Origin of the sequence: Fictibacillus sp. 26RED30 (assembly GCF_015903845.1) — a bacterium.
GTDB lineage: Bacteria > Bacillota > Bacilli > Bacillales > Fictibacillaceae > Fictibacillus > Fictibacillus phosphorivorans.
The window spans coordinates 1-55370 of the sequence record NZ_JACZDV010000006.1 but is presented as its reverse complement, the minus strand read 5'-3'; the positions used below and the strand labels follow the sequence as shown (position 1 = coordinate 55370).

Annotated in this window: 72 protein-coding genes and 2 other annotated features (1 of these 74 running past the window's edge); of the genes, 70 read left to right on the top strand and 2 right to left on the bottom strand. The window is 42.5% G+C overall.

The window, feature by feature from the left end:
• From clpC to IHV11_RS19405, 68 genes are all read left to right on the top strand, one after another.
• A protein-coding gene (clpC, locus tag IHV11_RS19740; RefSeq protein WP_137792297.1) for an ATP-dependent protease ATP-binding subunit ClpC crosses the window boundary here: on the top strand, positions 1-149 show its 3' end. Its footprint begins 2272 nt before the window's first position; 149 of the gene's 2421 nt are visible here — the last part of the coding sequence; its start codon lies beyond the left edge, outside the window; it ends in the stop codon at positions 147-149.
• Positions 150-651: 502 nt separating this feature from the next.
• A complete protein-coding gene (radA, locus tag IHV11_RS19735; protein ID WP_197195986.1) occupies positions 652-2028 on the top strand; it encodes a DNA repair protein RadA in 1377 nt (458 codons plus the stop codon).
• Positions 2029-2036: 8 nt separating this feature from the next.
• Complete coding sequence (gene disA / locus IHV11_RS19730; RefSeq protein ID WP_066390602.1) at positions 2037-3110, top strand: DNA integrity scanning diadenylate cyclase DisA; 1074 nt, start codon at positions 2037-2039, stop codon at positions 3108-3110.
• A gap of 95 nt (positions 3111-3205) precedes the next feature.
• Positions 3206-4297, top strand: coding sequence for a PIN/TRAM domain-containing protein (locus IHV11_RS19725; RefSeq protein WP_197195985.1), 1092 nt, complete (start codon positions 3206-3208; stop codon positions 4295-4297).
• 18 nt (positions 4298-4315) lie between these two features.
• Positions 4316-5011 carry a 2-C-methyl-D-erythritol 4-phosphate cytidylyltransferase gene (ispD, locus tag IHV11_RS19720; RefSeq protein ID WP_197195984.1) on the top strand — a complete coding sequence of 232 codons (696 nt, stop codon included), beginning with the start codon at positions 4316-4318 and terminating at the stop codon, positions 5009-5011.
• On the top strand, positions 5008-5487 hold the full coding sequence (ispF, locus tag IHV11_RS19715; protein WP_197195983.1) for a 2-C-methyl-D-erythritol 2,4-cyclodiphosphate synthase: 480 nt from the start codon (positions 5008-5010) through the stop codon (positions 5485-5487). The genes ispD and ispF overlap by 4 nt, the downstream gene beginning before the upstream one ends.
• Positions 5488-5715: 228 nt before the next feature.
• On the top strand, positions 5716-7185 hold the full coding sequence (gene gltX / locus IHV11_RS19710) for a glutamate--tRNA ligase (RefSeq protein ID WP_197195989.1): 1470 nt from the start codon (positions 5716-5718) through the stop codon (positions 7183-7185).
• Positions 7186-7240: 55 nt separating this feature from the next.
• Positions 7241-7468 (top strand) — a binding site (T-box leader).
• A 285-nt stretch (positions 7469-7753) separates the two neighbouring features.
• Positions 7754-8401: a serine O-acetyltransferase gene (gene cysE / locus IHV11_RS19705; RefSeq protein ID WP_197195982.1), complete on the top strand. Its 648-nt coding sequence runs from the start codon at positions 7754-7756 to the stop codon at positions 8399-8401.
• Positions 8402-9805: a cysteine--tRNA ligase gene (cysS, locus tag IHV11_RS19700; RefSeq protein WP_197195981.1), complete on the top strand. Its 1404-nt coding sequence runs from the start codon at positions 8402-8404 to the stop codon at positions 9803-9805. It abuts the gene before it with no gap.
• Positions 9806-10213, top strand: a complete 408-nt coding sequence (locus tag IHV11_RS19695; RefSeq protein WP_197134207.1) for a Mini-ribonuclease 3 — start codon at positions 9806-9808, stop codon at positions 10211-10213. It abuts the gene before it with no gap.
• A 3-nt stretch (positions 10214-10216) separates the two neighbouring features.
• Positions 10217-10990, top strand: a complete 774-nt coding sequence (gene rlmB, locus IHV11_RS19690; protein ID WP_197195980.1) for a 23S rRNA (guanosine(2251)-2'-O)-methyltransferase RlmB — start codon at positions 10217-10219, stop codon at positions 10988-10990.
• A complete protein-coding gene (locus tag IHV11_RS19685) occupies positions 10987-11505 on the top strand; it encodes an NYN domain-containing protein (protein ID WP_137792248.1) in 519 nt (172 codons plus the stop codon). Before rlmB ends, IHV11_RS19685 begins: the two co-directional genes overlap by 4 nt.
• Before the next feature lie 79 nt (positions 11506-11584).
• Positions 11585-12235 (top strand): RNA polymerase sporulation sigma factor SigH, encoded by a 651-nt coding sequence (gene sigH, locus IHV11_RS19680; protein ID WP_066390628.1) that lies wholly within the window; start codon positions 11585-11587, stop codon positions 12233-12235.
• Positions 12236-12607: 372 nt separating this feature from the next.
• A complete protein-coding gene (gene rpmG / locus IHV11_RS19675) occupies positions 12608-12757 on the top strand; it encodes a 50S ribosomal protein L33 (RefSeq protein ID WP_197134202.1) in 150 nt (49 codons plus the stop codon).
• 57 nt (positions 12758-12814) lie between these two features.
• Positions 12815-13021, top strand: coding sequence for a preprotein translocase subunit SecE (secE, locus tag IHV11_RS19670; RefSeq protein WP_197134200.1), 207 nt, complete (start codon positions 12815-12817; stop codon positions 13019-13021).
• A gap of 75 nt (positions 13022-13096) precedes the next feature.
• Positions 13097-13630 (top strand): transcription termination/antitermination protein NusG, encoded by a 534-nt coding sequence (gene nusG / locus IHV11_RS19665; RefSeq protein ID WP_066390634.1) that lies wholly within the window; start codon positions 13097-13099, stop codon positions 13628-13630.
• 158 nt (positions 13631-13788) lie between these two features.
• Complete coding sequence (gene rplK / locus IHV11_RS19660) at positions 13789-14214, top strand: 50S ribosomal protein L11 (RefSeq protein ID WP_066285502.1); 426 nt, start codon at positions 13789-13791, stop codon at positions 14212-14214.
• Positions 14215-14375: 161 nt separating this feature from the next.
• Positions 14376-15077 (top strand): 50S ribosomal protein L1, encoded by a 702-nt coding sequence (gene rplA / locus IHV11_RS19655; RefSeq protein ID WP_066390636.1) that lies wholly within the window; start codon positions 14376-14378, stop codon positions 15075-15077.
• A gap of 45 nt (positions 15078-15122) precedes the next feature.
• Positions 15123-15273 (top strand) — a sequence feature (ribosomal protein L10 leader region).
• Between the two features lie 39 nt (positions 15274-15312).
• Complete coding sequence (rplJ, locus tag IHV11_RS19650) at positions 15313-15813, top strand: 50S ribosomal protein L10 (RefSeq protein WP_144704568.1); 501 nt, start codon at positions 15313-15315, stop codon at positions 15811-15813.
• Between the two features lie 47 nt (positions 15814-15860).
• Positions 15861-16226 (top strand): 50S ribosomal protein L7/L12, encoded by a 366-nt coding sequence (rplL, locus tag IHV11_RS19645; RefSeq protein WP_066237995.1) that lies wholly within the window; start codon positions 15861-15863, stop codon positions 16224-16226.
• A gap of 323 nt (positions 16227-16549) precedes the next feature.
• Positions 16550-17152: a class I SAM-dependent methyltransferase gene (locus IHV11_RS19640; protein WP_197195979.1), complete on the top strand. Its 603-nt coding sequence runs from the start codon at positions 16550-16552 to the stop codon at positions 17150-17152.
• Between the two features lie 291 nt (positions 17153-17443).
• The gene (gene rpoB, locus IHV11_RS19635) at positions 17444-20986 is read left to right on the top strand and encodes a DNA-directed RNA polymerase subunit beta (RefSeq protein WP_197195978.1); all 3543 of its coding nucleotides are present in this window, start codon (positions 17444-17446) and stop codon (positions 20984-20986) included.
• A 29-nt stretch (positions 20987-21015) separates the two neighbouring features.
• On the top strand, positions 21016-24639 hold the full coding sequence (gene rpoC, locus IHV11_RS19630) for a DNA-directed RNA polymerase subunit beta' (protein ID WP_197192142.1): 3624 nt from the start codon (positions 21016-21018) through the stop codon (positions 24637-24639).
• An 84-nt stretch (positions 24640-24723) separates the two neighbouring features.
• Positions 24724-24972 (top strand): 50S ribosomal protein L7ae-like protein, encoded by a 249-nt coding sequence (locus IHV11_RS19625; RefSeq protein WP_066237983.1) that lies wholly within the window; start codon positions 24724-24726, stop codon positions 24970-24972.
• Positions 24973-25088: 116 nt separating this feature from the next.
• The gene (gene rpsL / locus IHV11_RS19620; protein ID WP_197134192.1) at positions 25089-25511 is read left to right on the top strand and encodes a 30S ribosomal protein S12; all 423 of its coding nucleotides are present in this window, start codon (positions 25089-25091) and stop codon (positions 25509-25511) included.
• Positions 25512-25557: 46 nt separating this feature from the next.
• Positions 25558-26028, top strand: coding sequence for a 30S ribosomal protein S7 (gene rpsG / locus IHV11_RS19615; RefSeq protein ID WP_197134190.1), 471 nt, complete (start codon positions 25558-25560; stop codon positions 26026-26028).
• A gap of 75 nt (positions 26029-26103) precedes the next feature.
• Positions 26104-28182 carry an elongation factor G gene (fusA, locus tag IHV11_RS19610; RefSeq protein WP_197134187.1) on the top strand — a complete coding sequence of 693 codons (2079 nt, stop codon included), beginning with the start codon at positions 26104-26106 and terminating at the stop codon, positions 28180-28182.
• 116 nt (positions 28183-28298) lie between these two features.
• A complete protein-coding gene (tuf, locus tag IHV11_RS19605; protein ID WP_066390665.1) occupies positions 28299-29489 on the top strand; it encodes an elongation factor Tu in 1191 nt (396 codons plus the stop codon).
• Between the two features lie 773 nt (positions 29490-30262).
• A complete protein-coding gene (gene rpsJ / locus IHV11_RS19600) occupies positions 30263-30571 on the top strand; it encodes a 30S ribosomal protein S10 (RefSeq protein ID WP_053356198.1) in 309 nt (102 codons plus the stop codon).
• 49 nt (positions 30572-30620) lie between these two features.
• On the top strand, positions 30621-31259 hold the full coding sequence (rplC, locus tag IHV11_RS19595; RefSeq protein WP_197195977.1) for a 50S ribosomal protein L3: 639 nt from the start codon (positions 30621-30623) through the stop codon (positions 31257-31259).
• 17 nt (positions 31260-31276) lie between these two features.
• The gene (gene rplD, locus IHV11_RS19590) at positions 31277-31900 is read left to right on the top strand and encodes a 50S ribosomal protein L4 (protein ID WP_066390669.1); all 624 of its coding nucleotides are present in this window, start codon (positions 31277-31279) and stop codon (positions 31898-31900) included.
• Entirely contained in the window at positions 31900-32187 is a 288-nt protein-coding gene (gene rplW / locus IHV11_RS19585) for a 50S ribosomal protein L23 (RefSeq protein WP_137792245.1), read from the top strand. Before rplD ends, rplW begins: the two co-directional genes overlap by 1 nt.
• Positions 32188-32215: 28 nt before the next feature.
• Positions 32216-33046: a 50S ribosomal protein L2 gene (rplB, locus tag IHV11_RS19580; RefSeq protein ID WP_066390675.1), complete on the top strand. Its 831-nt coding sequence runs from the start codon at positions 32216-32218 to the stop codon at positions 33044-33046.
• Between the two features lie 57 nt (positions 33047-33103).
• Complete coding sequence (gene rpsS / locus IHV11_RS19575; RefSeq protein WP_066237951.1) at positions 33104-33382, top strand: 30S ribosomal protein S19; 279 nt, start codon at positions 33104-33106, stop codon at positions 33380-33382.
• Positions 33383-33401: 19 nt separating this feature from the next.
• On the top strand, positions 33402-33743 hold the full coding sequence (gene rplV, locus IHV11_RS19570) for a 50S ribosomal protein L22 (protein WP_066237948.1): 342 nt from the start codon (positions 33402-33404) through the stop codon (positions 33741-33743).
• A 3-nt stretch (positions 33744-33746) separates the two neighbouring features.
• Positions 33747-34406 (top strand): 30S ribosomal protein S3, encoded by a 660-nt coding sequence (gene rpsC, locus IHV11_RS19565; RefSeq protein WP_066237945.1) that lies wholly within the window; start codon positions 33747-33749, stop codon positions 34404-34406.
• Positions 34407-34408: 2 nt separating this feature from the next.
• Positions 34409-34843: a 50S ribosomal protein L16 gene (gene rplP, locus IHV11_RS19560; RefSeq protein ID WP_066237943.1), complete on the top strand. Its 435-nt coding sequence runs from the start codon at positions 34409-34411 to the stop codon at positions 34841-34843.
• Positions 34833-35036, top strand: a complete 204-nt coding sequence (rpmC, locus tag IHV11_RS19555; protein ID WP_066237940.1) for a 50S ribosomal protein L29 — start codon at positions 34833-34835, stop codon at positions 35034-35036. Before rplP ends, rpmC begins: the two co-directional genes overlap by 11 nt.
• A 22-nt stretch (positions 35037-35058) precedes the next feature.
• Positions 35059-35322, top strand: a complete 264-nt coding sequence (gene rpsQ, locus IHV11_RS19550; protein WP_066390676.1) for a 30S ribosomal protein S17 — start codon at positions 35059-35061, stop codon at positions 35320-35322.
• A gap of 45 nt (positions 35323-35367) precedes the next feature.
• Positions 35368-35736: a 50S ribosomal protein L14 gene (gene rplN / locus IHV11_RS19545; RefSeq protein WP_066237936.1), complete on the top strand. Its 369-nt coding sequence runs from the start codon at positions 35368-35370 to the stop codon at positions 35734-35736.
• A gap of 57 nt (positions 35737-35793) precedes the next feature.
• The gene (gene rplX / locus IHV11_RS19540) at positions 35794-36105 is read left to right on the top strand and encodes a 50S ribosomal protein L24 (protein ID WP_066294477.1); all 312 of its coding nucleotides are present in this window, start codon (positions 35794-35796) and stop codon (positions 36103-36105) included.
• Between the two features lie 26 nt (positions 36106-36131).
• Positions 36132-36671 (top strand): 50S ribosomal protein L5, encoded by a 540-nt coding sequence (rplE, locus tag IHV11_RS19535; RefSeq protein ID WP_066390678.1) that lies wholly within the window; start codon positions 36132-36134, stop codon positions 36669-36671.
• A 24-nt stretch (positions 36672-36695) separates the two neighbouring features.
• Positions 36696-36881 carry a 30S ribosomal protein S14 gene (rpsN, locus tag IHV11_RS19530; RefSeq protein ID WP_066390681.1) on the top strand — a complete coding sequence of 62 codons (186 nt, stop codon included), beginning with the start codon at positions 36696-36698 and terminating at the stop codon, positions 36879-36881.
• A gap of 32 nt (positions 36882-36913) precedes the next feature.
• Positions 36914-37312: a 30S ribosomal protein S8 gene (rpsH, locus tag IHV11_RS19525; protein ID WP_066390683.1), complete on the top strand. Its 399-nt coding sequence runs from the start codon at positions 36914-36916 to the stop codon at positions 37310-37312.
• A 24-nt stretch (positions 37313-37336) separates the two neighbouring features.
• Entirely contained in the window at positions 37337-37876 is a 540-nt protein-coding gene (rplF, locus tag IHV11_RS19520) for a 50S ribosomal protein L6 (protein WP_066390685.1), read from the top strand.
• Positions 37877-37907: 31 nt separating this feature from the next.
• Positions 37908-38270, top strand: coding sequence for a 50S ribosomal protein L18 (gene rplR, locus IHV11_RS19515; RefSeq protein ID WP_066237916.1), 363 nt, complete (start codon positions 37908-37910; stop codon positions 38268-38270).
• A 14-nt stretch (positions 38271-38284) separates the two neighbouring features.
• Entirely contained in the window at positions 38285-38785 is a 501-nt protein-coding gene (gene rpsE / locus IHV11_RS19510; RefSeq protein ID WP_066237913.1) for a 30S ribosomal protein S5, read from the top strand.
• A gap of 14 nt (positions 38786-38799) precedes the next feature.
• Entirely contained in the window at positions 38800-38988 is a 189-nt protein-coding gene (gene rpmD / locus IHV11_RS19505; protein WP_066237910.1) for a 50S ribosomal protein L30, read from the top strand.
• A gap of 31 nt (positions 38989-39019) precedes the next feature.
• Entirely contained in the window at positions 39020-39460 is a 441-nt protein-coding gene (gene rplO, locus IHV11_RS19500; RefSeq protein ID WP_197134184.1) for a 50S ribosomal protein L15, read from the top strand.
• Positions 39460-40761, top strand: a complete 1302-nt coding sequence (gene secY / locus IHV11_RS19495) for a preprotein translocase subunit SecY (RefSeq protein ID WP_197134181.1) — start codon at positions 39460-39462, stop codon at positions 40759-40761. The genes rplO and secY overlap by 1 nt, the downstream gene beginning before the upstream one ends.
• Before the next feature lie 68 nt (positions 40762-40829).
• Positions 40830-41483: an adenylate kinase gene (locus IHV11_RS19490; RefSeq protein WP_066390692.1), complete on the top strand. Its 654-nt coding sequence runs from the start codon at positions 40830-40832 to the stop codon at positions 41481-41483.
• Positions 41480-42226 (top strand): type I methionyl aminopeptidase, encoded by a 747-nt coding sequence (map, locus tag IHV11_RS19485; protein WP_197134178.1) that lies wholly within the window; start codon positions 41480-41482, stop codon positions 42224-42226. Before IHV11_RS19490 ends, map begins: the two co-directional genes overlap by 4 nt.
• A 14-nt stretch (positions 42227-42240) precedes the next feature.
• The gene (locus IHV11_RS19480) at positions 42241-42564 is read left to right on the top strand and encodes a KOW domain-containing RNA-binding protein (RefSeq protein ID WP_137792243.1); all 324 of its coding nucleotides are present in this window, start codon (positions 42241-42243) and stop codon (positions 42562-42564) included.
• Positions 42557-42775 (top strand): translation initiation factor IF-1, encoded by a 219-nt coding sequence (gene infA, locus IHV11_RS19475; protein WP_066237890.1) that lies wholly within the window; start codon positions 42557-42559, stop codon positions 42773-42775. Before IHV11_RS19480 ends, infA begins: the two co-directional genes overlap by 8 nt.
• 35 nt (positions 42776-42810) lie before the next feature.
• The gene (rpmJ, locus tag IHV11_RS19470; RefSeq protein ID WP_007203526.1) at positions 42811-42924 is read left to right on the top strand and encodes a 50S ribosomal protein L36; all 114 of its coding nucleotides are present in this window, start codon (positions 42811-42813) and stop codon (positions 42922-42924) included.
• Between the two features lie 21 nt (positions 42925-42945).
• Positions 42946-43311 (top strand): 30S ribosomal protein S13, encoded by a 366-nt coding sequence (gene rpsM, locus IHV11_RS19465; protein WP_066390695.1) that lies wholly within the window; start codon positions 42946-42948, stop codon positions 43309-43311.
• 20 nt (positions 43312-43331) lie between these two features.
• Positions 43332-43727, top strand: coding sequence for a 30S ribosomal protein S11 (rpsK, locus tag IHV11_RS19460; protein WP_066237883.1), 396 nt, complete (start codon positions 43332-43334; stop codon positions 43725-43727).
• A 143-nt stretch (positions 43728-43870) separates the two neighbouring features.
• A complete protein-coding gene (locus IHV11_RS19455) occupies positions 43871-44815 on the top strand; it encodes a DNA-directed RNA polymerase subunit alpha (RefSeq protein ID WP_066390697.1) in 945 nt (314 codons plus the stop codon).
• A gap of 58 nt (positions 44816-44873) precedes the next feature.
• Positions 44874-45236, top strand: a complete 363-nt coding sequence (gene rplQ / locus IHV11_RS19450) for a 50S ribosomal protein L17 (RefSeq protein ID WP_066237878.1) — start codon at positions 44874-44876, stop codon at positions 45234-45236.
• 195 nt (positions 45237-45431) lie between these two features.
• Positions 45432-46262 carry an energy-coupling factor ABC transporter ATP-binding protein gene (locus IHV11_RS19445; protein ID WP_197134175.1) on the top strand — a complete coding sequence of 277 codons (831 nt, stop codon included), beginning with the start codon at positions 45432-45434 and terminating at the stop codon, positions 46260-46262.
• Positions 46247-47113, top strand: coding sequence for an energy-coupling factor ABC transporter ATP-binding protein (locus tag IHV11_RS19440; protein ID WP_197195976.1), 867 nt, complete (start codon positions 46247-46249; stop codon positions 47111-47113). The genes IHV11_RS19445 and IHV11_RS19440 overlap by 16 nt, the downstream gene beginning before the upstream one ends.
• A gap of 1 nt (position 47114) precedes the next feature.
• A complete protein-coding gene (locus IHV11_RS19435) occupies positions 47115-47912 on the top strand; it encodes an energy-coupling factor transporter transmembrane component T family protein (protein ID WP_197134169.1) in 798 nt (265 codons plus the stop codon).
• Positions 47913-47935: 23 nt separating this feature from the next.
• Positions 47936-48688 (top strand): tRNA pseudouridine(38-40) synthase TruA, encoded by a 753-nt coding sequence (gene truA / locus IHV11_RS19430; protein WP_197195975.1) that lies wholly within the window; start codon positions 47936-47938, stop codon positions 48686-48688.
• A gap of 151 nt (positions 48689-48839) precedes the next feature.
• Positions 48840-49277: a 50S ribosomal protein L13 gene (gene rplM, locus IHV11_RS19425; RefSeq protein WP_066237860.1), complete on the top strand. Its 438-nt coding sequence runs from the start codon at positions 48840-48842 to the stop codon at positions 49275-49277.
• 16 nt (positions 49278-49293) lie between these two features.
• Complete coding sequence (gene rpsI, locus IHV11_RS19420; RefSeq protein WP_066237857.1) at positions 49294-49686, top strand: 30S ribosomal protein S9; 393 nt, start codon at positions 49294-49296, stop codon at positions 49684-49686.
• 336 nt (positions 49687-50022) lie between these two features.
• Positions 50023-50463, top strand: a complete 441-nt coding sequence (locus tag IHV11_RS19415) for a DUF2521 family protein (protein ID WP_197134163.1) — start codon at positions 50023-50025, stop codon at positions 50461-50463.
• Between the two features lie 72 nt (positions 50464-50535).
• On the top strand, positions 50536-51261 hold the full coding sequence (gene cwlD / locus IHV11_RS19410; RefSeq protein WP_197134160.1) for an N-acetylmuramoyl-L-alanine amidase CwlD: 726 nt from the start codon (positions 50536-50538) through the stop codon (positions 51259-51261).
• 298 nt (positions 51262-51559) lie between these two features.
• The gene (locus IHV11_RS19405; RefSeq protein WP_197195974.1) at positions 51560-52609 is read left to right on the top strand and encodes a P-loop NTPase; all 1050 of its coding nucleotides are present in this window, start codon (positions 51560-51562) and stop codon (positions 52607-52609) included.
• A gap of 30 nt (positions 52610-52639) precedes the next feature.
• Here the strand turns inward: IHV11_RS19405 and gerD are convergent, their stop codons facing one another.
• Positions 52640-53269 (bottom strand): spore germination lipoprotein GerD, encoded by a 630-nt coding sequence (gene gerD / locus IHV11_RS19400; RefSeq protein WP_197192137.1) that lies wholly within the window; start codon positions 53267-53269, stop codon positions 52640-52642.
• A 148-nt stretch (positions 53270-53417) separates the two neighbouring features.
• Here gerD and IHV11_RS19395 point away from each other — a divergent pair, with 148 nt between their 5' ends.
• Positions 53418-54038, top strand: coding sequence for a KinB-signaling pathway activation protein (locus IHV11_RS19395; protein ID WP_197195973.1), 621 nt, complete (start codon positions 53418-53420; stop codon positions 54036-54038).
• A gap of 22 nt (positions 54039-54060) precedes the next feature.
• Here IHV11_RS19395 and pdaB read toward each other — a convergent pair whose 3' ends face one another.
• Entirely contained in the window at positions 54061-54822 is a 762-nt protein-coding gene (pdaB, locus tag IHV11_RS19390) for a polysaccharide deacetylase family sporulation protein PdaB (RefSeq protein ID WP_197192135.1), read from the bottom strand.
• Between the two features lie 147 nt (positions 54823-54969).
• On the opposite strand from pdaB, the gene IHV11_RS19385 reads away from it, so the two are divergent.
• The gene (locus IHV11_RS19385) at positions 54970-55194 is read left to right on the top strand and encodes a hypothetical protein (RefSeq protein ID WP_231618441.1); all 225 of its coding nucleotides are present in this window, start codon (positions 54970-54972) and stop codon (positions 55192-55194) included.
• The last annotated feature ends 176 nt before the right edge of the window (positions 55195-55370 follow it).

Below are 55370 nucleotides of genomic sequence, written 5' to 3'. Positions count from 1 at the left end.
CAGATTACGGAGCTCGTCCATTGCGTCGTGCCCTACAGCGTAAGATTGAAGATCGATTATCTGAAGAGCTTCTAAGAGGAAATATCAACAAAGGGCAGACCGTTAAGATTGATGTTGAAGAGAACGATTTTGTTGTTCAAACAGTCTAACTTTTACCACATATGAGAATATCCTACAAAAGACCCGGAAGACAGACATGTCCTCCGGGTTTTTGTCGAAAAAATCTTAGCTGTTCGCCTTTTTTTGCAGAGCTCAAATGGAAGTAGTTGTTAGGTTTTATGTTATGATATGAGTGAATAAATCTTGATATTTTCAGTATTTAACTTATTAAAATAGTAAACCTATTTTCCCTTTACAATGATGCTTTGAAAGTGGTTGGTTTCCGTTACAGGTGTTCGCTTTCCGCGGGGCGTGCGGTGAGCCCCCTGCCGCTTTGCGCCTTTAGGGGTCTCTCCTGCCCACTCGTCCCGCAGGAGTCTCACACCTTTCACTTCAATCAACCTTTCTATGAAGTCTTTTCAGGGATACTCTAGAAAAGTCTTTTCAGTAATACTTTAGAAGCATCAACTCACCAAGCGTCTGAAAGTAGAAACTAAAGATTATGAAATAGATAGATATTAAAGTGTTAAGTTTGGAAGAGGAGTTTTTTAGATGGCTAAAGTAAAATCAATCTTTCTTTGCCAAGATTGCGGTTATGAATCTCCGAAATGGATGGGGAAATGTCCAGGGTGCCATGCGTGGAACACGATGGTGGAGGAAACGATTCGACCTGAAAAAAATATTAGGGGATTAAGCTCTGGCGGAGATAAGAACGTAAAGCAGAAACCCCAGTCAATAGCAGATGTAAAAAGTGAGCAAGAGCCGCGCATACCGACAAACTATCAGGAATTCAACCGTGTTTTAGGTGGAGGGATCGTTCCAGGCTCAATGGTTTTAGTTGGAGGAGACCCCGGAATCGGTAAGTCCACACTATTGCTGCAAACATCAGCGCAGCTTGCACAAAGAGGAGAGCGTGTTCTATACATATCTGGTGAGGAATCTGTTAAACAGACGAAGCTGCGTGCAGATCGTTTAGATATCGGAGCAAAAGACTTGTTTGTTTTAGCAGAAACAGATCTAGAACTGATCGAGCAGGCGATGGCAGATGTGATGCCTTCTGTAATGATCATCGACTCGATTCAAACCGTCTATCGGGCTGAAGTGACTTCAGCTCCAGGAAGTGTATCGCAAGTACGAGAGTGTACGTCACATTTGATGCGCATGGCGAAAACGAAAGGTATTGCTGTATTTATCGTTGGACATGTTACAAAAGAAGGAAATATCGCCGGACCGCGTCTTTTAGAGCATATGGTAGATGCGGTATTGTACTTTGAAGGTGAAAGACATCATACTTTCCGTATCTTACGAGCAGTTAAGAACCGTTTCGGCTCTACAAATGAAATCGGTGTTTTCGAAATGAAGGAAGTCGGCCTCGAAGAAGTATTAAACCCTTCTGAGATCTTTTTAGAAGAACGTTCGAAAGGGGCAGCGGGTTCGACAGTAGTTGCGTCTCTTGAAGGAACGCGTCCGATGCTAGTAGAACTTCAGGCTTTAATATCACCAACGAGCTTTGGTAATCCTAGAAGGATGGCTACGGGTATCGATCACAACCGTGTATCGCTGCTTATGGCTGTTTTAGAAAAGAGAGTCGGACTGCTGCTTCAGAACCAGGATGCGTATCTGAATGTTGCAGGTGGAGTTCGGCTGGATGAGCCGGCGATCGATCTGGCTGTTGCGATCAGCATCGCTTCAAGCTTTCGCGATTCACCAACAAAGCCAACAGATGTTATGATTGGAGAAATAGGATTAACGGGAGAGGTTAGAAGAGTTTCCCGTATCGAGCAGCGCGTACATGAAGCTGCAAAATTAGGTTTTACGCGAGCTATTATACCTGATAAAAATATAGGCGGCTGGACCGTTCCAAAAGGAATACAAGTCGTCGGAGTATCGACCGTTTATGAGGCGTTACAAGCAGCGTTAGGAGGGTAAAGCATATTATGGACCATGCGATAAAAGAAGCAATCATAAGCCAAATGCTACAGCTAGTTGCTCCCGGGACACCACTTCGGGAAGGAATCGACAACGTACTGCGAGCGAACACTGGTGGACTGATCGTTGTTGGATATAACGATAAAGTAAAAGAAATCGTTGATGGAGGTTTCTCTATTAACTGCAAATACTCACCTGCATCACTATATGAACTTGCCAAGATGGATGGTGCGATCATATTGAATGAAGATGCTGTTAAAATTCTGTATGCGAACACACAGCTCATTCCAGATACGGTGATTCCGTCTACAGAAACGGGGATTCGTCACAGAACCGCCGAACGTGTTGCGCGCCAAACAGGCAACCTTGTGATCTCTATCTCTCAACGTCGTAACGTAATCACTCTATATCAAGGGATGATTCGTTATTCACTAAAAGAGATCGGTGTGATCTTGACAAAAGCGAATCAAGCGATTCAAACGCTTGAGAAATATAAAGTGGTTTTTGACCAAAGTGTTACGAACCTTGGAGCGCTAGAATTTGAAGAATTAGTGACTTTCCAAGAAGTTACACAAGTTATTCACAGAATTGAGATGGTTTTACGCATAAAAAATGAGATTATTAAATATGTTAATGAACTTGGTGTTGAAGGAAGACTGATTCGAATCCAGATGGAGGAGCTCGTTTCTAACATCGAGGAAGAAGCATTGCTTTTAATCAAGGACTATATGAAAGATCGTGAAAGTGATCCTTATGCGATTCTTCGCCAATTGAACAAACTATCATCTGAAGAATTATTTGATGAATCCGTTATTATGAAACTTTTAGGCTTCTCAGCCGGTATGAATATGCAGGATGAAACGATTCATCCACGCGGATACCGTATTCTTGGCAAGATTCCAAGGCTTCCAGCTGTTATTATTGAGAATTTAACAGATGCATTTGAAAACCTTCCGCAAATTCTGCGTGCGTCCATCGATGAATTGGACGAGGTAGAGGGTATCGGTGAGATTCGTGCCAAAAAAGTAAAAGAAGGGCTCAAACGCATTCAGGAACAGCTTTTCGTCGATCGTCATATCTAAATGGAACATTCTGAGTAAAAAAAGGAATTTTCTATTTTTTGCACGTTTTTAATACGGTCATTTTGTAAATAATGATTAGGGGAGGTGAATCAGGCATGCTAAAAAGAATTGTTCAACTATTTTTCATTGTAATAGGGGGCATGCTAGGCTATCTATATATACCAGATCTCATTCGTGTACTTAATTTCGGTGATCTTCCGAATCAAGTAACATCCCCATATGTCGGGGCAGTGATTGGTGCACTTATATTATTTTTATCTACATTCTGGCTGTCCGATTACGTAGTAGGTTTAATCCGTTGGGCTGAGGAGACGGTTGTAAAAGCTCCAGCAACTGATCTTTTATCCGGGACGATGGGACTTATTATCGGACTGATCGTAGCCTTTTTAATCCAGTCACCGTTAAGCTCTATGGATATTGTTGTGGTCAGCTCGATCCTGCCGATCGCGATCACATTCCTGCTCGGTTATTTAGGCTTTCAAGTAGGTTTTAAAAAGAGAGACGAGTTGATTCAGCTGTTCTCTTTGAAAAGCCAAGGGAAAGAACGAAAAAAAGAAGCAGAGATCGAAAAGCCAGGTGGTAAGTATAAGATTTTAGATACGAGCGTCATTATCGATGGCCGAGTGGCTGATATCTGTCAAACTGGCTTTTTAGAAGGTCCGCTTATCATTCCTCGTTTTGTTTTAGAAGAATTGCAATATATTGCTGATTCCTCAGATGTTTTAAAACGTAACAGAGGGCGCCGTGGCCTTGATATTCTAAATCGTATTCAAAAAGAGCTTTCTATGAAAGTTGAAATCTATGAAGGTGACTTTGAAGAGGTAACAGAAGTTGATAGCAAGCTTGTAAAGCTCGCTCAACTGTTATCCGGTGTCGTCGTTACGAATGATTTTAACTTGAACAAAGTATGTGAACTGCAAAACGTTGCAGTACTAAATATTAATGACCTTGCAAATGCGGTAAAACCCGTTGTTCTTCCTGGCGAAGAGCTTGTTGTACAAGTGATCAAAGACGGAAAAGAACAGAGTCAAGGTGTAGGCTATCTGGATGATGGAACGATGATCGTCGTAGAAGATGGTCGTGATTATGTAGGCAAGACGATTGATGTTATCGTAACTTCAGTACTCCAAACATCAGCGGGCAGAATGATTTTTGCCAAAAAGAAACTATTAGAAAAAGCATTGTAACGAACGGTGGGGAAGCACGTGAATTATTGGACAGTCATTCCCGCTGCTGGACAAGGTAAACGCATGAATGCTGGGATCTCTAAGCAGTGGATCGAGCTCTTAGGAAAACCAGTTCTCGCGCACACACTACATGTGTTTGAAAACGATCCGCATTGCGAGGGTGTCATTCTTGTCGGCAGTGAAAAGGAATTGCAGCAGATGCAAGACTTTGTAGAGTCGTTCCAATTCAAAAAAGTGCGCAAAATCGTTCCAGGCGGAAAAGAACGTCAGCAAAGTGTCTATGAGGGATTGAAGGTCGTACCTACAGATGTAGACCTCGTTCTCATTCATGATGCAGCACGGCCTTTCATCACACATGATTCTATTTTACAACTCATTAACACGGCACGAGATACAGGCTCTGCCGTGTTAGCTGTTCCTGTTAAGGATACGGTTAAGCGGGTATTAGAGAATGTAGTGGAAGAAACGATCGACCGTTCCAGCTTGTGGGCTGTTCAAACCCCGCAAGCTTTTCGTCTTTCTATCGTAATGGATGCACACAGAAAGGCAGACGAAGAAGGCTATATTGGAACGGATGACGCAAGCCTAGTGGAACGAATTGGACAAACAGTCGCTATTGTAATGGGAGACTATCATAATATAAAATTAACTACGTCTGATGACTTGTTATTTGGACAAGCCATTTTGTTAGAGAGACAGGGGGAAAAAGCATGATGCGCATCGGACAAGGTTTTGATGTACATGCCTTTAGTGAGGGTCGTCCGTTAATCATTGGCGGTGTAACGATTCCTTATGAGAAGGGACTTTTAGGGCACTCTGATGCTGACGTTCTTTTGCATGCGATTACAGATGCATTGCTAGGTGCAGCAGGTGAAGGAGATATCGGGAAACACTTTCCAGATACAGATCCTGCCTATAAGGACGCAGATTCGAAGCGCTTGTTGCTCGATTCTTGGAAATTGGTCGAGAAAAAAGGTTATTCTTTAGGTAATATAGATTGTACGATCATTGCTCAAAAACCAAAGATGCTTCCGTACATTGAAGAGATGCGCGGAGTGATCGCAGGTATTTTTGATGTTGATGTAGATAGAATCAACGTGAAGGCGACGACGACTGAAAAGCTAGGATTTCCTGGACGCGAAGAGGGAATCGCAGCTCAAGCGGTTGTTTTGATAGAGAAGGTGCTTTAAAAAATTGTTACTTTAAAGGCATTCCATTCCTTATCTTCTCTGATAAAGTTGATTGGAGTGGAAGATACGAGACTCCTGTGGGACAGGCGGGCAGGTGAGACACTTAAGAGTGAAACGTACGAATGTGGCTCACCGCCTGCCCCACGGAAAGCGAGTGTCTGGAATGGAAATCAACCACTTTCAAAAGCATCATCGTTTAAGTAAAAATATTTATAGAGGTGAAACATGATGGCAAACGAAGTTCGAGTGCGTTATGCACCAAGTCCAACAGGACACTTACATATAGGGAATGCACGTGCAGCTCTATTCAATTATCTATATGCACGCCATACTGGCGGGAAATTTATTATTCGTATTGAAGATACGGACCAGAAGCGTAACATTCAAGGCGGAGAAGAGAGTCAGCTGGATCATTTGAAATGGCTCGGTATGGATTGGGATGAAAGTGTTGATATCGGAGGAGATTACGGTCCGTATCGTCAGATGGAACGTTTAGATTTATACGAAAAGTATACAGATGAACTACTTTCAAAAGGTCTTGCATACACTTGTTATTGTACAGAAGAAGAGCTTGAGGCTTCCCGTGAAGAGCAGATGGCAAAAGGGGATACTCCTGTTTATGATGGACGCTGTCTAAACTTATCAGTTGAAGAAAAAGCGGCTCTAGAAGAAGAAGGTCGTCGTCCGAGCATTCGTTTTAAAGTACCTCAAGACCGTACGATTACGTTCGATGACATGGTTAAAGGTGAAGTGTCGTTTGAATCAAGCGGCTTTGGTGATTTTGTTATCGTAAAAAAAGATGGAATTCCAACTTACAACTACGCTGTTGTTATCGATGACCATGAAATGGCGATCTCTCACGTACTTCGTGGAGATGATCACATCTCAAACACACCAAAGCAGTTATTGATCTATGATGCGCTAGGTTTTTCTCATCCGAAGTTCGGTCATACAACATTGATCGTGAATGAAAACCGTAAAAAACTGAGTAAACGTGATGAATCGATCGTTCAGTTTATCGAACAATACAAAGATTTAGGATACTTGCCAGAAGCACTGTTTAACTTTATAGCTCTACTAGGCTGGTCTCCAGGTGGAGAAGAAGAGATCTTTAGCCGTGAGCAGTTTATTGAGATCTTTGATCCGAACCGTCTATCCAAAGCTCCTGCCGTTTTTGATACGCAAAAGTTAGAATGGCTGAACAACCAATATATGAAACAGCAAGATGTAGCTCGTATCGTTGAGTTGTGTATGCCTCACCTAGTAAAAGCGGGCAGAGTTTCAGAAAACCCTAGCCCTGAAGAACAAGAGTGGATCACAAAGCTTGTCGCTCTTCATCAGGAAAAAATGAGCTACGGTGCTGAGATCGTAGACTTAACGGAACTTTTCTTCAAAGAAGAGATCGAGTATGAAGGAGAAGCACTTGAAGTCTTGCAAGGTGAAGGGGTTCCATCCGTTATGGAATCGTTCTTAACTCAGATCGAAAACAGTGATTCTTTTGAAGCAGAAGACATCAAGGCGATGATGAAAGCTGTTCAGAAGGAAACAGGTCAAAAAGGGAAGAACTTGTTCATGCCGATTCGTGTGGCAACAACTGGTCAGCAACATGGTCCAGATCTGCCTGCTGCCGTGTCCCTTCTCGGTAAAGATGTGATTACAAAGCGCGTAAATGCTGTACTGACTCAAATTAAAAAGTAATAAAAGTACACATTTTGCAAAGATTATAATATAGTAAAAGAAACTTATAAAAACATGTAAAACGCAGATGAGGAAAGTAGGCTAGCGCCTTTTCATAGTAGAGAGAACCATCACCGGCTGAAAGTGGTTCATGAAAATGCTTGCTGAAGTGCCCCTCGGAGTCCCTTGCCGAAAGTTTTAGTAGGTTTGGGCGGCAACTCCCCGTTATGGAGCTTAAGGGAACAGGTGATTTTAATAAGCCTGTTAAACAGAGTGGAACCGCGTCTATCCGTACGTCTCTGTGTCATATTTGGCACAGGGGCGTTTTTTATTTTCTAATGCTTAGATTAGATCTAAACAATTTTGCTTATGAATCACTTTTTCAACTTTGCCTAGTTGATTATAGTGGAAGGTGCGAGACTCCTGCGGGACGAGTGGGCAGGAGAGACCCCTAAAGGCGCAAAGCGGCAGGGGGCTCACCGCACGCCCCGCGGAAAGCGAAGCACCTGGAACGGAGATCAACCTCTTCCACGGCAACATTGTATTCACGGTAAGAGCACGATATTTTTATGCAAGGAGGTTGGAGAACATGTTTTCAGCCATGAAAGAAGACATTCAGGTTGTTTTTGAGAAAGACCCAGCAGCTAGAAGTTCATTCGAAGTATTCTTAACATACAGTGGACTGCATGCGGTTTGGGCCCATAGATTAGCCCATAAGTTATTCAAACGAAACTGGCTGTTTTTAGCCCGCTTGATCTCACAGATCAGCCGCTTTTTTACCGGTATCGAAATACACCCAGGAGCCCAGATCGGCAGACGCTTTTTTATCGATCACGGCATGGGTGTTGTGATCGGCGAAACGTGTATCATCGGCAATGACGTGACGCTCTATCAGGGTGTTACGCTTGGAGGTACGGGAAAAGAAAAAGGGAAAAGGCATCCTACACTGGAAGATCATGTCCTTGTTGCTACAGGAGCCAAGGTGCTAGGTAACATTACCATCGGTAAAAATTCAAAAGTTGGGGCAGGATCGGTAGTTCTTCAACACGTTCCGCCTGATGCGACAGTAGTTGGAATACCAGGAAGAGTCGTGATCAAAGACGGCATCAAGGTAGGGTGCGAACTTGATCATCGAGATCTGCCTGACCCGGTAGCTGATAAATTTAGAGAAATGCATAACGAGATGAAACGAATGCGCGAAGAACTGGAAACATTGAAAAAAAGGAGTGAAGTTTAAATGGGTATTAAAATCTATAATACGATGACTCGTCAAAAAGAGCTTTTCGTTCCGTTAGAAGAAGGAAAAGTGAAGATGTATGTGTGCGGACCGACTGTATATAACTATATTCATATCGGTAACGCGAGACCGGCTATTGTTTTTGATACAGTGAGAAAGTACTTGGAATACAGAGATTTTGATGTGCAGTTCATCTCCAATTTTACGGATGTTGATGATAAGCTCATTAAAGCGGCTAATGAGATGGGAAGCGATGTCCCAACGATCGCCGAGAAGTTCATCCATGCGTATCATGAGGATACTTGCGCATTAGGCGTACAAAAAGCTGATGCACATCCGCGTGTAACAGAAACGATGCCAGAGATCATTGATTTTATCGAGAACCTCATCAAAAAAGGTTTTGCTTATGAAGCAGCGGGAGATGTTTATTTTAAGACGCGTTCGTTCAACGGCTATGGTAAACTTTCTCATCAATCGATCGATGACTTAAGATCTGGTGCGAGAATTGAAGTAGGAGAGAAAAAAGAAGATCCTCTTGATTTTGCGCTATGGAAAGCAGCGAAAGATGGGGAGATCTATTGGGAGAGCCCTTGGGGGAAAGGTCGTCCAGGCTGGCATATCGAATGCTCCGCGATGGCGAAAAAATACTTAGGTGACTCGATCGACATTCATGGCGGCGGTCAAGATCTAGCTTTTCCTCATCACGAGAATGAGATCGCACAATCGGAAGCATTGAATGAAGCTCCGATGGCTAAGTATTGGATGCATAATGGGTATATTAATATTGATAACGAAAAAATGTCCAAATCACTTGGGAACTTTGTACTTGTTCATGATCTTGTGCAACAGCAGGATCCGCAAGTTATCCGATTCTTTATGCTGGCCGTACACTACCGCAATCCGATCAACTTCAGTCAAGAGTTGTTAGAAGCGGCAGAGGCAGGGTTGAATAGAATCCGTACGTCTTATGAAAACTTAAAACACCGCTTGAGTGTATCGGCAGACCTATCTGTAGATACAGAAAAATGGACTCAGCTTGTTAAAGGGACTAGAGAGAAATTCATCACGGATATGGATGATGATTTTAACACGGCGAACGCGATCTCTCATCTTTTTGATTTTTCGAGAGAAGCGAACGTATATCTGCAAGAGAAAAACACTTCTAAAGCCGTTATTACAGAATTCATCGCTCTGTTCGATGAGCTTGCGGGTGTGCTGGGACTTACTCTTCATAAAGAAGAGGAATTGTTAGATGAAGAGATTGACACTCTCATTCAAGAACGTAATCAAGCGCGTAAAGAAAAGAACTTTGCTCGCGCTGACGAAATTCGTGATCAGTTAAAAGAACAGAACATCATTTTGGAAGATACCGCACAAGGTGTACGGTGGAAAAGAGATAAGTAAATGAAGATAACGGACGCAGATATTAAACAATTGAACGGAACCACGCTTGCTTATATGGGAGATGCGGTAATGGAGCAGTTCGTGCGTGAACACCTTATCCGTAATGGACAGGTGAAGCCGAACAAGCTCCACGTATCGGCCACGAAGTTTGTTTCAGCAAAAGCGCAAGCGAGCATGGTCGTTCAGCTGCTTGAAGAAAACTATTTTACAGAAGAAGAGGTCGCTGTTATTAAGCGTGGGCGCAATGCGAACCAAGGAACCGTTCCGAAAAATACGGATGTTCAAACGTACCGGCATGCAACAAGCTTTGAGGCGATCATCGGTTATCTCTATCTGTTAAATAACCATGAACGTTTAGCGAACATGATGGAATATGTGTTATCAGATAATAAAAAGGGGGAGGTCTAAAAGATGAGTGCAGCAAAAGAACAAAAAGAACAAGAATTGATCATCGGCAGAAATCCAGTGATGGAAGTACTTCGTTCAGGCCGTGATATTAATAAAATCTTCGTAGGTGAAGGATCTCAAAAAGGACCGGTAAGTACGATCGTCTCAATGGCGAAAAAACAAAATGTCCTTGTGCAATATGTACCGAAGCAAAAGCTCGATTCATTAAGCGGGGGAGGCAACCATCAAGGTGTAATCGCTGGTGTAGCAGCATACTCATACGCAGAGATTGATGATTTGTTTAAAATTGCAGAAGAAAGAGGAGAAGAGCCGTTTTTTCTTTTATTGGACGAGCTTGAAGATCCTCATAATTTAGGTTCGATCATGCGTACGGCTGATGCAGTTGGTGCACATGGCATCATTATTCCGAAAAGACGTTCAGTAGGATTGACCGCAACAGTAGCAAAAGCTTCAACGGGTGCGATCGAATACATTCCGGTTGTTCGTGTTACGAATCTTGTTCAAACGATGAAAGAGTTAAGGGACCGCGGTATGTGGTTTGCCGGCGCAGACATGAAAGGGAAAGATGACTACAGACAAGCAAAGTGGGACATGCCTTTAGGTCTTGTGATCGGAAGCGAAGGAAAAGGAATGGGAAGACTCGTATCAGAAACGTGCGATTTCCTTGTTCAGCTTCCGATGAAAGGGAAGGTTACCTCGCTTAATGCATCAGTTGCTGCTAGTCTCTTGATGTATGAAGTGTACCGTAACCGCAATCCGTTAGTAGCGCGAAAATGAAAACCCGCCACTATTTGATTGTTGATGGCTACAACATCATTGGCGCTTGGCCCGAATTACGGAGCTTAAAAACATCGGATTTTGCCAAAGCAAGAGACCTGCTAATCGAATATATGGCAGAATACCAGGGGACGACTGGGTATCAAGTAATCGTCGTATTTGATGCCCATCTCACACCTGGCACAGAGAAAAAAACGAAAAACCACCGCGTTGAAGTCATTTTTACTAGAGAGAACGAAACGGCAGATGAGCGGATTGAACGTTTGGTCGGAGAGTTAAAATCAATCGATACGCGAATTTACGTAGCAACTTCAGATTCAACCGAACAGTGGCAGATTTTTGGTAAAGGCGCATTGAGAAAATCTGCGAGAGAATTAAAGAATGAGATGGACGAAATTGAAAAGCATATCCATGTGTCCGTTGGCGAGCGGAAAAGGAAGCAAACCTCCTCATCTATCCTTCTTTCAGACGAAATTGCCGAAATATTTGAAAGATGGAGAAGAGGGCAAAAATAAGGAATCTTGACGCTTTTGTGAACTATGAGCTATAATATTGCTATATTTTGCCGGTAAAAACCTGGTGGGGGGATTTGTCGTGAACATAGATCTCAAGGAACGGTCAGTAAGCGATTACGAGCTCATGGAAGATGAAAGCCTTGTGGAACTGGTTCATGAGGGGGACAGCGCAGCACTTGAATATTTGATCAACAAATATAAAAACTTTGTTCGTGCGAAAGCAAGATCATACTTTTTGATCGGTGCAGACCGGGAAGATATCATTCAAGAAGGCATGATCGGGCTGTATAAAGCCATTCGCGATTTTAAAGAGGACAAGCTGTCATCCTTTAAAGCTTTTGCCGAACTATGTATAACAAGGCAAATGATTACCGCTATCAAAACGGCAACTAGACAAAAGCACATTCCGTTAAATTCTTACGTGTCGTTGGACAAGCCAATCTATGATGAGGAGTCTGACCGTACACTAATGGATGTAATATGCGGTACAAAAGTCACTGATCCAGAAGAACTGATTATCAATCAAGAAGAATTTGATGATATTGAAGTGAAGATGGGAGAAATATTAAGTGACCTGGAACGTAAAGTTCTGATGCTGTACCTTGACGGAAGATCGTACCAGGAAATCTCAGTGGATCTCGACAGACACGTGAAGTCGATCGACAACGCGCTTCAACGAGTGAAACGTAAATTAGAGCGTTATTTAGAGCTAAGAGAAATATCATCTTAAGAGCGAGGATTGTTCCTGCTCTTTTTCTTTTGGTGTTGACGTTGAAAGATGTTGATTTCCGTTTCAGGTGCTTCGCTTTCCGCGGGGCGTACGGTGAGCCACTTGTCTAAGTGTCTCCACCTGACCGCTCGTCCTAGCCAAGAGTCTCACACCTTACACTCCAATTAACTTATCAAAGTAGCCAAAGAAAAATGAGAGATAACGACAAGCTATAAGAAAAATTTCGTCTTAGTATGAATTTAAAATTAAGTTTAGATGAGATAAACCTCCATTTTCCCTTTATTGACAAGCGTATACCCCTATGTTAAGGTTTTAAAAGTAACATTGTAACGTGGATGAGTGGGTTTGTCGCACGAAAGGTGTTTATTTAGCATGAGAAAAAAAGTTTTTTTAGCCTGTAAAGAATGCTCAAAACGAAATTATACAACGATGAAGAACCAGCAAAACAATCCTGAACGAGTCGAGGTTAAAAAGTTTTGCAGCTACTGCAATGCTCATACCATTCACCAGGAAACGAAGTAAGCGAAACAAGCTTTTTTTATAAATGTTAATTGATCAAAGGCATGGGGGTTTATGAAGATGGCGGATGTTGCAGAAAAGACAAAGAAATCACCAGCAAAGTTTCTTTCCGATGTAAATAAGGAGATGAAGCGTGTTAGCTGGCCTACGCGAAAAGAGTTATTTCGCTATACGGGGATTGTACTGTCAACTGTAGTGATTATGGCTTTGTTCTTCTGGGTTGTGGATCTAGGTATTTCACAATTAGTTGAGCTTATTTTAGGGTAGATTAGATATAGCTTCTTTTGGATAGAATGCTAGAGTATATCCATTTTAGGAGGGAAAGGACACGGGTCCCATCGTATGGAAAAAAATTGGTACGTAGTTCATACCTATTCAGGTTATGAAAACAAAGTAAAAGCAAACTTGGAAAAGCGTTTGGAATCTATGGGGATGACAGATAAGATTTTCCGTGTACTTGTACCTGTAGAAGAAGAGACCGAAACAAAGAACGGTAAGACAAAAACAAGCATGAAGAAAGTTTTCCCTGGTTATGTATTAACGGAGATGATCATGACAGATGATTCATGGTACGTTGTACGTAATACGCCTGGGGTAACAGGATTTGTCGGTTCTGCTGGAGCGGGCTCGAAGCCAACGGCACTTTTGCCTGAGGAAGTAGATCATATACTTAAAGGTATGGGTATGGAAGCTCCACGCGTTGAAGTTGATTTCGAAATCAAGGAATCTGTAAAAGTAAAAGAAGGTCCTTTTGCTGACTTTGTTGGTACGATCGAAGAGATCGATGCAACAAAACAGAAGCTGAAAGTTCACGTCAACATGTTTGGCCGTGAGACACCAGTTGAACTTGAGTTTACCCAAGTTAGCAAGTTATAATGGAAAAAGACTTGTAATCACTTCAAAAAGGTGATAGAATTTTTTATGTTTGATATTACTAATCAACTGCTTCCTCTCTTTTAGGAGGGGAAGCGTATTTTTGAGTGGGAGGGTTTCGGCCCATAATACCACATCACGGACTTAAGGAGGTGTGTCGCGTGGCTAAAAAGGTTATTAAGATGGTAAAATTGCAAATCCCTGCTGGTAAAGCAAACCCGGCACCGCCAGTTGGACCTGCACTAGGACAAGCTGGGGTAAACATCATGGGATTCTGTAAAGAATTCAACGCTCGTACTGCTGATCAAGCTGGTTTAATCATTCCGGTAGAAATCACGGTTTTCGAAGACCGTTCATTTACATTCATCACTAAAACTCCTCCGGCTGCTGTTCTTTTAAAGAAAGCTGCAGGAATCGAGTCAGGTTCTGGTGAGCCGAACAAGAAAAAAGTTGCGACTGTAAAGCGTGATAAAGTTCGCGAAATCGCAGAATCAAAAATGCCTGACCTAAACGCTGCTAGCGTTGAAGCTGCAATGCGTATGGTTGAAGGTACTGCACGCAGCATGGGAATTGTTATCGAAGACTAATCCCCGTGTTTGATGTCTATTAGGTTGCGAGTAAATGGATTGATATCCTGCCCGTCAAACGGTTCGCAACCTTTATTCATGCAATGCGTGTAATTGCACTTGATTTTTTAGTGCAATAAGTGGGAGGAATATCCGCTAAACCACATAAGGAGGACAATACAATGGCAAACAAAGGTAAGAAGTACCAAGAAGCGGCTAAATTAGTAGACCGCACAAAAGCATATGACGCTGCAGAAGCGATCGAGCTTGTTAAAAAAGCTGCTCCTGCAAAATTTGACGAGTCTGTAGAAGTTGCAGTTCGTTTAGGTGTAGACACGAAGAAAGCTGACCAACAAGTTCGTGGAGCAGTAGTGCTTCCAAACGGAACTGGTAAGACTCAACGTGTATTAGTTTTCGCAAAAGGTGAAAAAGCAAAAGAAGCTGAAGCTGCTGGAGCAGATCACGTTGGCGATTCTGACTACATCAACAAAATCCAACAAGGTTGGTTCGAGTTCGACGTAATCGTTGCTACTCCGGACATGATGGCTGAAGTTGGTAAACTTGGACGTGTTTTAGGACCTAAAGGTTTAATGCCTAACCCTAAAACAGGAACAGTTACATTTGAAGTTGAAAAAGCGATTAACGAAATCAAAGCTGGTAAAGTAGAATACCGTGTCGACAAGACTGGTAACGTACACGTTCCAATCGGTAAAGTATCTTTCGAAGCTGAGAAGCTTGCAGAAAACCTTAACACAATCATCGAAACATTGTTGAAAGTTAAGCCTGCAGCTGCTAAGGGAACTTACATGAAGAACGTAGCTGTTTCTTCTACAATGGGACCTGGGATCAAAGTTAATCCATCTTCATTCGCTGTAAAACGATAGTTGACAAACGGGTTTCGACCCGTTATATTATATACTGTTAAACACAAACGCATCAGATGAATGCCGTAGACAGCAGGAGCCAACTGGCTTAAATCTTCCTGCCGAGGTGAAGCATCGTAAGCTCATTAGTTAATTACTTATGACTTTAGATACTCACGCCTCCATGTCTCGACATGGAGGCTTTGTTTTTGGACAAAACCTGCGGTGATGCAATCATTTTACAGGAGGTGTAATAATGAGCAGCATTTTAGAAACAAAAAAGCAGTTAGTATCCACTATTTCTGAGAAAATCAAAAATAGCCAATCAACAATCCTTGTTGACTACCGTGGTCTTACTGTTTCTGAGGTTACTGAACTTCGTAAGTCTTTACGTGATGCTGGCATCGAGTTTAAAGTTTACAAAAACTCAATGGTAGTTCGCGCTGCTGAAGAGAATGACCTTAAAGAATTAGCAGAACACTTAACTGGTCCTACAGCGATCGCATTCTCGAATGAAGATGTTGTAGCTCCTGCTAAGATTCTTAACGACTTCGCTAAGAAACACGAAGCGCTTGAGATCAAAGCTGGTGTAATCGAAGGACGTATCGCGTCTCTAGAAGAAGTGAAAGCTCTTGCTGAACTTCCATCAAGAGAAGGTCTTCTTTCTATGGTACTCAGCGTGCTTCAAGCACCTATCCGCAACTTTGCGTTGGCTACTAAAGCCGTTGCAGAACAAAAAGAAGAACAAGGCGCATAAGCCTTATCTTCAACCAATAACTTACATTCCATAAGGAGGAAATTATAATGTCTAAAGAGCAAATCATTGAAAGCTTAAAAACAATGACTGTTTTAGAGCTTAACGACCTAGTAAAAGCAATCGAAGAAGAGTTTGGTGTAACTGCTGCTGCTCCTGTAGCTGTAGCTGGTGGAGCTGCTGGTGGAGACGCTGCTGCTGAACAAACTGAATTCGACGTAATTCTTGCAAGCGGTGGAGCTTCAAAAATTAAAGTTATCAAAGTTGTTCGTGAACTTACAGGTCTTGGACTTAAAGAAGCGAAAGAACTTGTTGACGGTGCTCCTAAGCCAGTTAAAGAAGGCGTATCTAAAGACGAAGCTGAAGAAATCAAAGCTAAGCTTGAAGAAGTTGGAGCTTCTGTTGAAGTTAAGTAATTCAAAAGAAAAGGTTCGCCCGATGGCGGACCTTTTTGTTTGTTTCGCTTAATTTTTTAGAAGCTTTCTTCTAGAAGAGTGTTGCAATTCTCGTCTTATGCAAGTTGATTGGAATGCAAGGTGCGAGACTCCTACGGGACGAGTGGTCAGGTGGAGACTCCTAATGGCGCGAAGCGGCAGGAGGCTCACCGGACGCCCCGTGGAAAGCGAGCAACCTGGAGTGGAAATCAACTACTTACACAAGCGTCTTTATAGATAGACCGTTAAAGAATTACGGAACGGGAATACTGTCTTTATCAGAAGGTAAGGAGAGTTTAAAAACGATGAAGAACCATTATTATTCTGAAACACCTGGTACAGAAAGTAAAAGAGAAACATGGGATTTCTCATTGAACGGCGAAAAATTTCGCTTTACGACGGATGCTGGTGTCTTTTCGAAGAAAGAAGTAGATTTTGGCAGCCGCGTTTTAATAGAGTCCTTTGTACCTCCAGAAGTACATGGTGATTATATAGATGTGGGATGCGGATACGGACCGATCGGACTTTCGCTTGCTAGAGCGGAAAAAGATCGTATTGTTCAAATGGTGGATATCAATGAAAGAGCAATTGAACTTGCTAAGCTGAACGCAGATAAGAACAAGGTCGATAATGTTAAGATCTACAAAAGTTATTTATTTGCTGAAGTTAAGGATCAAGAGTTTGCTGCTGTTATAACAAATCCGCCCATTCGTGCAGGTAAGACAGTCGTACATCAAATCTTTGAAGAAGCACATCATAAACTTTGCGTTGGTGGCGAGTTATGGGTAGTGATTCAAAAGAAACAAGGTGCGCCATCTGCTATGGACAAAATGGAACAATTATTCGGCCAAGTTGAAACGGTTGCGAAGAAAAAAGGCTACTATATTTTACGCGCAATAAAAGTTTGACTTGATAAATCCCGTATGTTAGTATTATAAAATGCCAATGGATTCGCATTTTGCTGCTTATTTTTCGTGGTAAGCGAAAAAACGTTGATAAATCAACGTTTTTTACTCATGTTTAGACGTATAGAATGCGAAAAAGTTGGACAAAATTATATAATAGCTTTTATCAAAATAGGAAAACTGCGGTTTTAAAAATATGAAACCCTTTTTCTTTTTGTTTTCTAACCTTCTTAATAGAATGTTAGATAGAAATATGATACACGAAAAAAACGCTGGATTTGAGGGGTGAAGCAGTTGACAGGTCAACTAGTTCAGTTTGGACGCCACCGCCAACGAAGAAGTTATGCAAGGATTAGCGAAGTGCTTGAATTACCAAACTTAATTGAAATTCAAACCGCTTCCTATCAATGGTTTCTTGATGAGGGGTTACGTGAAATGTTCCGAGACATTTCGCCGATTGAAGATTTTACAGGGAACCTCGTTTTAGAGTTTATTGATTATAACTTAGGTGAGCCGAAGTATCCTGTAGATGAATCAAAAGAGCGCGATGTTACTTACGCTGCTCCGCTTCGTGTGAAAGTGCGTCTGATCAATAAAGAGACGGGCGAAGTAAAAGAGCAGGAAGTATTTATGGGAGATTTCCCGTTAATGACAGATACGGGAACCTTTGTGATCAACGGGGCAGAGCGTGTAATTGTATCACAGCTCGTTCGTTCACCAAGTGTTTACTATAGTGAGAAAATCGACAAAAACGGTAAAAAAGGTTTTACCGCTACTGTCATTCCAAACCGCGGTGCTTGGCTGGAGTTCGAAACAGATGCTAAGGACGTAGTTTATGTGCGTATTGACCGCACAAGAAAAATCCCTATTACCGTATTGCTTCGTGCTTTAGGGTTTGGGTCTGATCAAGAAATCATTGATTTGCTTGGAGAAGACGAGTATCTTCGCAACACGCTAGATAAGGATAATACAGAAGGAACGGAAAAAGCCCTTCTAGAAATCTATGAGCGTCTTCGTCCGGGAGAGCCTCCAACAGTAGATAACGCAAAAAGTTTATTAGATTCTAGGTTCTTTGATCCTAAACGCTATGACTTAGCTAACGTTGGACGCTACAAAATCAATAAAAAGCTTCATATAAAGAATCGTCTCTTCAACCAAAAGCTAGCTGAAACGCTTGTTGACGCTGAAACGGGTGAAGTGATTGCTGAAGTAGGTACGCTTCTTGACCGCAGAACGCTAGATAAGATTATCCCTGCTCTTGAGAGTGGTGTAGGCTTTAAAACCGTAACGCCAGCAGGAGGAGTGGCTGAAGATCAAGATATCGCTCTTCAATCTATCAAAATCTATGCACCTGATGATCAAGAAGGTGAAAGAATCATTAATGTTATCGGAAACGGACTTGTTGATAAAGAAATTAAAAACATCACAGTTTCTGACATTATTGCTTCTATTAACTACTTCTTCAACTTATTACATCAAGTAGGTACAACAGATGATATTGACCATCTTGGTAATCGTCGTCTGCGTTCTGTTGGTGAGCTTCTGCAAAACCAATTCAGAATCGGACTTTCCAGAATGGAACGTGTTGTGCGTGAGCGTATGTCGATCCAAGACACAAATGCGATCACACCACAAGCATTGATCAATATTCGTCCTGTTATAGCATCTATTAAAGAGTTCTTCGGAAGCTCTCAGCTTTCACAGTTCATGGATCAAACGAACCCGCTAGCAGAATTGACGCACAAACGTCGTCTATCTGCACTAGGGCCAGGTGGTCTTACACGTGAACGTGCAGGCTTTGAAGTTCGTGACGTTCACTACTCTCACTACGGTCGTATGTGTCCGATTGAGACGCCAGAGGGCCCGAACATCGGTTTGATCAATTCACTTTCTTCTTATGCAAAAGTGAACCAATATGGATTTATCGAAACACCATACCGTCGGGTTGATCCTGAAACAGGTCGTGTAACGAGCCGTATTGATTACTTGACTGCTGATGAAGAAGATTTATACGTAGTTGCACAGGCGAACTCGATCTTAGGTGATAACGGAGAGTTCATGAACGAAGACGTAATCGCACGTTTCCGTGGTGATAACACTGTTGTTAAGCGCGAACGCATCGATTATATGGATGTATCGCCGAAACAGGTAGTATCTGCTGCGACAGCTTGTATTCCGTTCTTAGAGAATGATGACTCCAACCGTGCCCTAATGGGAGCGAACATGCAACGTCAGGCTGTACCTTTACTTGTTCCTGAATCACCGATCGTTGGTACAGGAATGGAGCACGTATCAGCAAAAGACTCTGGAGCTGCAGTTATCTGTAAGCACGAAGGAATTGTTGAACGTGTTACAGCAAAACAAGTTCAAGTACGCCGCATTAAAGAAGTAGGTGGCAAGGAAGTTTCAGGCGACCTTGACACTTACAACATGCTTAAGTTTATTCGTTCCAACCAAGGAACGTGTTATAACCAGCGTCCGATCGTAAGCACAGGTAACCGCGTGACGAAAGGGGAAATCTTAGCGGATGGCCCTTCAATGGAAGTCGGTGAACTTGCTTTAGGTCGTAACGTTCTTGTTGCCTTCATGACTTGGGAAGGTTACAACTACGAGGATGCTGTCATCATGAGTGAGCGTCTCGTTAAAGACGACGTTTATACTTCGATCCATATTGAAGAATATGAGTCAGAAGCGCGTGATACAAAACTTGGACCGGAAGAGATCACTCGTGATATTCCAAACGTCGGAGAAGATGCATTACGCAACCTGGACGAACGCGGAATCATCCGTGTTGGTGCAGAAGTTAAAGATGGAGATATCTTAGTTGGTAAAGTAACGCCTAAAGGTGTAACTGAATTAACAGCTGAAGAACGTCTATTACATGCGATCTTCGGTGAAAAAGCTCGTGAAGTTCGCGATACATCATTGCGTGTTCCTCACGGTGGAGATGGAATCATCCTTGACGTTAAAGTGTTTAACCGTGAAGATGGCGATGAACTTCCTCCAGGTGTGAATCAGCTCGTTCGTGCATACATCGTGCAAAAACGTAAGATTCACGAAGGAGATAAGATGGCCGGACGTCACGGAAACAAAGGTGTAATTTCTAAAATTATGCCTGAAGAAGATATGCCTTATCTTCCAGATGGAACACCAGTTGACATCATGTTAAACCCGCTAGGGGTACCTTCCCGTATGAACATCGGTCAGGTATTGGAGCTTCACCTTGGAATGGCTGCACGTCAGCTAGGCATTCATGTTGCTACACCGGTATTCGATGGAGCGCGTGAGGAAGATGTTTGGTCTACGATCGAAGAAGCTGGAATGGCTCGCGATGGTAAAACGGTACTTTATGATGGACGTACAGGTACGGCGTTTGATAACCGTGTATCAGTTGGGGTTATGTATATGATCAAACTGGCTCACATGGTTGATGACAAGTTGCATGCTCGTTCTACTGGACCTTACTCACTTGTTACACAGCAGCCTCTAGGTGGTAAAGCTCAATTTGGAGGTCAGCGTTTCGGTGAGATGGAAGTATGGGCACTTGAAGCATATGGTGCTGCATACACACTGCAGGAAATTCTTACGGTTAAATCCGATGATGTTGTCGGCCGTGTGAAAACGTATGAAGCCATCGTTAAGGGTGAAAACGTTCCTGAACCTGGTGTTCCAGAATCATTTAAAGTATTGATCAAAGAACTTCAATCTCTTGGAATGGACGTTAAGATCTGTTCTGGAGATGACAAGGAAATTGAAATGAGAGAGCTTGATGATGAAGACGATCAGGCAAGCGAGAAATTAAATCTAAATCTTGAGTCTTACACTTCGAATGACTAAAACAGGATATCAAAAGGGAGGTACGCTCCTTGATAGACGTAAATAATTTTGAATATATGAAAATTGGTCTTGCTTCACCGGACAAAATCCGGTCGTGGTCAAGAGGGGAAGTAAAGAAACCTGAAACAATCAACTACCGTACACTGAAGCCTGAAAAAGACGGCTTGTTCTGTGAAAGAATTTTCGGTCCGACAAAAGACTGGGAATGTCATTGCGGAAAGTATAAGCGCGTCCGTTATAAAGGCGTGGTTTGTGACCGTTGTGGTGTTGAAGTAACAAGAGCTAAAGTTCGACGTGACCGTATGGGTCACATCGAGCTTGCTGCTCCTGTATCTCACATTTGGTACTTCAAGGGTATCCCAAGTCGTATGGGTCTTGTTTTGGATATGTCTCCAAGAGCATTAGAAGAAGTAATCTACTTTGCTTCATATGTTGTTACTGATACAGGAGATACACCTCTTGAGAAGAAACAACTGCTTTCAGAGAAGGAATACCGCACATACCGTGAAAAGTATGGAAAAGGTTTTACTGCACAAATGGGTGCAGAAGCGATCAAACGTCTTCTAGAAGACATCGATGCTGAAAAAGAAGTTGAGATGTTGAAAGAAGAGCTTAAAACAGCACAAGGACAACGTCGTACACGTGCGATTAAGCGTTTAGAAGTATTAGAAGCATTCCGTCATTCTGGCAACCATGCCGACTGGATGATTCTTGAAGTACTTCCGGTTATTCCGCCGGAATTGCGTCCGATGGTTCAGCTTGATGGTGGACGTTTTGCCACATCTGACCTTAACGACCTTTACCGTCGTGTTATCAACCGTAACAACCGTCTGAAGCGTCTATTAGATCTAGGTGCTCCTAACATTATCGTTCAAAATGAAAAACGTATGCTTCAAGAAGCAGTCGATGCATTAATCGATAATGGTCGTCGTGGCCGTCCGGTTACTGGACCAGGAAATCGTCCGTTAAAATCACTTTCACACATGCTGAAAGGGAAACAAGGACGTTTCCGTCAAAACTTGCTAGGTAAACGTGTTGACTACTCTGGACGTTCGGTTATCGTAGTAGGTCCGAACTTAAAGATGTACCAATGTGGTCTTCCTAAAGAGATGGCACTTGAGCTCTTCAAACCATTCGTTATGAAAGAGCTAGTATCAAAAGGTCTTGCACACAACATTAAGAGTGCAAAACGCAAAGTAGAGCGCGTTCAGCCAGAAGTTTGGGATGTACTTGAAGAAGTTATTCGTGAACACCCAGTTCTACTAAACCGTGCACCTACACTTCACAGACTTGGTATCCAAGCATTCGAACCGACGCTTGTAGAAGGTCGTGCAATTCGTCTTCACCCGCTCGTATGTACAGCTTACAACGCTGACTTTGACGGTGACCAAATGGCGGTCCACGTTCCTCTATCTGCTGAAGCACAAGCAGAGGCTCGTATTCTAATGCTAGCTGCCCAAAACATCTTGAACCCGAAAGATGGTAAGCCGGTAGTAACACCGTCACAGGATATGGTTTTAGGTAACTATTACCTAACTCTTGAACGTGAAGGAGCTATTGGTGAAGGGTCTGTATTTAAAGACATCAATGAAGCGATCATCGCTTATGAAAATGGATTCGTGCACTTGCATTCTCGTATTGCAGTACCGGTATCCAGCTTAAATAAAGAAACTTTCACAGATGAACAGCAATCTAAGCTTCTTATGACTACAGTAGGTAAGTTGTTATTCAACGAAATCCTGCCGCCGTCATTCCCGTACATTAACGAACCGACTACGACGAACCTTCAAGTGGAAACACCTGAAAAGTACTTCTTAGATCCGGCTGCTAATGTAAAAGAGGAAATTCAGAAGCATGAGGAAATTGTTCCATTTAAGAAAGGAATTCTAGGTAAGATTATCGCGGAAGTATTCAAACGCTTTAAGATTACTGAAACGTCTAAGATGCTTGACCGCATGAAGGACTTAGGATTTAAATATTCTACGCGCGCTGGTATCACGATCGGTGTATCCGATATCGTTGTATTACCTGAAAAGCAAGAGATCCTTGCTGTAGCCGAAGAAAAAGTAGTTAACGTTACAAAGCAATTCAGACGTGGTTTGATCACAGAAGAAGAGCGCTATGAGCGTGTAATTAATGTTTGGAGTTTGGCGAAAGACGAAATCCAAAATAAATTGATGGGTACACTTGATAAGCGAAACCCAATCTTCATGATGAGTGACTCCGGTGCCCGTGGTAACGCATCTAACTTTACGCAGCTAGCTGGTATGCGTGGTCTGATGGCCAACCCGGCTGGTAAAATCATCGAGCTTCCAATCAAATCAAGTTTCCGTGAAGGTCTAACAGTACTCGAGTACTTTATCTCTACTCACGGAGCGCGTAAAGGTCTTGCCGATACAGCCCTTAAAACAGCTGACTCAGGTTACCTTACTCGTCGTTTGGTTGACGTTGCTCAAGATGTTATCGTACGTGAAGATGACTGTGGAACGGACCGTGGCTTAGAAGTTGCAGCTATTAAAGAAGGCAACGAAGTTATCGAGCCTCTTCATGAGCGTTTGATCGGCCGTACTGCTTATAAAAAGGTATACCATCCTGAAACAAAAGAACTTCTTGTAGACGTTAATCAGCTGATCACTGAAGACATGGCCGCTCATATTGAAGAAGTAGGCGTGAAAGCAGTAACGATCCGTTCTGTATTTACTTGTGACACACGTCACGGCGTTTGTAAGAAATGTTACGGACGAAACCTTGCAACAGGCTCTGACGTTGAAGTTGGGGAAGCTGTTGGAATTATCGCCGCTCAATCCATCGGTGAGCCAGGTACACAGCTTACAATGCGTACCTTCCATACAGGTGGGGTAGCTGGAGACGATATTACACAAGGTCTTCCACGTATCCAAGAATTGTTTGAAGCGCGTAACCCGAAAGGTCAAGCGGTTATCTCTGAGCTTGAAGGTACGGTTGTTGGCGTGAACGACAATAAAGATAAGCGTGAAGTAGTCGTTCAAGGTGAGATTGAATCTAGAACTTACACAATTCCTTTCGGTGCCCGCATTAAAGCGGTCGAAGGCGATAAAGTAACTGCCGGTCAAGTATTGACGGAAGGTTCGATCGATCCTAAAGAATTAATTAAAGTACGTGGTGCAGAAGGCGTACAAGAATACCTATTGCGTGAGGTTCAGAAAGTTTACCGTATGCAAGGGGTAGAAATCGGAGATAAGCACGTTGAAGTAATGGTTCGCCAAATGCTTCGTAAAGTGCGCATCATCGATTCTGGTGATTCTCAAGTACTTCCAGGAGCTCTTATGGATATTCATGCCTTCACGGATGTTAACCGTAGTGTACTTCTTGAAGGTGGAACGCCTGCCACAGGTCGTCCAGTGCTTCTTGGTATCACAAAAGCATCTCTTGAGACAGAATCATTCTTATCTGCTGCATCATTCCAAGAAACAACACGAGTTCTTACGGATGCTGCCATCAAAGGTAAGCGTGACGAATTACTCGGACTTAAAGAAAACGTTATTATTGGTAAGCTGATCCCGGCTGGAACAGGTATGAACCGTTACAGAAACATCGGAATCAACTCTCCAGTAGTTGAAGATGAGAACAATGAAGAGGCAGAATTGCCTACAGAACTTGTTTCTCAAGATTAATAAATGAAATGTTGACATCGGGAGCGCATCGGTGATATGATTACGGATGTGCTCCTAAGATTTGTTACTTTGGAGGATATTCGTATGTCTTATGAAAAAGTGACACAGGCTTCTGAAATTATCGTAGGTACTAAGCAAACAATCAAAGCTTTACAGAACGGCGAGGTCAAAGAGCTGGTCGTTGCGGAAGACGCTGATTTTCGAGTAACGAGCAAAGTATTGCAAATTGCCGAAGAGAAGCACGTACCGATCGTAAAGGTTGATTCCATGAAAAAGCTTGGAAAAGCATGCGGTATAGATGTCGGGGCCGCAACTGTTGCGATAAAAGGATAAAATTCATGTTTTTGCGATGGGCATCAATATCGCTCCTCTCGCAAAAACTTTCTTTTGTCCTAAAATGAACCACCTGGGTCGGTGGTATTACGAAAAAAGAGAGGAGGAAATACAAAATGCCTACAATTAACCAATTAGTTCGCAAAGGTCGTGTTTCTAAATCAAAGAAATCTGACTCTCCTGCGTTAAACAAAGGTTACAACAGCTTCAAAAAGTCCCAAACTGACGTTTCATCTCCGCAAAAGCGTGGAGTTTGTACGCGTGTTGGTACTATGACTCCTAAGAAGCCGAACTCGGCGCTTCGTAAATATGCGCGTGTTCGTCTAACTAACGGAATCGAAGTTACAGCTTACATTCCTGGTATTGGCCACAACCTTCAAGAGCACAGTGTTGTTCTTATCCGTGGAGGACGTGTAAAAGATTTACCGGGGGTACGTTACCACATCGTTCGTGGTGCTCTTGATACGGCTGGTGTTAACAACCGTATGCAAGGTCGTTCTAAATACGGAACGAAGCGTCCAAAGGAAGCTAAGAAGTAATATTATTGAAATAAATTAAAACAACTATCAGAAAGGAGGGGACCACATGCCACGTAAAGGACCTGTTGCTCGTCGTGATGTGTTACCTGATCCAATTTACAAGTCTAAGCTTGTAACTCGTCTAATCAATAAAATTATGATTGACGGTAAGAGAGGGGTAGCTCAAACAATCTTGTACAATGCGTTCGAACTTATTAAAGAACGTACAAACCAAGATCCTATGGAAGTGTTTGAACAAGCTCTTAAAAATATCATGCCAGTTCTTGAAGTTCGTGCTCGCCGTGTTGGTGGAGCTAACTACCAAGTACCAGTTGAAGTTCGCCCAGAGCGTCGTACAACACTAGGACTTCGTTACCTAACGAACTACTCTCGTCTACGCGGAGAAAAGACAATGGAAGAACGTCTTGCGTATGAGATCATGGATGCTGCTAATAACACTGGTGCTTCAGTTAAGAAGCGCGAAGATATGCACAAAATGGCAGAAGCAAACAAAGCGTTTGCTCACTACCGCTGGTAAAATCATAGAGACAGTTCTCGGACTGTCTCTAAAACACTATAAAAATTCCTTTTAAAAAGGGAAGGAGAGAAATTCATGGCTAGAGAATTCTCCTTAAAAAATACTCGTAATATCGGTATCATGGCTCACATCGATGCTGGTAAAACAACGACTACTGAACGTGTTCTTTACTATACTGGCCGTATCCACAAAATTGGTGAAACTCATGAAGGAGCTTCACAAATGGACTGGATGGAGCAGGAACAAGAGCGTGGAATCACGATTACTTCCGCTGCTACTACTGCTCAATGGAAAGGTCACCGTGTCAACATCATTGATACACCAGGACACGTAGACTTTACAGTTGAAGTAGAACGTTCATTACGTGTATTAGACGGAGCGGTTGCATTACTTGATGCTCAATCAGGTGTTGAACCACAAACAGAAACAGTTTGGCGTCAAGCGACTACTTACGGGGTACCTCGTATTGTATTCGTAAACAAAATGGACAAGATCGGTGCGGATTTCTTATACTCCGTAAAAACGATTCATGACCGCCTTGGTGCTAACGCTCACCCGATCCAATTACCGATCGGTGCGGAAGACCAATTCGAAGCAATCATCGACCTTATCGAAATGAAAGCTGTATTCTACGGAAACGACCTTGGTACTGATATCGAAGTTCGTGACATTCCGGAAGAGCACATGCCTTTAGCTGAAGAATACCGCGGAAAACTTATCGAAGCGGTTGCTGAGCTAGATGAAGAAATGATGATGAAGTACTTAGAAGGCGAAGAAATTACGAACGAAGAACTTAAAGCAGGTATCCGTCAAGGTACTTGTAACGTTGAGTTCTATCCGGTAATGTGTGGTTCGGCATTTAAGAACAAAGGTGTACAGCTTATGCTAGACGCAGTTCTTGATTACCTTCCATCGCCAATCGATGTACCAGCTATCAAGGGTGTACTTCCTGACTCTGAAGAAGAAGTAACTCGTGAATCAAGTGACGAAGCACCATTCTCTGCACTTGCATTTAAAGTTATGACTGACCCTTATGTTGGTAAGTTAACATTCTTCCGTGTGTACTCTGGTACACTAAACTCAGGATCATACGTACAGAACTCTACTAAAGGAAAGCGCGAGCGTGTTGGACGTATCCTTCAAATGCATGCAAACTCCCGTGAAGAGATCTCTGTCGTATACGCTGGAGATATCGCAGCTGCTGTAGGTCTTAAAGACACTACAACTGGTGATACACTTTGTGATGAAAAGAGCCTTGTTATCTTAGAATCCATGGTATTCCCAGAGCCAGTTATCTCACTATCTATCGAGCCGAAGTCTAAAGCAGACCAAGACAAGATGGGTATGGCACTTGCTAAGCTAGCTGAAGAAGATCCAACATTCCGTACTGAAACAAACGAAGAAACTGGACAAACGATCATCGCAGGTATGGGTGAGCTTCACCTTGACATCCTAGTTGACCGTATGCGCCGTGAATTCAAGGTAGAAGCTAACGTGGGTGCTCCTCAGGTTGCTTACCGTGAAACAATTCGCCAAGCTGCTAAGGTTGAAGGTAAATTCGTTCGTCAGTCTGGTGGTCGTGGACAATACGGTCACGTTTGGATCGAATTCGAGCCAGGTGATGAAGGATCTGGATTCGTATTTGAAAACAAAATCGTTGGTGGGGCAGTTCCTCGTGAATACATCCCTGCAGTTCAAGCTGGTATCGAAGAATCAATGAAAAACGGAATGCTTGCTGGTTTCCCATTACTTGACCTTAAAGCTCGTATCGTTGATGGATCATACCATGATGTTGACTCCAACGAAATGGCGTTTAAGATTGCCGGTTCAATGGCTCTTAAGAACGCTAAATCAAAGTGTGACCCTGCAATTCTAGAGCCGATCATGAAAGTTGAAGTAACGGTTCCTGAAGAGTATATGGGTGACATCATGGGTGACGTAACTTCCCGTCGTGGACGTGTTGAAGGTATGGAAGCTCGTGGTAACGCACAAATCGTTAAAGCGATGGTTCCACTTGCTGAGATGTTCGGATATGCAACTAGCTTGCGTTCTCGTACACAAGGCCGCGGTACTTACTCAATGCACTTCGATCACTACGAAGAAGTACCTAAGTCAATCTCTGAAGAAATCATCAAAAAATCAACTGGAGCTTAATCTCTTCGGTTGTAAGAAGCAACATTTTCATGTAATCTAAAATGGGCAGTACAAACTGTTCGTTTTAAATAAAAAAATCTACTATATGTAAACATATTTAAGGAGGAATCTTTCTCATGGGTAAAGAGAAATTTGATCGTTCCAAAACGCATGCTAACATTGGTACTATCGGTCACGTTGACCATGGTAAAACAACTTTAACAGCTGCTATCACTACTGTTCTTGCTAAGAAAAACGGTAAGGGTGTAGCAATGGCTTATGACCAAATCGACGGTGCTCCAGAAGAGCGCGAACGTGGAATCACAATCTCAACTGCACACGTTGAGTATGAAACTGATTCTCGTCACTACGCACACGTAGACTGCCCAGGACATGCTGACTATGTTAAGAACATGATCACTGGTGCAGCACAAATGGATGGTGGGATCCTAGTAGTATCTGCTGCTGACGGCCCAATGCCACAAACTCGTGAGCACATCCTTCTTTCTCGTCAAGTAGGTGTACCTTACCTTGTTGTATTCATGAACAAGTGTGACATGGTAGACGACGAAGAACTTCTTGAGCTAGTAGAAATGGAAGTTCGTGACCTTCTTTCTGAGTATGACTTCCCAGGAGATGATATTCCTGTAATCAAAGGTTCTGCTCTTAAAGCTCTTGAAGGAGACGCTGATTGGGAAGCTAAAATCTACGAGCTAATGGACGCTGTAGATTCTTATATCCCAACTCCTCCACGTGACACTGAAAAGCCATTCATGATGCCAGTTGAGGATGTATTCTCAATCACTGGTCGTGGTACAGTTGCTACTGGACGTGTTGAGCGTGGTGTAGTAAAAGTTGGTGACGTAGTTGAGATCCTTGGTCTTACTGAAGAGCCAAAATCAACAACTGTAACAGGTGTTGAAATGTTCCGTAAGCTTCTTGACTATGCTGAAGCTGGTGACAACATTGGTGCACTTCTTCGTGGGGTTTCTCGTGAAGATGTTGAGCGTGGACAAGTTCTTGCTAAGCCAGGTACTGTTAAAGCTCACACTAAGTTCAAATCAGAAGTTTATGTTCTTTCAAAAGAAGAGGGTGGACGTCACACTCCATTCTTCTCTAACTACCGTCCTCAGTTCTACTTCCGTACAACTGACGTAACTGGTATCATCCAACTTCCTGAAGGCGTAGAAATGGTTATGCCTGGAGATAACGTTGAGATGACTGTAGAACTAATCGCTCCAATCGCTATCGAAGAAGGAACTAAGTTCTCTATTCGTGAAGGTGGACGTACAGTTGGTGCAGGCGTAGTTGCAACAATCACTGAGTAATCTTATTACTCTTTAATAAAAACACTCTCCTTTTGGAGGGTGTTTTTTATTTTGAATTCATTTATAACGCTTTGTTGCTTATGAAAGTAGTTGATTTCCGTTCCAGTGCTTCGCTTTCCGCGGGGCAGGCGATGAGCCACATTCGTACGTTTCACGTATAAGTGTCTCATCTGCCCGCCTGTCCCGCAGGAGTCTTGCACTTCCACTCCAATCAACTGTCAAAGTAGACAAGGATTAAAAAACCATGTACTTATTTATAAGAGAGATAAAAGAATAATATTTATAATAAATGGCTCTTATAAAGAAAAAGTGATATGAGATCCTTTAAAAAGGAGCGGAACGGTAAATCAAATCGTAAATCCTGAAATTCGGTTCATAATTCCGGGAGTTCACACCATAAATCCGCGAGGTATAAAATCAACTCCATGCGCACGGTTGCTGGAGCTGGAACAATCTAAATTCACCCCCACCAATCGCATTTCTTCTATATATATAGAAGAAACACATTCAAATATGCAAAAGAAGAAAAAGGAAGTTGAAATCTCCTGATAAAGTCTCTATAATAGAAAAAGTGCGATTAGCAATAAATAAATGCAAATAACACTTGCATTGGGCATTGCTTTTCTCTATAATAAGTAATGTTGGTCATTCACTGCGATGATCCGGAAGGTTGCTGACACACTAGGCCCCTTTGCCATGGCTGGTGATATCAGGTTGAATTTCCGCGGAGCAATGTCTGTTTATCAAAATAGGCGAATAAAGGAGGGAAAAAAATGGCAAAGCAAAAGATTCGTATCCGTTTAAAGGCGTATGATCACAGAATTCTTGATCAATCAGCTGAAAAAATCGTAGAAACTGCTAAGCGTTCAGGAGCAAAGGTATCAGGTCCTATCCCACTACCTACTGAGAAAGCGATCTACACGATCCTTCGTGCGGTTCATAAGTACAAGGACTCTCGTGAGCAGTTCGAAATGCGTACTCATAAGCGCTTGATCGATATTATCGAGCCAACACCACAAACAGTTGATTCGTTAATGCGTTTGGATCTACCGTCTGGTGTAGACATCGAAATTAAACTATAATTTCACGTTTGCTTATAAATATTTTACTTATTAATAGGAGGTGTGACGAATGACCAAAGGAATCTTAGGTAGAAAAATTGGTATGACTCAAGTTTTCGCAGAAAACGGAGATCTAATTCCAGTTACTGTAGTAGAAGTAACTCCTAACGTTGTTCTTCAAAAGAAATCCGTTGAGAATGATGGCTACGAAGCTATCCAACTTGGATTTGATGATAAAAAAGACTCTCGTACTAACAAGCCACAAGCAGGACATGCTGCTAAAGCTAGCACGAGCCCTAAGCGCTACGTTAAAGAATTCCGTAATGTTGATGTTACGGGATACGAAGTTGGTCAGGAAGTCAAAGCTGACATTTTTGCAGAAGGTGACGCTGTAGACGTTACTGGTACATCTAAAGGAAAAGGATTCCAAGGTGTTATCAAACGTCACGGGCAATCACGCGGGCCAATGAGCCACGGTTCCCGTTACCACCGTCGTCCTGGTTCAATGGGTGCAGTTGACCCTAACCGTGTTTTCAAAGGGAAAGCATTACCTGGACGTACTGGCGGAGATACAGTAACTGTACAAAACTTAGAAGTTGTAAGAGTTGATGCAGAACGTAATCTTCTACTAATCAAAGGTAACGTACCTGGAGCGAAAAAGAGCTACGTTACAATTAACTCTGCTGTTAAAGCAAAGGATGCTAAATAAGGAAGGAGGACAATCTGATGCCAAAAGTAGCATTATTTAAACAAGATGGTACTCAAGCTGGCGATATCGAATTAAACGATTCCGTTTTCGGTATTGAACCAAATAAAAGCGTGCTTTTTGACGCTGTTATTATGCAGCAAGCATCACAGCGCCAAGGAACGCACGATGTAAAGAACCGTTCTGAAGTTGCTGGTGGTGGACGCAAGCCTTGGAAACAGAAAGGTACTGGACGTGCTCGTCAAGGATCTATCCGTTCTCCACAATGGGTTGGCGGTGGAGTGGTTTTCGGACCAACACCAAGAAGCTATTCTTACAAATTACCAAAGAAGGTTCGTCGCTTAGCTATTAAATCAGCGCTATCTTCTAAGGTTCTAGATAACGACTTAATCGTTTTAGAAGGTCTTGCATTCGAAGCTCCTAAAACAAAGGAAATGATGCAAGTTCTTGCAAATCTATCCGCAGATCGTAAAGCATTAGTTGTAACTGCTGATTACAATGACGCTGTTGCATTGTCTGCACGTAACATCCCTGGCGTAACAGTTGTTACGGCTAACGGCGTTAGTGTTCTTGACGTGTTAAACCACGACAAGCTTCTTATGACTAAAGACGCTGTGGAAAAAGTAGGGGAGGTGCTCGCATAATGGAAGCTCGTGATGTGATTAAGCGCCCCGTTATTACAGAGCGTTCTACTGAAATAATGGCTGACAAAAAATACACGTTCGAAGTTAATCCTCGTGCTACTAAGACTCAAATCAAAGGCGCACTAGAAGAAATCTTTGGCGTAAAAATTCAATCTGTAAACACTGCTACCTACAAAGGTAAGTTCAAGCGTGTAGGCCGTCATACTGGTTACACTTCTAAACGTAAAAAAGCAGTAGTTACATTAACTCCAGAAAGCAAAGAACTCGACTTTTTTGAAGGAGTTTAAAAAGAACTCGTAAAGGAGGGAAATTACAATGGGTATCAAAAAGTTTAAACCGACAACTAACGGTCGTCGTAACATGTCTCAGCTTGACTTTGCTGAAATTACAACTGACCAACCAGAAAAATCCTTGCTTGCTCCACTTAGCAAAAAAGCTGGGCGTAACAACCAAGGTAAACTAACTGTTCGTCACCAAGGTGGAGGACACAAGCGTAAGTATCGTATCATCGATTTCAAACGTAACAAAGACGGAATACCAGGTCGCGTTGCTACAATCGAATACGATCCAAACCGTACGGCTAACATCGCGCTAATCCACTATGCAGATGGTGAGAAGCGTTATATCTTAGCTCCAAAAGGAATTAAAGTAGGGCAAGAAATCATGTCCGGTACTGAAGCTGATATTAAAGTAGGTAACTCACTTCCATTAGCTAACATTCCTGTAGGTTCTACAATTCACAACATCGAACTTAAGCCTGGTAAAGGTGGACAATTAGCTCGTTCAGCTGGTGCTGAAGCTCAACTTCTTGGTAAAGAAGAAAAGTACGCGCTAGTTCGTCTAGGTTCTGGTGAAGTTCGTATGATCCTTCTTACTTGCCGTGCAACTATCGGTCAAGTTGGAAACTTAGAGCATGAACTTGTGAACGTTGGTAAAGCAGGTCGTTCTCGTTGGAAGGGTATCCGCCCAACAGTTCGTGGTTCTGTAATGAACCCTAACGATCACCCACACGGTGGTGGTGAAGGACGCGCTCCAATCGGACGTAAATCACCAATGTCTCCATGGGGTAAACCAACTCTTGGATATAAAACTCGTAAGAAAAATAGCCAAACTGACAAGTACATTGTACGTCGTCGCAAAAAATAATGTGATTGTACTACGGTTCAATCGAGCCGTAGCGCAAACACAAAGGGAGGTTCTCAAATGGGTCGCAGTTTGAAAAAAGGGCCTTTTGTAGATGACCACTTGATGAAAAAGGTCGAGGCACTTAATGAATCTAACGACAAGAAAGTAGTTAAAACTTGGTCTCGTCGTTCTACGATTTTCCCTGACTTCATCGGTCACACAATCGCTGTTTATGATGGTCGTAAGCACGTGCCGGTTTATTGTACAGAAGATATGGTCGGTCACAAGTTAGGTGAGTTTGCACCTACTCGTACTTACAAAGGCCATGCAGCTGATGATAAGAAAACAAGACGTTAATTGAGGGGAGGTACACAAAATGGAAGCAAAAGCAATTGCTAAACAAGTGCGTATTGCTCCTCGTAAAGCTCGCATCGTAATCGACTTGATTCGAGGCAAGCAAGTAGGTGAGGCACTTGCGATTCTACGTTTGACGCCTAAAGCAGCTTCTCCTGTAATTGAAAAGGTGCTTAAGTCTGCTATCGCAAACGCAGAACACAACTATGAAATGGAACCGAACAACTTGGTGATTAAGCAAGCGTTCGTTGATGAAGGTATTACTCTTAAGCGTTTCCGTCCTCGTGCGATGGGTCGCGCAAGCCGTATCAACAAACGTACTAGCCACATCACAATCGTTGTTTCTGAAAAGAAGGAGGGTTAAGACGTGGGTCAAAAAGTAAATCCAATAGGTCTACGTATTGGCGTCATCCGTGACTGGGATTCAAAATGGTACGCTGAAAAGGATTACGCTAATCTTTTACATGAAGACCTTAAGATCCGTTCTTATATTGAAAAGCGTTTAAAAGACGCTGCTGTATCAGGTGTTGAAATCGAACGTGCAGCTAACCGTGTGAATATCACAATCAAAACTGCTAAACCAGGAATGGTTATCGGTAAAGGTGGATCTGAAGTTGAAGCACTTCGTAAAGCCCTTAACGACATCACTGGTAAAAGAGTTCACGTAAACATCTTTGAAATCAAACAAGCTGACGTTGATGCTAAGCTAGTAGCTGAAAACATCGCTCGTCAACTTGAAAACCGTGTATCTTTCCGTCGTGCTATGAAGCAGGCGATCCAACGTGCAATGCGTATGGGTGCGAAAGGTATCAAAACACAAGTGTCAGGCCGTCTTGGCGGAGCTGATATCGCTCGTGCTGAACATTATAGTGAAGGTACAGTTCCTCTTCACACACTTCGTGCAGACATCGATTACGGTACTGCTGAAGCAGACACAACTTACGGTAAGCTTGGAGTTAAAATCTGGATTTATCGTGGTGAGGTCCTTCCAACAAGAGGAACGAAAAAAGAGGAAGGAGGCAAATAATTATGTTATTGCCAAAACGTGTTAAATATCGTCGTGAACACCGCGGTAAAATGCGTGGGAACGCAAAAGGCGGTACTGAAGTTCATTTCGGAGAATTCGGTTTGCAAGCTCTTGAAGCTAGCTGGATTACTAACCGTCAGATCGAAGCAGCTCGTATTGCGATGACTCGTTATATGAAGCGTGGCGGTAAAGTATGGATTAAAATTTTCCCGTCTAAGCCTTACACTGCAAAGCCTCTAGAAGTCCGAATGGGATCTGGTAAAGGTGCTCCTGAAGGATGGGTAGCAGTAGTTAAGCCAGGAAAAGTTATGTTTGAAATCGCAGGTGTCTCTGAAGAAGTGGCACGCGAAGCGTTGCGTCTTGCAGCACACAAACTTCCTGTAAAATGTAAGTTTGTTAAACGCGAAGAAGTGGGTGGTGACACAAATGAAGGCTAATGATATTCGTAACCTGACCACTGCAGAAGTTGAACAAAAAGCAAAAGCACTTAAAGAAGAGCTTTTTAACCTTCGTTTCCAACTAGCGACAGGTCAACTTGAAAACCCGGCCCGCATTCGTGAAGTTCGTAAAGCAATTGCCCGTGCAAAAACGGTTTTACGTGAAAGAGAGCTTGGGATTACTAACGGTTAAATCTTGAGAGGAGGTTCGCACAATGAGTGAACGTAACCAGCGCAAGGTGTACACTGGTCGTGTTGTTTCTGACAAGATGGACAAAACGATTACAGTGCTTGTAGAAACTTACAAGACTCACACTTTATATAACAAGCGCGTTAAATACTCTAAAAAGTTAAAAGCGCATGATGAAAACAACACTGCTAAAATTGGCGATATCGTAAAGGTTATGGAAACGCGTCCGCTTTCTAAAGACAAGCGATTCCGTCTAGTTGAAGTAGTACAAGAAGCAGTAATTATTTAATAAATTGTTCGGATTATACTCATATCCGAAAGGAGGTCCATTCGCATGATTCAACAAGAATCCCGTTTAAGAGTAGCTGATAACTCCGGTGCGAAAGAGTTACTTTGCATTAAAGTTCTTGGTGGTTCTGGTCGTAAGTACGCTAACGTTGGTGACATTATCGTTTGTTCGGTTAAGTCCGCAACACCAGGTGGCGTTGTTAAGAAAGGTGACGTTGTTAAAGCGGTAGTGGTACGTTCTAAGCGTGGTATGCGCCGTAACGACGGATCTTACATCCGCTTTGATGAGAACGCGGCTGTAATCGTTAAGGATGATAAAGGTCCTCGAGGAACTCGTATCTTCGGACCAGTAGCACGTGAACTTCGTGACAAGCAATTTATGAAAATCGTATCTCTTGCTCCAGAAGTTCTTTAATATATTTACTAGCAAGGCGTTTATTGTCTTGTAAGGAGGTGCAACATCACAATGCCATTGCATGTGAAAAAAGGCGATAAAGTACAAGTTATTTCCGGCAAGGATAAAGGTAAACAAGGTGTGATCCTTGAAGCTTATCCGAAGCTAAATAGAGTGCTTGTTGAAGGTGTGAACGTTGTTAAGAAACACGCAAAACCTTCTCAAGCTAATCCACAAGGTGGAATCCTTAGCCAAGAAGCACCAATTCATGCTTCTAACGTAATGCCTCTTGACCCTAAAACTGGTGCTCCTACTCGTGTAGGCTACAATGTAGTTGATGGGAAAAAAGTTCGTGTGGCCAAAAAATCTGGTGAAACCCTAGATAAATAAGTCTCAGAGTGAAAGGAGGACACATAATGAACCGTCTACAAGAGCGATATAAAGCAGAGATCTTACCATCTCTAATGGAAAAGTTTAATTACACTTCAGTAATGCAAGCACCAAAGATCGAAAAAATCGTTATCAACATGGGTGTTGGTGAAGCAGTATCCAACTCTAAAGTGTTAGATACAGCAGTAGAGGAACTTACAGCAATCGCTGGTCAAAAGCCTGTGATCACGCGTGCTAAGAAATCTATCGCTGGATTCAAACTTCGTGAAGGTATGCCGATCGGATCAAAAGTTACACTTCGCGGAGAGCGCATGTATGACTTCCTTGATAAGTTAATCAGCGTTTCCCTTCCACGTGTACGTGACTTCCGCGGGGTTTCCAAGAAGTCTTTCGACGGCCGCGGTAACTACACGCTTGGAGTTAAAGAGCAATTGATCTTCCCGGAGATCGACTATGATAAAGTAAACAAAGTTCGCGGAATGGACATCGTTATCGTAACGACTGCGAACACTGACGAAGAAGCACGTGAGCTTCTTACACAAGTCGGAATGCCGTTCCAAAAATAACCTTTAGCCAAAGGAGGTTTACCCGTGGCAAAGAAATCCATGATTGCTAAGCAACAACGCAAGCAAAAGTTCGGAGTGCAAGAATATACGCGCTGTGAACGTTGCGGGCGTCCTCATTCAGTAATCCGCAAGTTCAAACTGTGCCGTATTTGTTTCAGAGAACTTGCTTACAAAGGTCAAATTCCTGGCGTTAAAAAAGCCAGCTGGTAATACCCTGAAAAAAGGGAAGGAGGTAACTAGTAATGGTTATGACAGATCCAATTGCAGATATGCTTACTCGTATCCGCAACGCAAACACTGTTCGTCACGATAAATTGGAGCTTCCTGCTTCTAATATGAAAAAAGAAATCGCAGAAATCCTAAAGCGTGAAGGTTTTGTTCGCGATGTGGAATATGTAGAGGATAGCAAACAAGGAATGATTCGTATCTTCCTTAAGTACGGTTCTAACAATGAGCGTGTAATCTCAGGTCTTAAGCGTATCTCTAAGCCTGGACTACGTGTTTATGCAAAATCAACTGATCTTCCACGTGTACTTGGAGGACTTGGTATTGCGATCGTATCTACTTCTAAAGGCATTATGACTGATAAAGAAGCTCGCCAATCACAAATGGGTGGCGAAGTACTAGCGTACGTTTGGTAATAAATAGCGAATGGAGGTGTCAACATGTCTCGCGTAGGTAACAAACCGATTGAAGTTCCAGGTGGCGTTACAATCGATGTTGCAACTGACAACACGGTTTCTGTAAAAGGCCCTAAAGGTGAACTTTCTCGCAAATTCAATGCTGACATTAAGATTAATGTTCAAGATAACGAAATTACTGTGGAACGCCCGAGCGACCACAAAGAGCACCGTGCATTGCATGGTACAACTCGTAGCGTACTAAACAACATGGTTATCGGTGTAACTAACGGTTATGAAAGAGCTCTAGAAATTATCGGGGTTGGATATCGTGCTTCCAAAGCTGGTAACAAGCTTGTACTTAACGTAGGTTACTCTCATCCTGTTGAAATCGTTCCTGAGCAAGGGATCGACATCGAAGTACCTTCTAACACGAAGGTAATCGTTAAGGGTATTGACAAGCAACGTGTAGGTGAAGTTGCTGCAAACATCCGTTCAGTTCGTTCACCTGAGCCTTACAAAGGTAAAGGTATTCGTTACGAAGGTGAATTCGTTCGCCGTAAAGAAGGTAAAACTGGTAAATAAAGCCGTTAGGTAGCGGAAAGGAGTGCAAAGGATGATCACGAAAGCAGATAAGAATGTCGCTCGTAAGAAAAGACATGCTCGTGTTCGCCGCGTTGTAAGCGGAACAGCACAACGTCCTCGTTTGAACGTATTCCGTTCTACAAAGCACATCTATGCTCAATTGATCGATGATCAAGCAGGTGTAACAATTGTATCTGCATCTTCCCTTGATAAAGGTGTAAGTGTAGAAAACGGTGGAAACGTAGATGCTGCTAAAGCGATTGGTCAAGAAATCGCTAAGCGCGCAGTTGAAAAAGGAATCAAATCGGTAGTATTTGACCGAGGCGGATATTTATATCACGGACGTATTAAAGCATTAGCAGACGCAGCTCGTGAAGCTGGGTTAGAATTTTAATCGAAGGAGGGAACCTGATGCGTATCGACCCTAACAAACTTGAACTTGAAGAACGCGTCGTTACCGTTAACCGTGTAGCTAAGGTAGTAAAAGGTGGACGTCGTTTCCGCTTTGCTGCAGTAGTTGTAGTTGGTGACAAAAACGGTCACGTTGGATTCGGTACTGGTAAAGCCCAAGAGGTACCAGAAGCGATCCGTAAGGCGATTGAAGATGCTAAGAAGAACTTAGTAACTGTACCGATCGTAAAAACAACAATTCCTCACCAAGTAATTGGACGCTTTGGAGCAGGTAACGTACTTCTTAAACCTGCATCTGAAGGTACTGGGGTAATTGCTGGTGGACCTGTACGTGCAGTATTGGAGCTTGCTGGTGTAGGTGACATCCTTTCTAAGTCACTTGGATCTAACAACCCAATCAACATGGTTCGTGCAACTATCGAAGGTTTGAAAAATTTAAAGCGTGCTGAAGACGTTGCGAAACTTCGCGGTAAATCAGTACAAGAGCTTTTAGGTTAAGGAGGGAACTTTAGATGGCTAAGAAATTAGAAATCACCCTCACTCGTAGTGTTATCGGCCGTCCTGAAAACCAACGTATCGTTGTTAAGACACTTGGTTTGCGCAAAATGCACCAGACGGTTGTACACGAAGATAACGCGGCTATCCGCGGTATGGTTAACAAGGTGTCTCACCTTTTAACAGTGAAAGAATTAGAAGCTTAATAAGATAAATAAATCATGAGGAGGTGCTCAGATGAAACTTCATGAGTTGAAGCCATCAGAAGGATCCCGTAAAGTTCGCAACCGTTTAGGTCGCGGTATCGGATCAGGCAATGGTAAAACAAGTGGTCGTGGTCATAAAGGTCAAAACTCTCGTTCAGGCGGTGGTGTTAGACCTGGATTCGAAGGTGGACAAAATCCACTAGCACGTCGTTTACCGAAACGCGGATTCACAAACCCTACTCGTAAAGAGTATGCAGTTGTAAATCTTGAGAAGCTAGTTCGTTTTGAAGAGGGCACAGTAGTTACTCCGGAACTTCTTATCGAAACAGGAGTAGTTAGCAGTCTTAAAAACGGAATTAAAGTTCTTGGAAATGGCAAGTTAGAAGCTAAGCTTACAGTTAAGGCGCACAAATTCTCTGTTTCTGCTAAAGAAGCAATTGAAGCAGCGGGCGGAACTACTGAGGTGATCTAATGTTCCAGACAATCTCCAACATTATGCGTGTGGGTGATCTGAGAAACAAGATATTGTTTACACTTGCTATGCTGGTAGTGTTCCGTCTAGGAACATTTATCCCAGTACCAGGCGTAAATCGTGATGTACTGAAATTCAGTACGGGCGACAGTGCTAACATTTTTGGTTTTTTGAATACGTTTGGCGGTGGAGCTTTACAGAACTTCTCCATTTTCGCTATGGGTATCATGCCGTATATTACAGCATCGATCATCGTGCAGCTTCTGCAGATGGACGTTGTTCCTAAATTTACGGAGTGGAGTAAGCAAGGTGAAGTTGGGCGTAAGAAATTAGCTCAGTTCACTCGCTATGGAACTATTGTTCTTGGTTTTATCCAGGCAATCGGTATGTCTATCGGTTTTAACAATCTTTTCCCAGGACTTATTCAAAACCCTAGTATGTCTACGTATCTTTTTATCGCGTTAGTTTTAACTGCAGGTACTGCATTCTTAATGTGGTTAGGTGAGCAGATTACCCTTAAGGGGATTGGAAACGGAATTTCAGTTCTGATTTTTGCGGGGATTGCCGCAGCTATTCCTACAGCAGTTAACCAGCTTTTCACAACGCAATTTGAAGGTGGTAACGATCAGTTATTCATGCATATTGTAACGATTGTACTGCTTGCTCTTGCGATTGTACTCATTATTATGGGTGTTATCTTTATTCAACAAGGTGTTCGGAAAATCCCGATTCAGTATGCAAAGCGAGTCGTTGGAACAAAGCCTGTTGGCGGCCAGTCAACTCATCTTCCGATTAAAGTAAACGCAGCAGGTGTTATCCCGGTCATCTTCGCGATTTCCTTGATCATCACGCCAAGAACTGTTGCCGGCTTCTTCGGACAGAATGATGTTACGACTTGGATTATCAACACGTTTGACTACACGAAACCAGTCGGAATGATTATATATGCGCTCCTTATTATCGGATTCTCGTATTTCTATACGTTTATCCAAGTAAATCCGGAGCAAATGGCGGAAAACTTAAAGAAGCAGGGTGGATACATTCCTGGCATTCGTCCAGGAGCTAACACTCAAACTTATATAACAAGAATTCTGTATCGATTAACATTTGTTGGATCTCTTTTCCTGGCTGCAGTTGCAGTCCTGCCAGTTGTCTTTACAGCAATTCCAGGTTTGAACCTTCCGCCAGCCATTCAAATTGGTGGAACAAGCTTGCTGATTGTTGTAGGTGTGGCACTTGACACCATGAAGCAGATTGAGAGTCAGCTGATCAAGCGACACTACAAAGGCTTCATTAAATAAGAGCACGGGAAGATTCATCTTCCCATATGCTCTTGATAAAAGACGATTGTGATTTATGGAGGGATTAGATGTATCTAGTCTTAATGGGATTGCCCGGAGCAGGTAAGGGTACTCAAGCAGAAAGAATTGTTGAGAAATACGGAATACCTCATATCTCTACTGGAGATATGTTCCGAGCAGCAATTAAAGAGGAGACTCCTCTTGGACTTGAGGCAAAATCGTACATGGATGCGGGTAACCTCGTTCCTGACGAAGTTACAATCGGTATCGTACGTGACCGACTTTCTAAAAAGGACTGCGAAAAAGGATTTTTACTAGATGGATTCCCTCGGACAGTTGCCCAAGCGGAAGCACTGGAAGAAATCACAACAGAGCTTGGAAGAACGATTGATTATGTGTTAAACATTTCAGTAGATTCTGATCAGCTTATGCAGCGATTAACAGGTCGTCGGATTTGCCAAACATGCGGAAGCACGTATCATGTAATATTCAACCCGCCAAAGGTTGAAGGAGTATGTGATAAAGACGGCGGTACGCTTATCCAACGTCAAGATGATAATGAAGAGACCGTTCGAAACCGTTTAAATGTAAACATGAAGCAGGCTAAACCACTGCTTGATTTTTATGGTGAAAAAGGTTACCTGAAAAACATGAATGGTGATCAGGATATCGACAAAGTCTTTCAAGACATTGACCAACTTATTGGGGGATTGGCGAAATGATAATCTGCAAAACACCGCGAGAGATTGAAATCATGCGGGAGGCAGGTCGCATTGTTGCCTTAACTCATCAAGAGTTAAAAAAACACATTAAGCCTGGCATAACTACTAAGGAACTGGATAAAATTGCTGATACGTTTATCCGCAGCCAAGGTGCAATTCCTTCATTTAAAAACTATAATGGTTTTAGTGGAAGTATCTGTGCTTCTGTAAATGAAGAACTTGTGCACGGAATTCCAGGTAAACGCGTACTCAACCATGGCGACATTATCTCTATAGATATTGGGGCGAAGTACAAAGGATACCACGGTGACTCCGCTTGGACGTATGGAGTTGGCGAGATTTCAGATGAAGCTCAAAAACTTCTGGATGTAACGGAAGAGTCTTTGTATAAAGGACTCGAAAAAGCAAAAGCCGGTGCCCGGTTAACTGACATTTCTCATGAGATACAAAAGTATGCTGAGGGTGAAGGGTTTTCTGTTGTTCGCGAATATGTCGGACACGGAATAGGCCAGGACTTACATGAGGACCCGCAAATTCCTCATTATGGACCGCCTGGTAAAGGGCCGGTGCTGAAAAAGGGCATGGTTCTAGCAATAGAGCCTATGATTAATGCGGGAACTCGCTATGTTCGAACATTATCCGATAACTGGACGGTTGTCACAACGGATGGCAAATGGTGTGCTCATTTCGAACACACGGTTGTCATTACGGAAGAAGGCTTTGAAATCTTAACAAAGATCTAAGTGAAGGTGATGAAATGGTAAGCGAATCTGATTCGGTACCGAGCATAGGTCAACTGGTTCGGATACTAAAAGGAAGAGACGCAGATCGGTTAGGTGTGATTGTCGGTATTCTCGATGGACGTTTCGTCCTCGTAGCAGATGGTGACAAGAGAAAGTTTGATCGAGCCAAGCGTAAGAACCTAAACCACTTAGAGCTGCTGGATTTTACTTCTCCGGAAGTTGTTAAAAGCATTCTTGAAACAGGTCGTGTAACCAATGGCAAATTGCGTTATGCAGTAGCGAAGTTTTCCGACGAGAAAGTCATTGCTCTGAAGAAGGGAGATCAAGTCGATGGCTAAAGATGATGTTATTGAGGTCGAAGGTACAGTAATTGAACCTCTTCCGAACGCCATGTTTCGTGTTGAACTAGAAAACGGACACAAAGTTCTAGCGCACGTTTCTGGAAAGATTCGTATGCACTACATTCGAATTCTTCCAGGGGATAAAGTAACCGTAGAATTGTCTCCGTATGACTTATCACGTGGTCGTATAACGTATCGTTTTAAATAATCAATGTACTCCGTGACATAAGGAGGTTATAAACAATGAAGGTAAGACCATCAGTCAAGCCAATATGTGAAAAATGTAAAGTGATTCGCCGCAGAGGCACTGTAATGGTGATCTGTGAAAATCCGAAACATAAACAAAAACAAGGTTAATATACAGGAGGTGCAAAAATTATGGCACGTGTTGCAGGTGTAGATATTCCTCGTGATAAGCGAGTAGTAATCTCTTTAACATACATCTTCGGTATCGGTAAAACAAAAGCACAGCAAATTCTTGCTGGAGCTGGAGTTTCTGAAGATACACGCGTTCGTGATCTTACTGAAGATGAATTAAATAAAATCCGCGAAGTCATCGATGGACACAAAGTGGAAGGTGACCTTCGTCGTGAAGTATCACTAAACATCAAGCGTCTAATCGAGATCGGAGCATATCGTGGTGTTCGTCATCGTCGTGGATTACCAGTACGTGGTCAAAACACGAAGAACAACTCCCGTACTCGTAAAGGACCTCGTCGTACAGTAGCGAATAAGAAAAAGTAAGTAAAGGAGGTAAACTCTAAATGGCAAAAGCACGTAAGACTAATACACGTAAACGTCGTGTCAAAAAGAATGTTGAAGTCGGCGTAGCACATATCCGTTCTACATTCAACAACACGATCATTACGATCACTGACACGCACGGGAACGCAATCTCTTGGGCGACTGCTGGTCACCTAGGATTTAAAGGTTCTCGTAAGTCTACTCCGTTCGCAGCACAAATGGCAGCTGAAACAGCTGGTAAAACTGCAATGGAACATGGTATGAAAACGTTGGAAGTATCCGTTAAAGGACCTGGTGCTGGACGTGAAGCAGCAATCCGTGCCCTTCAAGCGGTAGGCTTAGAAGTAACAGCTATTCGTGACGTTACTCCTGTACCTCACAACGGTTGCCGCCCGCCAAAACGCCGTCGCGTGTAACAATATACACGGTATATATTTCTATAACTTGTCTATAATGGTTATAGTGAAAGTTTTGGTAAATGATAAGTCGGAATGCCTATGGGGAATTTCGGCTGGAAACCTCCAGCCGAGATTCGACGTTTGAAGGAGGGTTCAGTTGAATGATCGAAATCGAAAAGCCAAGAATTGAGACGGTTGAAATCAGCGACGATGCCACATACGGAAAGTTTGTTGTTGAACCACTTGAACGTGGATACGGGACTACACTAGGCAACTCCTTGCGTCGTATCTTGTTGTCCTCACTACCTGGTGCAGCAGTTACATCTATTCAGATCAATGGCGTATTGCATGAGTTCTCTACAGTTGAAGGTGTAGTTGAAGATGTTACAACCATCATCTTAAACTTAAAGAAACTTGCAATGAAGATTTACTCTGATGAAGAGAAGACACTTGAAATCGATGTACAAGGTGACGGTGTTGTAACAGCTGGCGACATTACTCATGACAGCGATGTTGAAGTCCTTAATCCGGATCTTCATATCGCAACACTAGCAAAAGGAGCTCATTTCCAAATGAAGCTTCATGCTAAACGTGGTCGTGGTTATGTACAGGCAGAAGGCAATAAACGCGAAGACCTGCCGATCGGGGTAATTCCTGTTGATTCAATTTACACGCCAATTTCGCGTGTGAACTATCAAGTGGAAAACACTCGTGTAGGACAAGTAACAAACTATGATAAGCTAACGCTTGATGTATGGACAGATGGGAGCATTCGTCCAGAGGAAGCAGTTTCTCTTGGTGCGAAGATCATTAGCGAACATTTAAACATTTTTGTTGGCTTAACAGATCAAGCTCAGAACGCTGAGATTATGGTAGAAAAAGAAGAAGACCAAAAAGAAAAAGTACTTGAGATGACGATCGAAGAACTTGATCTTTCTGTTCGTTCTTATAACTGCCTAAAGCGTGCTGGCATTAATACAGTTCAAGAACTTGCGAATAAGTCTGAAGAAGACATGATGAAAGTACGCAACCTTGGAAAGAAATCTCTTGAAGAAGTTCAAGAGAAACTTGAAGAGCTAGGTCTTTCATTACGCGCTGACGATTAATTCGTAATACGCGCTTTTTCAAGACGAGAGAGAAACGCGCAGAGGAGGGAATACAAGCATGGGATACCAAAAGTTAGGTCGTGTATCTGCGGTTCGTAAAGCAATGCTTCGTGATTTAGCTACTGATTTAATCATCAACGAGCGTATTGAAACTACAGAAGCACGTGCAAAAGAAGTTCGTAAATTTGCTGAGAAAATGATTACGCTTGGTAAGCGTGGAGACCTTCATGCTCGCCGTCAAGCTGCATCGTTCCTTCGTAACGAAGTAGCAGACGCTGAGTCTGGACAAAGATCTCTACAAAAGCTTTTCAGTGATCTTGCACCTCGCTATGCAGAGCGTAACGGTGGTTACACTCGCATCGCAAAAATCGGCCCTCGCCGTGGTGATGGTGCACCAATGGTTATCATTGAATTAGTTTAATAAAACGTATGAAAGGGCGGGATCAAGTCTTCAATGACAATCTTGCCCTTTTTTATTTTATCCTGAACCTATAAGTTGTATCAGGAATTCGTGAGTGGATAGGGAATTTGACCTCACTAAAAGTAACAAAGCTTTAAATTTAGAATTGAGCAGAGAGCAGCTTAGAATGAGCAGCAGTTAAGAGGAGGATGTCACATGGAAAACATCATTACCGTTAAAGATGTGACCTTTTATTATCCGGGAGAAGAGACACCTACGCTTAAAGGTGTAACGTTAGATGTACACAAAGGGGAATGGCTATCGATCGTGGGCCATAACGGCTCTGGGAAGTCCACGTTGGCAAAAATGCTCAACGGGCTGTTGTTGCCTAATGAGGGGGCTGTATATGTCTCACAGTACACGACAGGCCTTCCAGACGACATCTGGGAAATAAGAAGACTTGTCGGGATGGTCTTTCAAAATCCAGATAACCAGTTTGTAGGAACGAGCGTACAAGATGACATCGCGTTTGGCCTGGAGAATTTCGGTGTTCCGCGAGACGAGATGGTAAAGCGTATCAATGAAAGTATAGAGAGAGTGGGAATGGAAGCTTTCTTAAACCAGGAACCTCATCAATTATCCGGTGGGCAGAAGCAACGAGTGGCAATAGCCGGTATATTGGCACAGAAACCTTCTGTTATCGTTTTGGATGAGGCGACATCGATGCTCGATCCGATCGGTCGAATTGAAGTGATCGAGACCGTGCGCGAACTGAATGAAAAAGAGGGCATCACTGTCATTTCTATCACTCATGATTTAGAGGAAGCGCTAAGTGCAGACAGAGTTGTCGTCATGAAAATGGGAGAGAAGGCAGCTGAAGGCGTACCTGAAGACATTTTTCAGCAGCGTGAACTTTTGAAATCGGCCGGTCTGGATTTACCGTTTTCACTAAAGTTAAGTGAGGCTCTTCGCCAACAAGGTGTGGAGCTGGATAAAAGCTATTTAACGCAGGAAGAGCTGGTGAATGCATTATGGAAATTAGCATAAACCGTCTAGAGCATAGATACATGGAGGGAACTCCGTTCGAGAGGCGTGCCCTGCACGATATTAACCTCGACATCGCGGATGGTACTTTCCTTGCTTTGATCGGACACACTGGCTCTGGAAAGTCTACACTTATTCAACATCTTAACGGGCTATTAAAGCCTTCAGCAGGCTCAATCAAGATGGGCAGTACTGAACTTAAGGCTGGCGGTAAGAAACAAGATTTAAAATCACTTCGAAAAAAAGCCGGTATTGTTTTTCAGTATCCTGAGCATCAGCTTTTTGAAGAAACGGTTGAAAAAGATATCATGTTTGGTCCACGGAATTTTGGTGTGTCTGAGGAAACAGCTCTACTCACAGCTGCTAAAGTGATCGAAATGGTTGGGCTTCCCGAGAGTGTTCTGCAGAAGTCTCCCTTTGACTTAAGCGGTGGCCAGATGCGTCGTGTGGCGATTGCAGGTGTCCTTGCCATGAATCCCGAAGTGCTGATCTTGGACGAGCCTACAGCAGGACTTGATCCAGCTGGGCGTGTTGAGATTATGGAGCTGTTCTATTCCCTGCATGAGAGAAATAATCTCACTACGATACTTGTTACTCACAGTATGGAAGACGCTTCGAGATACGCAGATGAGATTGCTGTGATGCATAAAGGTGAACTGTATCTACATGGTAAGCCGACTGACATCTTTAGTGAGCGAGAAGCTCTCCAAAAAGCCGGATTAGATGTGCCAGAGACCGTTCAATTTTTACAAAAGTGGAATGAGAAGTCTGGTTTGAATCTGGCATTATCGAAGTTTACAGTGGACGAGCTGGCTAAACAAGTTAGTCAGAGTCTGAAGAAGAGGGGGAACTAATATGCTGCAGAATGTTATTATCGGGCAGTATTACCCAGCTTCCTCTCCACTTCATCGAATGGATTCCCGCTCGAAGCTCATTGCTGCCTTCTTTTATTTGTTTATCGTCTTTTTGGCGAACAACTGGCTTACTTATGGACTACTAATCGCTTTTACGTTTGTAACGATCAGTTTGTCAAAAGTTCCACTTCGTTTTTTATATAAAGGATTAAAGCCGATTCTTTTACTTGTCGTGTTTACGATGCTTTTGCATATCTTCTTAACAAAAGAAGGCGACCTGCTTTATAAAGCGGGCTTTCTTGAAATTTACGAAGGCGGAGTGATTCAAGGGATTTTCATTGCCCTAAGGCTTTTATTACTTGTTATGATGACGTCGCTCTTAACCTTAACAACAACACCGATCGATATTACAGATGGTTTGGAACACTTGTTAGGACCTTTGAAAAAGTGGAAACTTCCTGTTCATGAGTTCGCATTGATGATGTCGATCTCACTCAGGTTTATTCCAACACTCTTACAAGAGACGGAAAAAATCATGAAAGCGCAGATGGCACGTGGTGCTGATTTCACGAGCGGACCGATCAAAGAACGAGCAAAGGCTTTTGTACCGCTGTTAGTTCCGTTATTCGTCTCTTCGTTTAAGCGGGCTGAAGAACTCGCTCTTGCGATGGAGGCGAGAGGTTATCGTGGTGGTGAAGGCAGAACGCGACTTCGAGCGCTAGAGTGGCATCAACGTGATACGTTTGCTCTGCTTTTACTAGCATTGCTGACTCTTGCGCTATTCTTATTACGCAATTAAATGTAATTAAAAGGAGATTGAACATGGCTCGTATGAAAGTAACCGTAGCTTATGATGGTACTGAGTTTGCCGGATACCAAATACAGCCTAGCGGCAGAACGGTGCAAGGAACGATTCAGGCCGTCCTGCAAAAGATGCACAAAGGGGAACCTGTAGGAATCTATGCCTCAGGACGCACGGATGCGGGTGTTCATGCCATCGGTCAAGTGTTTCATTTTGATACACCCATGGAGATTCCTTCTGAAGCTTGGGAGAAGGCATTGAATGCGATGCTTCCGAATGATATTCTAATAAAAGAAGTAGAGATGGTCAGTGATTCTTTTCATTCTCGTTTCTCTGCAACAGGTAAAGAGTATCACTATAAAATTTTAAGAAGTAAGCAACCAGATGTTTTTCAAAGAAATCATATGTTTCACTTCCCCTACTCCTTAAACGTAGAGGATATGAAGCAAGCTGCATCGTTATTTTTAGGTACACATGACTTTACCTCATTTTCATCAGCAAAGTCGGAAGTGGAAGATAAAATTCGTACGATCTTTGCTTTAGATGTTGAGGAAGAAGGCAACGTCCTAACGCTGAAGGTAAGAGGCAGTGGTTTTTTATATAACATGGTTCGCATTCTTGTTGGTACACTTTTAGAAGTTGGTCAAGGAAAGCGAAAAACTGAGGAGATCTCAGCGATTATTAAAAGCAAAGACCGTGCGCTCGCTGGAAAAACAGCTCCGGCAAACGGACTCTATCTCTTTCATGTAGAATATGAAGATAAAACGGAATAATATTTAGGATACGCTTGACATCGTTGTTTATATATTATAAGATATTATTTGGTATTTCTACAGATATCGTCCACATGCCCCGTGTAGATATCTCGGGAAATGTTCACATGAATATAATGAAATTTGATTGAAGATACAGGAGGGAAAACACATGCGTACGACTTTCATGGCGAAAGCTTCTGAAGTAGAACGTAAATGGTTTGTGATCGACGCTGAAGGCAAAACACTTGGACGTCTATCCAGTGAAGTTGCATCTATCCTTCGCGGTAAGCATAAGCCTATTTATACACCACACGTTGACACTGGTGATCACGTAATCATCATCAACGCTGAGAAGATTGAATTAACAGGTAAGAAATTAACAGACAAAATTTACTACCGCCACACTGGTCACCCAGGTGGACTGCGTACGAGAACTGCATTAGAAATGCGTACAACTCGTCCAGTTCAAATGCTTGAGCTAGCAATCAAAGGTATGCTTCCAAAGAACAGCCTTGGTCGCCAAATGTTCAAAAAGCTTCACGTTTACGCTGGAGCTGAGCACAACAACCAAGCACAAAAACCTGAAAACTACGAGTTACGCGGATAAAAAGGAGGGTATTTACGTGGCACAAGTACAATATTATGGCACTGGACGTCGTAAGCACTCCGTAGCGCGTGTACGATTAGTTCCTGGTGAAGGCCGTATCGTAATCAACGGACGTGACATTGACGAATTTTTCGGATTAGAAACATTAAAGCTTATCGTTAAGCAACCACTTAACACAACTGAAACAACTGACAAGTATGACGTATTAGTTACTGTTCATGGCGGTGGATACACTGGACAAGCAGGAGCTATCCGTCACGGTATCTCTCGTGCGCTTCTTGAAGCAGATCCTGAGTACCGCGGTTCTCTTAAAGCAGCTGGATTCCTTACTCGTGACGCTCGTATGAAAGAGCGTAAGAAGTACGGACTTAAAGGCGCTCGTCGTGCACCTCAGTTCTCAAAACGTTAATTTCTATTACGTTTTTCAAAACCCTGTTCTCTTTTTTAGAGAGCGGGGTTTTTTTATTTGTGAATTGCGTCTAGTTCGAGAAGATTGAGTCTAATTCCGAACCATTAAGCCTTTAATCGTGAAAAATTAAGTCTTAATCCAAATAATTAAGTCTAATTTAAAATAATTAAGTCAAAAACGAAAAAATTAAGTCTAACGCAGATCTTATCGTGCCCTGCCTTTTTCCCCTCCATAATGCCATAAAGAGTTATTCCCATCTTTTATGAAGTGTCGTGAAGCCATCTCTGGAGAAAATATAGATATGGAAAACACAACATGATGAAAGGGGAGGTATTAATGGCAATCGTATTAAACAACTTTAAAGAAAAGCAACGCTTCAAAAAAGAAACGTTCGAGCGAAAAGTACTTCGGGACTTATCTCTTGCTACCATAAAAAAAGAATTTCAGCGTTTGTTTCAACCATTTTTTCAATACTCGCTTCTTTATCAAAATGACATTGAAGATGCGTGCATCGATATGGCGATCGATTCTTATCTCTTAGGTGCAGGCTACAGCCGATTTGCGTATCATGGAGAAACATTAGAAAAGATTAAGGAAAGAGCATATGCAAAACAACAGGCAATCGCAGATGGCCTTTTTGAATATTGGCAGTTCTGGTGCTGGGGAACAGAAATGATGATGGAATCCCTTCATCTTTGCTGTGAGGCATTCGTTCATATTTGGTGGATGGAAGGCTACAAAAACGGTGAAAAACGCTACCGAATGAAGTTGCAATAATCGCTAAACAGTTATAAATTTCTTCTTGTCCCATATACATAGTGATATATGGCTTGTATAGGGGGACAAAACATGAAGAAGTGGGTGAAGGGAGCCGCATTTGCACTTGGATGCGCTGTCCTTATCTTTATTTTCACCTATCATTTTTTAGATGATGATTCGTGGCGCTCGTGGAACATGCCGCTCTCTGGAAAGATTATCGTAATCGACCCAGGCCATGGCGGTGCTGACGGTGGTGCTGTTGGTGATGGAGAAGTTCTTGAAAAAGAGATCGCATTAAACATTTCCATGTTGCTTCGAGATTATTTACAAGAAGCGGGAGCACTTGTCATCATGACACGTGAAACAGACACGGACCTCGCGGACGAAGGTACAAAAAAACTGCGACATCGCAAATGGGAAGATTTAAAAGAGCGAAAAAAAATTATTAACGAAAATCATGCGGACTTATTTATTTCGATTCACTTAAATTCTTTGCCTTCATCCAGGTGGAGAGGCGCTCAAGTCTTTTATCATCCCGGAAAAGAAGACGGAGAAGCCGTATCTAAATTTATACAAGACGAAATCAAAAGAAATCTAAATAATACGGATCGGTTTGCAAAATCCATAGAAGGTTTATACTTGCTGCGGACTGCAGAAGTGCCAGGAGCGCTAGTCGAAGTCGGCTTCTTATCCAATCCATCAGAACGCGAGCTGTTAAAAACAGAATCGTACCAAAAAAGTATAGCGGCATCGATCTACCAAGGTATGCTACGATTTTATACAAATGAAACACCACCAACATCTCCTCTTGATTAGAGGGGGTGTTTCTCTATTTTCATGTGCTCGCTTTTTGGGCGGGTAATTTGGAGTGGACAGTAAAAATACCGAAGTGGACAGTAAATATGTAAAAGTGGACAGTATTTCTTTGAAAATGGACAGTAAATTTCAATAAGTGGACAGTATTTTCATAAAAGTCGACAGTAAGTGCTCGTACATACTTTAGCGACCTTCCTCGTTTGAGTGAAATTCACACATCTAAAAAACCGCTTACATGATTGTCGGTGGGGGTTGTGATATACTGAAAAGGAATTTTACAGGTAAAGGATGTGTCTATGTGCTTACAGAAGAAAAAGTCATCGAGCTGTTAGGTCCTATTCAAGACCCTTATTTACATAAAAGCATGGTCGACTCAGGGAGTATCCGTGAGTTGAAGATAAAAGAAGGATATGTGGGGCTGAAAATCGGCTTAGCACATACAGGAACGCCCGAACAAATGCAGCTGCAGCAGCAGATCGTTCAAGTTTTGAAAAACGCTGGAGCGGAATCTGTCGGACTTCGTTTCGAAAAAAGAGACGATATTACGGCTGTAAACCCAAGTGAAGCAGCGAACCAGACTGCACCAACTACTCTTCTTTCCGAAAACAGCAAGACTCAATTTATCGCGATTGCTAGTGGTAAAGGCGGGGTAGGGAAATCAACGGTTTCGGTCAACTTAGCTGTTGCTCTTGCGAGACTTGGGAAAAAGGTCGGATTGATCGATGCAGATATTTACGGATTCAGTGTTCCAGATATGATGGGAATTACAGAACGTCCGAAAGTAAAAGGCGACCGCATCTTTCCGGTTGAGCGTTTTGATGTAAAAGTAATCTCTATGGCATTTTTCGTAGAAGATAACGCACCTGTTATCTGGCGTGGACCGATGCTCGGGAAGATGCTCATGAATTTCTTCAGCGAAGTAGAATGGGGAGATCTAGACTATGTTCTTCTAGACTTGCCGCCAGGTACAGGTGATGTGGCGCTGGATGTTCATAAGATGCTTCCGAAGTGTAAAGAAGTAATCGTAACAACACCCCATGCTACAGCAGCATTCGTAGCAGCTAGAGCGGGAACGATGGCGATCAAGACAAACCATGAAGTGCTTGGTATCGTTGAGAACATGTCTTATTTCCAAAGCGGATCAACAGGTGAGAAGGAATATGTATTTGGTAAAGACGGCGGAAAGCGTTTAGCAGAAGAGTTAAATGTACCGTTGCTTGGCCAAATACCGCTTGGTCAGCCTGAAATAAAAGAAGATGATTTTGCGCCAAGTGTATATGACCAAACACATCCAATCGGTGAACACTACATTCAGATGGCAAAGAAAATCATTGATAAAACAAATTAAAGAAAAAGCCTTCCGGTTGTCGGGAGGCTTTTATTGCGGGCTTGTGGACTCTTCTTGTTGCTCTTGTCCGCCGCCAGATGATGAAGCTTCTTTTCCTTTTTTCGAGATGGACTGATCAATTTCTTCATGAGCCACTTTCTTTAACATCTCTTGAATTTGAGCTTGTACGATTGGACTCTCAAACGTTTCAAGCATCACTTTTTTCATTTCTTTTCTAACTGGCTGTGTATCAACGAGGGATAATAATTTTTCTGCCATTTGCGGGTTCTGCATGATCTTCATCACTTCTGCTTGATACTGAGGATCTTTAATTAAATCCTTCATCAATTTCTCATGTTCTTTTCGCATGCTTTTCGCAAAAGCTACTGAGAACTTCGGATCTTTAAAAAGGGTCTGCCAAAACTTTTGGCCCTTTTCAGAAAGAAGCTGCTTTTCAATCGTCTGTTTGATGACTTCTTGATCAATGAGTATATCTTGTTGAATTTCTTTATCTGATAGAACTTCTTTAATGGCTTTTTTTCCTTCATCTGTCTTCAATAGATCGACAAGCATCTTTTTCGTTGCTTCGTAATCGACCTGTGAACTGCCTTGGGCTTCTTGAGCACAGCCCGAAAGAACAGCAAAAGAGATACAAAAGAGGAAAATGTATATTTTTTTCATTTGAATTCCTCCTCCTTTCAAGTTGAGCTCGATACTTATAGGATTGATTTTTAGCACGTATTTATACTGGTTATTTAAAGGAAAACTGGCAATTTAAAATAGACATTGGTACAATCGTTACGGAGCATGTTAGAGGGGGAAAACACGCGTGAAAATTAGAAGTTGGATCTTTTTATTCTTTACCACATTATTAATTGGGATTGTCAGTGCAATCACAGTTGGTCTTATATTAAAGTTTCCTGAGGACAGCAGCGCTTTAGAAGTACTTCTATATATTTTTGGACTGATCGGTTTTGGCGCGTTGTTCAGTGTATTTAGTCAGATGGGCTTTTTTGCGTATTTAACGGTTCATCGCTTTGGCCTTGGTATTTTTAAAAGTCATCGCCTTTGGAACGGAGTACAACTTGTATTGATTGCGGTCGTACTTTTCGATCTGTTCTATTTACGATATACATCTTTTCACAAGGAAGGCGACAGCCTCGTTAACTACATTCTTATTCCGCTTGCGATTTTAGCTTACGGATTGGTCATTGCATATGTAAAAGTAAAACAAACATCGAGTGTAGCGTTCATCCCAACGCTTTTCTTTATTACAGTCGTAACCATCTTAGAATGGGTGCCGGTGTTAAAAGAAAACAATACCCTTTCACTATGGATGGGCTTTGTTCCGATCATGCTTTGTAACACGTATCAAATTTTAATGCTGCATCGACTGTTGCAGTCAAATCAATCTAAATCATCTAAACAAACAAAGCCCACTGCCTTATAAGGCAGGGGCGTTTTTTCATTCATCAGTTAACTTCTTTACTGTTGGCCTCGGTATTCGCGATCATCTCACTTACACTCACAAATTTAAAGCCATCGTCGCGGAGTTTATCAATAATAGTTGGAAGTGCTTTATGCGTTTGTTTAACAGAATCCGATGCATGAAGCAAGATGATGTCTCCTGCTTTCGTCTCATCAGTAGCAGTTGTAACAATACGATCTACTCCAGGGTTCTTCCAATCTTTCGTGTCGATGCTCCAATGAACTACCGTGTGGTTGAGGTCTTCAGAGATGTTCAAAACACGCTCATCAAAATTCCCATTTGGCGGTCGTATGAGAGAAGTCATTTTCCCGGATACTTTCTTAATTTTCTCCTGAGCTAAAAGGATATCCCGCTTGATTTGTTTATCTTCCCAATCTGTATAGCTTTTGTATTGATAACCGAGACTAGCTACTTCATGACCATCTTTTACAATACGTTCGACGATTTCAGGATGACGTTCAGCCCAAGCGGCTGATAGGAAAAAGGTACAGTTTTTTACGCCCTTTTCCTTTAAGACGTCTAAGATCGGTGTGACCCGTTTGTCGCCCCAGCTGATATCAAACGTGAGAGATACTTTGTTTCCTTGGTCTTCTCCCTTATAAATCGCACGGGGTCCATCTTTAGATGAAAACACAGATAGTTGCTGCTGTCCTACAAATGCAAGTGAGGCAGCAAAGAAAGCTGCAAACACAACAACCATGTATTGTTTCATTTTCTTGCCGTTAATAACAAAGAAAAATTTCATAAAATCTACCCCCTGTCCATCTTCCTTACAAAATATCTATGATGAAAGGGACAAGATATACCGAAAATTTAGACATTCCTATAAAATATTAACTCTGACTTTTCATGGCCATAATGGTAAAAGAAAAAATAAGAGGGGTGTCGTCTATTGTCTTTGGTAGGGATGCTGTTAAATCATCAAGAGCTTTCTGAGTTTGAATATGTGTTAAAAAAGGAAATGGAAGAACTAAGGGTTGATCTTGAAGACAATAAGATTGATGCCATTGTAAAAACTGTATTAGAAGAGCGGTATCAGATCATTTATCGTTTGTTCTGCAGATTCGCTAAGCCTTCTGATTGCAGAAGATATTTAAGGCGAAAACAAAGAAATTAACTTTTTTCAAAAAAACTATTGACCATATTATTAAGAAGGTGGTATATTACTTCTTGTCGCTTTTACAGCGGCTGAAACAAACGAAATAAACAAATTAAGAATCACTAAAAAAAGCAGTTGACATCAACTAGCCAACGGTGGTATCTTATAAAAGTCGCCAAAACGAGCGACACACT

Excerpts from the sequence above, each read along its gene's own strand:
- rplR (WP_066237916.1), top strand. The coding sequence starts at position 37,908 with ATGATCACGAAAGCAGATAAGAATGTCGCTCGTAAGAAAAGACATGCT.
- gerD (WP_197192137.1), bottom strand. The coding sequence starts at position 53,269 with ATGAAAAAAATATACATTTTCCTCTTTTGTATCTCTTTTGCTGTTCTT.
- IHV11_RS19685 (WP_137792248.1), top strand. The coding sequence starts at position 10,987 with ATGAAAACCCGCCACTATTTGATTGTTGATGGCTACAACATCATTGGC.
- rpsG (WP_197134190.1), top strand. The coding sequence starts at position 25,558 with ATGCCACGTAAAGGACCTGTTGCTCGTCGTGATGTGTTACCTGATCCA.
- rpsQ (WP_066390676.1), top strand. The coding sequence starts at position 35,059 with ATGAGTGAACGTAACCAGCGCAAGGTGTACACTGGTCGTGTTGTTTCT.
- rpsH (WP_066390683.1), top strand. The coding sequence starts at position 36,914 with ATGGTTATGACAGATCCAATTGCAGATATGCTTACTCGTATCCGCAAC.
- tuf (WP_066390665.1), top strand. The coding sequence starts at position 28,299 with ATGGGTAAAGAGAAATTTGATCGTTCCAAAACGCATGCTAACATTGGT.
- rpsJ (WP_053356198.1), top strand. The coding sequence starts at position 30,263 with ATGGCAAAGCAAAAGATTCGTATCCGTTTAAAGGCGTATGATCACAGA.
- rplB (WP_066390675.1), top strand. The coding sequence starts at position 32,216 with ATGGGTATCAAAAAGTTTAAACCGACAACTAACGGTCGTCGTAACATG.
- nusG (WP_066390634.1), top strand. The coding sequence starts at position 13,097 with ATGGAAAAAAATTGGTACGTAGTTCATACCTATTCAGGTTATGAAAAC.
- rplN (WP_066237936.1), top strand. The coding sequence starts at position 35,368 with ATGATTCAACAAGAATCCCGTTTAAGAGTAGCTGATAACTCCGGTGCG.
- ispF (WP_197195983.1), top strand. The coding sequence starts at position 5,008 with ATGATGCGCATCGGACAAGGTTTTGATGTACATGCCTTTAGTGAGGGT.
- IHV11_RS19695 (WP_197134207.1), top strand. The coding sequence starts at position 9,806 with ATGAAGATAACGGACGCAGATATTAAACAATTGAACGGAACCACGCTT.
- rplJ (WP_144704568.1), top strand. The coding sequence starts at position 15,313 with ATGAGCAGCATTTTAGAAACAAAAAAGCAGTTAGTATCCACTATTTCT.
- rplE (WP_066390678.1), top strand. The coding sequence starts at position 36,132 with ATGAACCGTCTACAAGAGCGATATAAAGCAGAGATCTTACCATCTCTA.
- pdaB (WP_197192135.1), bottom strand. The coding sequence starts at position 54,822 with ATGAAATTTTTCTTTGTTATTAACGGCAAGAAAATGAAACAATACATG.
- rpsL (WP_197134192.1), top strand. The coding sequence starts at position 25,089 with ATGCCTACAATTAACCAATTAGTTCGCAAAGGTCGTGTTTCTAAATCA.
- rplF (WP_066390685.1), top strand. The coding sequence starts at position 37,337 with ATGTCTCGCGTAGGTAACAAACCGATTGAAGTTCCAGGTGGCGTTACA.
- rplC (WP_197195977.1), top strand. The coding sequence starts at position 30,621 with ATGACCAAAGGAATCTTAGGTAGAAAAATTGGTATGACTCAAGTTTTC.
- rpsK (WP_066237883.1), top strand. The coding sequence starts at position 43,332 with ATGGCAAAAGCACGTAAGACTAATACACGTAAACGTCGTGTCAAAAAG.
- IHV11_RS19435 (WP_197134169.1), top strand. The coding sequence starts at position 47,115 with ATGCTGCAGAATGTTATTATCGGGCAGTATTACCCAGCTTCCTCTCCA.
- rpmG (WP_197134202.1), top strand. The coding sequence starts at position 12,608 with ATGAGAAAAAAAGTTTTTTTAGCCTGTAAAGAATGCTCAAAACGAAAT.
- map (WP_197134178.1), top strand. The coding sequence starts at position 41,480 with ATGATAATCTGCAAAACACCGCGAGAGATTGAAATCATGCGGGAGGCA.
- rpmC (WP_066237940.1), top strand. The coding sequence starts at position 34,833 with ATGAAGGCTAATGATATTCGTAACCTGACCACTGCAGAAGTTGAACAA.
- rplV (WP_066237948.1), top strand. The coding sequence starts at position 33,402 with ATGGAAGCAAAAGCAATTGCTAAACAAGTGCGTATTGCTCCTCGTAAA.
- IHV11_RS19445 (WP_197134175.1), top strand. The coding sequence starts at position 45,432 with ATGGAAAACATCATTACCGTTAAAGATGTGACCTTTTATTATCCGGGA.
- rplL (WP_066237995.1), top strand. The coding sequence starts at position 15,861 with ATGTCTAAAGAGCAAATCATTGAAAGCTTAAAAACAATGACTGTTTTA.
- rplD (WP_066390669.1), top strand. The coding sequence starts at position 31,277 with ATGCCAAAAGTAGCATTATTTAAACAAGATGGTACTCAAGCTGGCGAT.
- rplM (WP_066237860.1), top strand. The coding sequence starts at position 48,840 with ATGCGTACGACTTTCATGGCGAAAGCTTCTGAAGTAGAACGTAAATGG.
- IHV11_RS19625 (WP_066237983.1), top strand. The coding sequence starts at position 24,724 with ATGTCTTATGAAAAAGTGACACAGGCTTCTGAAATTATCGTAGGTACT.
- infA (WP_066237890.1), top strand. The coding sequence starts at position 42,557 with ATGGCTAAAGATGATGTTATTGAGGTCGAAGGTACAGTAATTGAACCT.
- secE (WP_197134200.1), top strand. The coding sequence starts at position 12,815 with ATGGCGGATGTTGCAGAAAAGACAAAGAAATCACCAGCAAAGTTTCTT.
- cwlD (WP_197134160.1), top strand. The coding sequence starts at position 50,536 with ATGAAGAAGTGGGTGAAGGGAGCCGCATTTGCACTTGGATGCGCTGTC.
- rplQ (WP_066237878.1), top strand. The coding sequence starts at position 44,874 with ATGGGATACCAAAAGTTAGGTCGTGTATCTGCGGTTCGTAAAGCAATG.
- rlmB (WP_197195980.1), top strand. The coding sequence starts at position 10,217 with ATGAGTGCAGCAAAAGAACAAAAAGAACAAGAATTGATCATCGGCAGA.
- rpmJ (WP_007203526.1), top strand. The coding sequence starts at position 42,811 with ATGAAGGTAAGACCATCAGTCAAGCCAATATGTGAAAAATGTAAAGTG.
- cysE (WP_197195982.1), top strand. The coding sequence starts at position 7,754 with ATGTTTTCAGCCATGAAAGAAGACATTCAGGTTGTTTTTGAGAAAGAC.
- disA (WP_066390602.1), top strand. The coding sequence starts at position 2,037 with ATGGACCATGCGATAAAAGAAGCAATCATAAGCCAAATGCTACAGCTA.
- truA (WP_197195975.1), top strand. The coding sequence starts at position 47,936 with ATGGCTCGTATGAAAGTAACCGTAGCTTATGATGGTACTGAGTTTGCC.
- rpsM (WP_066390695.1), top strand. The coding sequence starts at position 42,946 with ATGGCACGTGTTGCAGGTGTAGATATTCCTCGTGATAAGCGAGTAGTA.
- IHV11_RS19455 (WP_066390697.1), top strand. The coding sequence starts at position 43,871 with ATGATCGAAATCGAAAAGCCAAGAATTGAGACGGTTGAAATCAGCGAC.
- rpsS (WP_066237951.1), top strand. The coding sequence starts at position 33,104 with ATGGGTCGCAGTTTGAAAAAAGGGCCTTTTGTAGATGACCACTTGATG.
- rplW (WP_137792245.1), top strand. The coding sequence starts at position 31,900 with ATGGAAGCTCGTGATGTGATTAAGCGCCCCGTTATTACAGAGCGTTCT.
- IHV11_RS19415 (WP_197134163.1), top strand. The coding sequence starts at position 50,023 with ATGGCAATCGTATTAAACAACTTTAAAGAAAAGCAACGCTTCAAAAAA.
- rplO (WP_197134184.1), top strand. The coding sequence starts at position 39,020 with ATGAAACTTCATGAGTTGAAGCCATCAGAAGGATCCCGTAAAGTTCGC.
- gltX (WP_197195989.1), top strand. The coding sequence starts at position 5,716 with ATGGCAAACGAAGTTCGAGTGCGTTATGCACCAAGTCCAACAGGACAC.
- IHV11_RS19725 (WP_197195985.1), top strand. The coding sequence starts at position 3,206 with ATGCTAAAAAGAATTGTTCAACTATTTTTCATTGTAATAGGGGGCATG.
- cysS (WP_197195981.1), top strand. The coding sequence starts at position 8,402 with ATGGGTATTAAAATCTATAATACGATGACTCGTCAAAAAGAGCTTTTC.
- IHV11_RS19440 (WP_197195976.1), top strand. The coding sequence starts at position 46,247 with ATGGAAATTAGCATAAACCGTCTAGAGCATAGATACATGGAGGGAACT.
- rplP (WP_066237943.1), top strand. The coding sequence starts at position 34,409 with ATGTTATTGCCAAAACGTGTTAAATATCGTCGTGAACACCGCGGTAAA.
- secY (WP_197134181.1), top strand. The coding sequence starts at position 39,460 with ATGTTCCAGACAATCTCCAACATTATGCGTGTGGGTGATCTGAGAAAC.
- radA (WP_197195986.1), top strand. The coding sequence starts at position 652 with ATGGCTAAAGTAAAATCAATCTTTCTTTGCCAAGATTGCGGTTATGAA.
- rplA (WP_066390636.1), top strand. The coding sequence starts at position 14,376 with ATGGCAAACAAAGGTAAGAAGTACCAAGAAGCGGCTAAATTAGTAGAC.
- fusA (WP_197134187.1), top strand. The coding sequence starts at position 26,104 with ATGGCTAGAGAATTCTCCTTAAAAAATACTCGTAATATCGGTATCATG.
- rpmD (WP_066237910.1), top strand. The coding sequence starts at position 38,800 with ATGGCTAAGAAATTAGAAATCACCCTCACTCGTAGTGTTATCGGCCGT.
- IHV11_RS19640 (WP_197195979.1), top strand. The coding sequence starts at position 16,550 with ATGAAGAACCATTATTATTCTGAAACACCTGGTACAGAAAGTAAAAGA.
- IHV11_RS19480 (WP_137792243.1), top strand. The coding sequence starts at position 42,241 with ATGGTAAGCGAATCTGATTCGGTACCGAGCATAGGTCAACTGGTTCGG.
- IHV11_RS19490 (WP_066390692.1), top strand. The coding sequence starts at position 40,830 with ATGTATCTAGTCTTAATGGGATTGCCCGGAGCAGGTAAGGGTACTCAA.